The following is a 56,007-nucleotide window of genomic DNA, read 5'->3' as shown; positions in this document are numbered from 1 at the left end:
AAAAGCGCATACACCGTGGGAGTGGCACGCGCCGATTTTCGCCCGCGCCAAGGCGCTGGGGATGCTCGCGTTCTCCACGCCGTTTGATGACACCGCAGTGGACTTCCTCGAAAGTCTCGACGTGCCGGCCTACAAGATCGCCAGTTTCGAGAATACGGACCTGCCGTTGATTCGTCGGGTCGCTGCGACCGGCAAGCCTTTGATTATTTCTACCGGCATGGCCAGCATCGCCGAACTCGACGAAACCGTACGTGCCGCCCGCGAAGCCGGTTGCAAGGATCTGGTGTTGCTCAAGTGCACCAGCACCTACCCGGCGACGCCCGCCAACAGCAACGTGCGGACGATTCCTCATTTGCGCGAATTGTTTGGCTGTGAAGTCGGGCTGTCTGACCACTCGATGGGTGTCGGTGTGTCTGTGGCCGCGGTGGCTCTCGGGGCGACGGTGGTGGAAAAGCACTTCACCCTCGACCGCAGCGCCGGTGGCGTGGACGCCAGTTTTTCGCTGGAGCCGGCGGAGCTCGCCAGCCTGGTGATAGAAACCGAACGCGCGTGGCAGGCCATGGGGCATGTGCATTACGGTGTGACGGACGCCGAGCGCAAGTCTCTGATGTACCGCCGCTCGCTCTACGTGACTCAGGACATGGCTGCCGGCGAGCCCTTTTCTGTCGCTAATCTGCGAGCCATTCGTCCGGGGCTGGGGTTGGCTCCAAAACACGCGGAAACCCTTCTGGGCCGCCGTGCCCGTAAGGCTATCCCGCGCGGAACGCCGCTGGACTGGTCGTTGGTCGAATAACCCCTTATGGTGCCGATTCGGCAAAATAGAGTGACCTGCGAGTCATAACGCGCATCTTCACTGTATTGTATTAATCGGGAAGGTGGCGCCTGGCCTGTTTTTGGCCCAGTGATAGCCTTTTATTCTTCCCGCTGTCGCCTCAATGAGGCGGCGTTTTTCTCCGTTTGTCGGCGCCCCTCGAATCATTACGAGCGGTGGTATTGGGCTGTTTATTATTGGGAAGCCGTAATGATTGGCATAAAAAGCATTGCGAGCTACGTTCCTGTAGCCGGCGTGGACAATTACGCACAAGGTGCAAAATTCGAAAAGGATGAAGAATTCATCCTGGGCAAGATCGGTTCGGCCTTCCTGCCGCGCAAAGACGCTGGTCAGGAAACCTCGGACCTGTGTGTCGAAGCAGCCAATGCGCTGTTCGCCAACAATCCGGACTTGAAACGTGAAGACATCGACGTACTGATCGTCGTCACGCAGAACGGCGACGAAGAAGGCCTGCCGCACACCGCCGCCATCGTTCAGGACAAACTGGGCCTGCCGACCACCGTCGCCGCGTTCGATATTTCCCTGGGCTGCTCGGGCTACGTCTACGGCATCTACGCCATCAAGGGCTTCATGGAAGCCGCAGGCTTGAAGAATGGCCTGCTGATCACCGCAGATCCGTACTCGAAGATCGTCGACCCGGAAGACCGCAACACCACCATGCTGTTTGGCGATGCCGCCACTGCAACCTGGATGGGCGAAAACGCACCATGGCAACTGGGCAAGGCCAAGTTCGGCACCGACGGTTCCGGTGCGCCGCACCTGAAGGTGACCGACGGGGTGTTCTTCATGAACGGCCGTCAGGTGTTCAACTTCGCGCTGCTGAAAGTCCCGGCGCACTTGCACGAACTGCTGACCGATTCGCAGCTGACCGCTGATGATATCGATGCGTTCTGCATTCACCAGGGCAGTGCCGCGATTGTCGACGCTGTGGCTCGACGCTTCGAAGGCGAGCCGGAGAAGTTCATCAAGGACATGGTCGAGACCGGCAACACCGTTTCGTCGAGTATCCCGTTGCTGCTGGAGAAACACGTACTGGACTCCACCTGGAAACGTGTGGCGTTGAGCGGTTTCGGCGTTGGTTTGTCATGGGGCTCGGCGATTATCTATCGCCCTTGATCCTTCAAAAGCCAGGCATAAAAATAGCGTTCAAGGTGTAACCTTGAGCGCTATTTTTTTTTTGCCCGAATGAAAAGCGAGGCTCCATGAGCGAGTTGTTTGAGCGCAACGGCGAGTTGATTCAGCGGCGTTGGCCCAAGGTCTGGCATCGACTGTCGGTGGAGAACAGCACCGAGTTGCGCGCTGATCTGGTGGATGGCCAGGGCTCGACATTGAGCATCAATGGCATTCAGTTGACCAGTCGCCATGACCGCACTCGCGAAGCGTTGATTCAGGCCGGCAGCCTGCCCGTCGACAGTCCGGTGGTGCATGTCTATGGCACCGGGCTGGGGGATTTGCAGCTGCAATTGCTGGAGCGAACCGGGCTTGAACGGTTGTACGTGCACATTCTGAACGGCGCGGTGTTTTCCCTGGTGCTGCAACTGCTCGATCAACAGTCGTGGCTCGCCGATTCACGAGTGGTGCTGCTGTACGCCGGCGATCTGGCGGAAATCCAGTTGCCGTACTTCGCGCTGCCTTCGGAGCTGGTGCTGGCGGACGACTACAACGCCAAGATACGCGACCGGCTGATCAGCGAAACCCACTTGACCTTCAACAATCGCGAATTCAATGCCGACAATCCGGAGATTGCCGAGCGTTTGCAGGCGAGTGTCGAGCGTGTTCGCGCCGATGCCGATGCTGTCGAGCTGTTTGCCACCTGTTCCGGCAGGGAAGTATTTGTCATTGCCACCGGACCCAGCCTGGAACAGCACTTCGACACGCTGCGCGCGGTACGCGAACAGGCGCAGCGGCCGTTGTTCATTTGCGTCGATACCGCCTACCGACCGCTTATCGAGCATGGGATCAAACCGGATGTGGTGGTCACGATTGATCAGCGCATCTCGACGCGACATTTGCCGTGCGATGCCTCGCGCGATATCACGCTGGTCTACATGCCCATGGTTGATCCTGAGGTCTTGGGAGGTTGGCAGGGCAAGCGTTACGTGGCCTATTCCGCCAGCCCTGTCTATAGGGACATGCGCGAGCAGTTGCCCAAGGCCCAACTGTTTGTCGGTGGCAGTGTGATTCACCCGGCGGTGGACCTGGCGGTACACATGGGGGCCAGCCAGATCACGCTGTTCGGCGCCGATTTTGCTTTTCCGAACAACAAGACCCACGCCGGCTGGAATGACGGTGACCTTGGGCCGAACGTGGGCGCCGCCCGGCACTGGGTGCTCGATGGCCACGGTCAGCGAGTCAAGACGCAGCTCAATTTCCGCAGTTACTTGTGCGAGCTGGAACGGTACATCGCCGGGCATCCTCAGATGGCTTTCTATAACAGCAGTCGGGCAGGGGCGATGATCGTCGGCACGACGTTTCATCCGGAGCTCACGCGATGACTGAATCCTCCCTGATTGCCGAGGCGCAGCAGTGTTCTGTTTTGTTCCGTCTGGGGCGAGATGTCGAAGCGGCGCTGCTCATGGTCCAGATTTGCAGTGATGTGCAATCCGCAATGGGGCACGAGACTGTCGAGGTCCAATCCCGCTGGACGGCGTTGCTCTCCGACATGCAGGCCTGTCAGGAGGCGCAGGATTGGTTGGCGCTGGCCGATTATCTTGATTATGAGTTGCCCCAATTGCTGGAAGCGGCCACGGCCGGTCAAGGCTTTTGACAATGTGCCGGTACAGGCGAGTCCTCGCTGTCCCGTTACCGGCATTTCCCTGACGTCACTTTTTTGGATTGGCTTGCCGCCAAGCCCTTGTTTTATGGGGGGTGGCAGTGTGATGGCAAATTTTTTTCAAAATGGCCTAAAGCAACCTGCATTCGCGACGATAACTATTACGAAGGTTCTCTAGGCCATACCCGGCGGTTGCCAGGGCCGGAAGCCGCAGTACCCAACCAACGAGGAATTCGTCATGGCTTTGACAGTAAACACCAACACTACGTCGCTGAACGTTCAGAAGAACCTGAACCGTGCTTCCGACGCGCTTTCGACTTCGATGACTCGCCTGTCTTCCGGCCTGAAAATCAACAGCGCCAAAGACGACGCCGCCGGCCTGCAAATCGCTAACCGTATGACCTCGCAGATCCGTGGTCAGACCATGGCTATCAAAAACGCCAACGACGGTGTTTCGATCGCTCAGACCGCTGAAGGCGCTCTGCAAGAGTCGACCAACATTCTGCAACGTATGCGTGAAATTGCACTGCAATCGCGAAACGACTCCAACGGCACTGCTGACCGTACCGCTCTGGACAAAGAATACCAACAGTCGGTTGCAGAACTGACCCGTATTGCTCAGTCCACCAACCTGAACGGCAAAGCGCTGATCGACGGTACTGCTGGCGCAATGGAATTCCAGGTAGGTTCGAACACTACTTCCGACAACCAGATCACTCTGACCCTGTCGACCAGCTTCGACGCCAGCGCCCTGGGCATGACCGGTACTACCATCTCCGGTACTTCCAACTCGGGTAACCACAACTCTGTATTGTCCGCGATCTCGGCCATCAACATTGCCCTGGACAAAATCAACTCCACTCGTGCTGACCTCGGTGCTGCTCAGAACCGTTTCTCCACCACGATCTCCAACCTGCAGAACATCAACGAAAACGCCAGTGCTGCACTGAGCCGCGTACAAGATACCGACTTCGCTGCTGAAACTGCACAGCTGACCAAGCAAAACACCCTGCAACAAGCTTCCACTTCGGTTCTGGCCCAGGCCAACCAACTGCCATCCGCTGTACTGAAACTGCTTCAGTAATAGCTGGGTAAGTTTTGGCGGGGGAGTGCGCACGCGCGCTCTCTCGCTTTTTCAATTTAAGAGGTGATGGACATGGATATGAGCGTGAAGCTGAACTTGTCTTATCCTGCCGCGAAGCCGGCGACGACTGTTGCTGAACAATCGGTGGAAAAGCCTCGAGCCGATGCTGCCACCGTGGCAACGGTCAAGGATGAATCAAAAGACGCGCAAAGCGAGCAGGACAAACTGAAGATGGCCGTTCAGGAAATCGAAAAGTTCGTTCAATCGATCAAGCGCAATCTGGAGTTCTCGATCGATGAACCTTCAGGCAAGGTTATCGTTAAAGTGATCGCCAGCGAGTCGGGTGAAGTGGTTCGCCAGATCCCCAACGAAGAAGTGCTCAAACTGGCCAATAGTTTGAATGATGCAAGCAGCCTGTTGTTCAGCGCTAAAGTCTGACAGCTGGCACGAATTTTGTTGCTATGTTCTTTTGGGCGTTGTAATGGTCAAAAGGCCGGCGACACACTGAAGGGAGTCCCACATGGCAAGTCCAATTCTACCGGGTCTGGGGTTAGGCTCCGGCCTTGACACCACGGCTATCGTCAAAGCTTTGGTTGATGCTGATAAATCGGCCAAGCAAACCCAGATCAACCGGCAGACGAACACCAATACATCGCAGATTTCCGGTGTCGGGACCCTCAAGAGTGTGTTGGCGAATTTCCAGGCCGCGATCAAAAACCTTGGTGATACCAAGACCCCTCAGTTCCTGGGTTACAACGCCACGAGTTCCGATCCCAAAGTGCTGACCTCTGTCGCCAGCAACTCGGCGGTCAACGGCACGTATGTCATCAAGGTCAACTCCCTTGCGACTTCATCCAAGGTGGCGACCGCTGCGTTTCCCCTTGGCCCTACCAGTGCCATTCAGGACGGTACGCTCAATATCACTCAAAATGGCATTGCCCGACCGGTCACCATTCCTCCTGGTGCTACGTTGCAGACGGTGCGGGATGCGATCAACACCCAGCAAGGCGCCAATGGCTTCAGTGCCAACATTGTCACTGACTCCTTCGGTTCGCGTCTGGTCCTGGGGTCTACCGCGACCGGTTTGAATTCCGATATCACGCTCAGTGGTATTCCGGGCCTGGAAATTACCGCGGGCCAGAAAATGGGTCCCACGCCTGATGAGAATTCGGCGGGTGCCATCGGCGAACTCGCTGCGAATGCCAGCTTCACGGTTGACGGGCTGGCTATCTCCAGCAAATCCAACACTGTGGATAGCGCCATTTCCGGCCTGACACTGAATCTGGTGACGACGGGTACTTCCACTGTGACGGTCGGGCCGAACAGTGACGGTTTGAAAAAATCGATCCAGGCCTTTGTCGACGCTTTCAACCAGGTGGTCAGCACCGTCAGTACGCTGAGCAAGCCTTCCCTGGATAAAGATGGCAAGCCAACCATTCCCGCGGCATTGACCGGTGACTCGCTGGGTCGCAGTGTTCTGGCGTCGATCCGTGAGCCGTTGGCAAGTACCGGTGCTGGCGACAAACTGACCGTGCTTTCGCAGTTGGGTATTACCACTAACCAGAAAACCGGTGCGCTCGATTTTGACAGCACCAAGTTCTCTGCGGCGATGGATACGCAGAAACTGGGTGGTGAAATTCAGAAGCTGTTCCTGGGTGATCCTGCGGCGACTGGCGATGCGGCCAAGGGGCTGCTGGAGCGAATGAATTCGGCGATTACGCCTTATACCGTTACTGGTAACGAAGGCATCCTCGATGCGCGTTCGGCCAGCCTGGCGAAGGTTAAAACCAACCTGGCCAGCCAGCAGGAGGCATTGGATCGTCGAGTCGCGACTCTGACAACCGTGCTGACCAAGAAGTACAACGACATGGACACTCTTGTCGGCAAGCTCAAGGCAACGGCGAGCAACATTACCTCGATGTTTGAGGCGATGAACGCACAGAAAAAAGGCTGATAGCGCGTAGGCGCCAAAAGCCCGGCAGCGAATTCCGCTTGTCGGGCTTTTTTTGTTTCGATCTAAAGATTTTTGACGCGGTGTCGATACACTGGCTATACGAATCACAAAGTTTTGATGAGGTACAGCATGAACCCGATGTTAGCCCTTCGGCAGTACCAGAAGATTGGTGCTCAGGCCCAGACTTCCGAAGCCAGCCCCCATCGCCTGGTGCAAATGCTCATGGAAGGTGGGCTGGATCGCATCGCTCAGGCCAAGGGTGCCATGGAGCGCAAGGATATTCCCAACAAAGGCATTTTCATCGGCAAGGCAATCGCGATCGTCGGTGGCTTGCGCGAAGGCCTGGACTTGGAAAATTCGATTGAGTCTGTAGGTGAGCTGGACAAGCTGTACACCTACATGATGAAGCGCCTGGCAGAAGCCAATGTCAAAACCGATCCAAAGATTCTCGACGAAGTCGCCGATTTGCTTCGCACCGTCAAAGAAGGCTGGGATGCTATCGCCGCGCCGGGTCCGCAGTTTTAAGGAGATCACCATGAGTCTTGTATTGCAGCGTATCGAACACACCCGTGATGCCCTCGTCGGTGCCTTGGCCGAGCGCAATTGGGAAGCCATCGGTGAGTTGGATCTGGCTTGTCGTTCCTGCATGGAAGACGTCTTGAGTGAAGCTTCGGTAGACGAGGCCGCCTTGCGTGACAATCTTGAAGAGTTGCTAGGGGTGTATAAGCAGCTTCTGGAGGCGGCGACAGGGGAGCGACAAGCAATAGTTGATGAGATGTCGCAGATCCATCAAGCACAGAACGCTGCAAAGGTTTACCATCTGTTTGGTTAATTAATCCTCAGTTAATCCAAACATAGTGCGCCATAAATTTGACTGTGCACGGTTTTTTGACTTAACTAGTGGCTGGTTCCAGATTTCAGGCGTCTACAGGCATAACGTGTCTGCAAGCGTCTAGCTTGCCCCATCATTTCGGGCATTGAGTTGACTAGGGAAGTTGCTATTGCATGTGGCGTGAAACCAAAATTCTGCTGATTGATGACGATAGCGTCCGCCGCCGCGACCTGGCGGTGATTTTAAATTTTCTTGGCGAAGAAAATTTACCCTGCGGTAGCCATGACTGGCAGCAGGCTGTCGGCTCTTTGTCATCAAGTCGTGAAGTGATCTGTGTCCTCATCGGGACGGTCAATGCTCCTGGTGCACTTCCGGGCTTGTTAAAGACACTCTCTACCTGGGATGAGTTCCTTCCGGTTTTGTTAATGGGCGATAATTCTTCCGTTGACTTGCCAGAAGACCAGCGTCGCCGAGTGCTTTCGACCCTCGAAATGCCACCCAGCTACAGCAAACTGCTCGATTCGCTGCACCGTGCCCAGGTCTATCGAGAGATGTACGACCAGGCCCGCGAGCGCGGTCGTCATCGCGAGCCCAACCTTTTCCGCAGTCTTGTCGGCACCAGCCGGGCGATTCAACACGTCCGTCAGATGATGCAGCAAGTAGCCGACACCGACGCCAGCGTGCTGATCCTCGGCGAGTCGGGGACTGGCAAGGAAGTGGTCGCGCGCAACCTGCACTACCATTCCAAGCGTCGTGACGCGCCGTTCGTCCCGGTCAACTGCGGGGCGATCCCGGCCGAGTTGCTGGAAAGCGAATTGTTCGGCCATGAGAAGGGCGCGTTCACCGGGGCGATCACCAGTCGCGCCGGGCGCTTTGAGCTGGCCAACGGCGGCACGCTGTTCCTCGACGAAATCGGCGACATGCCGCTGCCGATGCAGGTCAAGCTGCTGCGCGTGCTGCAGGAGCGCACTTTCGAGCGCGTGGGCAGCAACAAGACCCAAAGCGTCGATGTGCGCATCATTGCGGCGACTCACAAGAATCTCGAAAGCATGATCGAGATCGGCACTTTCCGCGAAGACTTGTACTACCGCCTGAACGTGTTCCCGATCGAGATGGCACCGCTGCGCGAACGTGTCGAAGACATTCCGCTGCTGATGAACGAGTTGATCTCGCGCATGGAGCACGAGAAGCGCGGTTCGATTCGTTTCAACTCTGCAGCGATCATGTCGCTGTGCCGTCACGGCTGGCCGGGCAACGTTCGCGAACTGGCCAACCTGGTGGAGCGCATGGCGATCATGCACCCGTACGGGGTGATCGGTGTGGTCGAGTTGCCGAAGAAATTCCGCTACGTCGATGACGAAGACGAGCAACTGGTCGATAGCCTGCGCAGCGATCTTGAAGAGCGCGTGGCCATCAACGGTCACACTCCGGACTTCACCGCCAACGCCATGCTGCCGCCGGAAGGCCTGGACCTGAAAGACTACCTCGGTGGTCTGGAACAGGGCCTGATCCAGCAGGCGCTGGATGATGCCAATGGCATCGTGGCGCGCGCTGCCGAGCGGTTGCGGATCCGTCGTACCACGCTGGTAGAGAAGATGCGCAAGTACGGCATGAGCCGTCGCGATGGTGATGAACAGGCGGATGATTGACGCCTGTTTTTCAAGTCGTTCATTTGTAGGCGGTTTTTTTTAGGCACGGGTATTGCTACATCCCTCGCAACGTTCCGTTTAACTGACGGTCAGCCAAGCGAGAGAGCCCGATGCCCCAAGCCGCCCAGATGTCTCCTGTCCCTGATGCTTCGGGACAAACGTCGTCCGTAGAGCAGGCAAGCCGGCTTGGCCTTGAGCAGGCTTTCGCGTTGTTCAACCAGATGTCCAGCCAGTTGACCGACTCCTACAGCATGCTCGAAGCCCGGGTCACCGAGCTCAAGGGCGAGCTGGCGGTGGTCAGCGCTCAGCGCATGCAGGAACTGGCGGAAAAAGAACGCTTGGCCAACCGCCTGCAAAACCTCCTCGATCTATTGCCCGGCGGCGTTATCGTCATCGACGCCCAGGGCATCGTGCGTGAAGCCAACCCCGCTGCTTGTGAATTGCTCGGCTTGCCTCTCGAAGGCGAGCTGTGGCGTCATGTCATTGCCCGATGCTTTGCGCCGCGCGAAGACGACGGCCACGAAATCTCGCTCAAGGACGGTCGGCGTCTGTCGATCGCCACCCGCTCGCTGGATGCCGAGCCCGGCCAGTTGGTATTGCTCAATGACCTGACCGAAACCCGTCATCTGCAAGATCAACTGGCTCGCCACGAACGCCTGTCTTCCCTCGGTCGAATGGTCGCGTCGCTGGCTCACCAGATTCGTACGCCGTTGTCCGCCGCATTGCTTTACGCCAGTCATTTGACCGAGCAAGAACTGCCGGTTGCCACGCAGCAACGTTTTGCCGGGCGGCTTAAAGAGCGTTTGCATGAGCTGGAGCATCAAGTGCGCGACATGCTGGTGTTCGCCCGTGGCGAGTTGCCGCTGACCGATCGCGTCACGCCAAAAATGCTGATGCAATCCTTGCAGGCAGCGGCGCTGACCCATGTGCAGGATTTGCCGGTTCGCTGGCAGTGCGACAGTCATGCGGGTGAGTTGCTGTGCAATCGTGACACGCTGGTCGGGGCGATTCTCAATCTGATCGAGAACGCGATCCAGGCCAGTGCCGGCGACGTTCGCTTGAAAGTCCATCTCTACACCCGCGACAACAACCTGCGTGTCTGCGTCAGTGACAGCGGCAGCGGCATCGATACGAAAGTGCTGGCGCGTTTGGGTGAGCCATTTTTTACCACTAAAACCACCGGGACCGGCCTTGGCCTGACCGTGGTCAAGGCCGTGGCTCGTGCCCATCAGGGAGAATTGCAGCTGCACTCGCGGTTGGGTCGCGGCACCTGCGCGCAGGTGATTCTGCCGCTGTTTTCTGATGAAAAGCGCAGTGCTCAGGGAGTGGAGTGAACGACATGGGGATCAAGGTTTTACTGGTCGAGGATGACCGCGCATTACGCGAAGCACTGACCGATACGTTGTTGCTCGCAGGGCATGACTACACAGCTGTGGGGTCGGCCGAAGAAGCGCTGGACGCTGTCGGAGCCGAGGCGTTCAACCTGGTGCTCAGTGACGTCAACATGCCGGGCATGGACGGCCATCAACTGCTCGGATTGCTGCGCGCTCGCCAACCGCAGTTGCCGGTGCTGCTGATGACGGCGCACGGCGCCGTAGAGCGCGCGGTCGATGCGATGCGACAGGGCGCGGCGGATTATCTGGTCAAGCCGTTCGAGCCCAAGGCTTTGCTGGATCTGGTTGCGCGGCATGCGCTGGGCAACCTCGGCGCTGCCGACAGCGAGGGACCTGTAGCGTTCGAGCCGGCCAGTGCGCAGTTGCTGGAATTGGCCGCACGGGTGGCGCGCAGTGATTCGACGGTGTTGATCTCCGGTGAGTCCGGGACCGGTAAAGAAGTGCTGGCGCGTTACATCCATCAGCATTCTCATCGCGCCAGCCAGCCGTTCATTGCGATCAATTGCGCGGCGATTCCCGACAACATGCTCGAGGCAACGCTGTTCGGTCACGAAAAGGGTTCGTTCACTGGCGCCATCGCGGCGCAGGCCGGCAAGTTCGAGCAGGCCGACGGCGGAACCATTCTGCTCGACGAAATTTCCGAAATGCCCCTGGGGCTTCAAGCCAAGTTGCTGCGCGTGTTGCAGGAGCGTGAAGTCGAGCGGGTCGGCGCGCGCAAACCGATCACGCTGGATATTCGGGTCGTCGCCACCACCAACCGCGACCTTGCCGGTGAAGTGGCAGCAGGGCGTTTCCGCGAAGACCTTTACTATCGCCTGTCCGTATTTCCGTTGGCCTGGCGTCCGTTGCGCGAACGCACCGCCGACATCCTGCCGCTGGCCGAGCGACTGCTGACCAAGCACGTCAATAAAATGAAGCATGCGGCGGCGCGACTGTCGCCCGAGGCACAGGCGTGCCTGATCGGCTATCCGTGGCCGGGCAATGTGCGGGAGCTGGATAACGCGATTCAGCGTGCATTGATCCTGCAGCAGGGCGGTGTGATCCAGCCGCAGGATTTCTGCCTGGCCGGGCCGGTCGCCTGTGCGCCGTTGCCGGTATTGACCGCCGTGCCGCTGCGGGTTGCTGACGTGGAGTCCGAGTCTGCCGGTGCGCTGGGTGACGACCTGCGTCGCCGCGAATTCCAGATGATCATCGATACCTTGCGCTCTGAGCGGGGGCGTCGCAAAGAAGCGGCAGAGCGTCTGGGTATCAGTCCTCGCACCCTGCGCTACAAACTGGCGCAAATGCGTGATGCCGGAATGGATGTTGAAGCTTACCTGTTTGCCACCTGATTTTGCTTTGTGGGAGCGAGCCTGCTCGCGATGGAGTCAGGAGCGACGCGTTATCGTTCACGACCATCGCGAGCAGGCTCGCTCCTGCAGAAGTTTGTGAGCTGATAAAGGGCTTTTGTTCTGGGCGGCCACGGAGATGGCACCCTTGTTGCTAACACCTCACTACCCGCCGAGTGAGTGTCAAAAAATTGCGGGTCGTCAATGAGAGTAGACCATGAGCCAAGGTATTGAATTCAATCGGTTGATGCTGGACATGCGTTCCATGCAAATGGATGCCATGTCTGCGCCGAAATCGACTGCCGCCGTCCCTGAATTGAGCGGCAGCAGCTTTTCCGACATGCTCGGTCAGGCCGTCAATAAAGTGAGCGACACCCAGCAGGCTTCCAGTCAGTTGGCCAGTGCCTTCGAGATCGGCAAGAGTGGTGTCGACCTGACGGACGTGATGATTTCCTCGCAGAAGGCCAGCGTGTCTTTCCAGGCGTTGACCCAAGTGCGTAACAAGCTGGTTCAGGCATACCAAGACATCATGCAGATGCCGGTTTAAGGACGAGATTGAGTCATGGCAGAAGCAGTCGCCGATAATGTTCCGGCCAAGGCCACTCCGATAGACGGCAAACCGCCGCTGTTCGGCTTGTCCTTCCTGGAAAACCTCTCCGAGATGACCATGTTGCGTCAGGTGGGCCTGTTGGTCGGCCTGGCTGCGAGCGTGGCGATTGGCTTCGCCGTGGTGTTGTGGTCCCAACAGCCGGACTACCGGCCTCTGTACGGCAGCCTTGCCGGTATGGACGCCAAGCAAGTCATGGATACCCTGGCTGCCGCTGACATTCCCTATACCGTTGAACCGAACTCCGGTGCCTTGCTGGTCAAGGCCGATGACCTGTCCCGTGCGCGACTGAAACTCGCGGGCGCTGGTGTCACTCCCAGCGACGGCAACATCGGTTTCGAGATCCTCGACAAGGACCAGGGGCTCGGCACCAGCCAGTTCATGGAAGCGACCCGTTATCGTCGCGGCCTCGAAGGCGAACTGGCCCGGACCATCTCCAGCCTGAACAACGTCAAGGGTGCCCGCGTGCACCTGGCGATTCCGAAAAGCTCGGTGTTCGTACGTGACGAGCGCAAGCCGAGCGCTTCGGTGCTGGTAGAACTGTATTCCGGTCGCTCGCTTGAGCCGGGTCAGGTGGTGGCGATCATCAACCTGGTCGCGACCAGCGTTCCAGAACTCAGCAAATCGCAGATCACCGTCGTCGATCAGAAGGGCAACCTGCTCTCGGATCAGGCGGAGAACTCCGAACTGACCATGGCCGGCAAGCAATTCGATTACAGCCGTCGCATGGAAAGCATGCTCACCCAGCGCGTGCACAACATCCTGCAACCGGTGCTGGGCAACGACCGCTATAAAGCCGAAGTCTCCGCTGACGTGGACTTCAGTGCCGTCGAGTCGACCTCCGAGCAGTTCAATCCAGACCAGCCGGCGCTGCGCAGCGAGCAGTCGGTCAACGAACAACGTACCGCCAGCAATGGCCCGCAAGGTGTTCCGGGGGCGCTGAGCAACCAGCCGCCGTCGCCTGCTTCGGCGCCGCAAACCACCGGTGGCGCCACCGCGCAGGCCGGCATGGTGCAGCCAGGCCAGCCACTGCTGGATGCCAATGGTCAGCAAATCATGGACCCGGCCACCGGCCAGCCGATGCTCGCGCCGTACCCGGCGGACAAGCGTCAACAATCCACCAAGAACTTCGAGCTCGACCGTTCCATCAGTCACACCAAGCAACAGCAAGGCCGCTTGAATCGCTTGTCGGTGTCGGTGGTGGTGGACGATCAGGTCAAGGTCAACGCGGCCAACGGCGAAACCACCCGTGCACCGTGGAGCGCCGATGAACTCGCGCGCTTTACCCGTCTGGTGCAGGACGCTGTCGGCTTCGACGCCAGCCGTGGCGACAGTGTCAGCGTGATCAACATGCCGTTCTCCGCCGAGCGCGGTGAAGTGATTGCCGATATTCCGTTCTACTCCCAGCCGTGGTTCTGGGACATCGTCAAGCAAGTGCTGGGTGTCTTGTTCATCCTGATACTGGTGTTCGGTGTGCTGCGTCCGGTGCTCAACAACATCACCAATGGCGGCAAAGGCAAACAACTGGGCCTCGGCAGCGACATGGAACTCGGTGGCATGGCCGGCCTGGACGGCGAGCTGGCCAACGATCGCGTCAGTCTCGGTGGCCCGACCAGCATCCTGCTGCCGAGCCCGAGCGAAGGCTATGACGCACAGTTGAACGCAATCAAGAGTCTGGTGGCAGAAGATCCGGGTCGCGTGGCCCAGGTCGTGAAAGAGTGGATTAACGCAGATGAGTGATAACCGAGCCGCCGTCGCCAAACTGTCCCGGGTCGATAAAGCCGCAATCCTGCTGCTGTCTCTCGGTTCTACCGATGCCGCCCAGGTGCTGCGCCACATGGGGCCCAAAGAGGTCCAGCGTGTGGGTGTGGCCATGGCGCAGATGGGTAACGTGCACCGTGAGCAGGTCGAGCAGGTGATGAGCGAGTTCGTCGACATCGTCGGCGATCAGACCAGCCTGGGCGTCGGCTCCGACGACTACGTGCGCAAAATGCTGACTCAGGCGCTGGGCGAGGACAAGGCCAACGGCCTGATCGACCGGATCCTGCTGGGCGGCAACACCAGTGGCCTCGACAGCCTGAAGTGGATGGAACCGCGCGCCGTCGCCGACGTGATCCGTTACGAGCACCCGCAGATCCAGGCGATCGTCGTGGCGTATCTCGACCCGGACCAGGCCGGCGAAGTGCTGGGCAACTTCGACCACAAGGTGCGACTGGACATCATTCTGCGGGTTTCCTCGCTGAACACGGTGCAGCCAGCCGCACTGAAAGAACTCAACCAGATTCTCGAGAAGCAGTTCTCCGGCAACTCGAATGCCTCGCGCACCACCCTGGGTGGCATCAAGCGTGCGGCCGACATCATGAACTTCCTCGACAGCTCGATCGAAGGTCAGCTGATGGACTCGATCCGCGAAGTCGACGAAGACCTGTCCGGTCAGATCGAAGACCTCATGTTCGTGTTCAACAACCTGTCCGATGTCGACGACCGCGGGATTCAGGCGTTGCTGCGCGAAGTCTCCTCCGATGTACTGGTACTGGCCCTCAAAGGCTCGGACGAAGGCGTCAAGGAAAAGATCTTCAAGAACATGTCCAAACGGGCGGCCGAACTGTTGCGCGACGACCTCGAGGCCAAAGGCCCGGTGCGCGTCAGCGACGTGGAAACCGCACAGAAAGAAATCCTCACCATTGCTCGCCGTATGGCCGAAGCCGGAGAAATCGTTCTCGGCGGGAAGGGCGGCGAAGAGATGATCTAAGGTCACTATGTCGTCCAAACATGATGAGTCCCAGACCGACCTGATCCGCGCCAAGGACGTCGCGGGTTTCGACACCTGGTCGCTGCCCAGTTTCGACCCGCCTGCACCGGAGCCCGAGCCGGAACCAGAGCCCGAGCCGCCGGAAATGGAGGAAGTGCCGCTGGAAGAAGTCCAGCCACTGACCCTCGAAGAACTCGAAAGCATTCGCCAGGAGGCCTACAACGAAGGCTTCGCTACGGGCGAGAAAGAAGGTTTTCACAGCACCACGCTCAAGGTCCGTCAGGAAGCAGAGGCGGTCCTGGCGCCGAAAGTCGCCGCGCTTGAGCAACTGATGGCCAACCTGTTCGAGCCTATCGCCGAGCAAGACACCCAGATCGAAAAGTCGCTGGTCGACCTCGTGCAGCACATCACCAAACAGGTGATTCAGCGGGAGCTGGCCATCGACTCGACGCAGATCGAACACGTCATGCGCGACGCCCTCAAGCTGTTGCCGCTGGGCGTGGGCAATGTGCGGCTGTACATCAATCCGCAGGATTTCGAACAGGTCAAAGCCCTGCGCGAACGCCATGAAGAAACCTGGCGCATCGTCGAGGACGAAGCCTTGTTGCCTGGTGGTTGCCGGGTCGAGACTGAGCACAGTCGTATCGACGCCACCGTTGAAACGCGCATCGCGCGGGTCATGGACAAGCTGTTCGATCAATTGCACGAGCAGGCCTTGCACCCGGCCGCGCCGGACCTGAGCCTGGAGCTGCCGATCGACGCCAAACCTGCCGTCGAAGCCGAGCCGGACGTTCCCGATGCGCCTTGATCGCACCAGCTTCGCCAAGCGCCTGGGCAGTTACGCCGAGGCCACGGAGCTGGCCGGCGCACCGATCCTTGAAGGCCGCTTGCTGCGCATGGTCGGCCTGACCCTCGAAGCTGAAGGCTTGCGCGCTGCCATGGGCAGCCGCTGCATGGTCATCAACGACGACAGTTACCATCCGGTGCAGGTCGAAGCTGAAGTCATGGGCTTCTCCGGCAGCAAAGTCTTTCTGATGCCGGTCGGCAGTGTCGCCGGCATCGCGCCCGGCGCCCGAGTCGTGCCGTTGGCCGATACTGGCCGTCTGCCGATGGGCATGAGCATGCTCGGACGGGTGCTCGATGGCGCCGGTCGTGCGCTGGACGGCAAGGGTGGCATGAAGGCTGAAGACTGGGTGCCGATGGACGGCCCGACGATCAACCCGCTCAAGCGTCACCCGATCAGCGAGCCGCTGGACGTGGGCATTCGTTCCATCAACGGTTTGTTGACGGTCGGTCGCGGTCAGCGGCTCGGGCTGTTCGCCGGTACCGGCGTCGGCAAGAGTGTGCTGCTGGGCATGATGACCCGCTTCACCGAGGCCGACATTATCGTCGTCGGGCTGATCGGTGAACGGGGTCGAGAAGTTAAGGAATTCATCGAGCACATCCTCGGTGAAGAAGGGCTCAAGCGCTCGGTGGTCGTGGCGTCCCCGGCGGACGATGCACCGCTGATGCGTCTGCGCGCTGCGATGTATTGCACGCGGATCGCCGAGTATTTCCGCGACAAGGGCAAGAATGTCCTGTTGCTGATGGACTCGCTGACTCGTTTCGCCCAGGCCCAGCGGGAAATCGCCCTGGCCATTGGCGAGCCGCCGGCGACCAAGGGTTATCCGCCATCGGTGTTCGCCAAGTTGCCGAAACTGGTGGAGCGAGCTGGTAACGCTGAAAAGGGCGGCGGCTCGATCACCGCGTTTTATACCGTGTTGTCCGAAGGCGATGACCAGCAGGATCCGATCGCCGACTCGGCGCGGGGTGTGCTTGACGGGCACATCGTCCTGTCCCGACGTCTGGCTGAGGAAGGGCATTACCCGGCCATCGACATCGAAGCGTCGATCAGCCGGGTCATGCCGTCGGTGGTGTCGCCGGAACACATGGCCCGCGCCCAGTATTTCAAGCAGTTGTGGTCGCGCTATCAGCAGAGCCGCGACCTGATCAGTGTCGGCGCCTACGTCGCCGGCGGTGATCGCGAGACCGACCTGGCGATTTCCCTGCAGCCGCAGCTGGCCAAATACCTGCGCCAAGGGTTGAACGACAGCATCAGCCTGGGCGAAAGCGAATCCTATCTGGGCTCGATCTTCGCGCCTGCGGCTGGCGGTTAATCGATCATGGCCCAGAGTCGGGCAGGGCGTCTGGCGCCGGTGGTCGAAATGGCCGAAAAGGCCGAGAAAACCGCCGCTCAGCGGTTAGGCCATTTTCAGGGCCAGGTTCGAGTGGCAGAAAGCAAACTCGCCGACCTTGAAGCCTTTCGACTCGACTATCAGGAGCAATGGATCGTGCGCGGCAGCAGCGGCGTCTCGGGCCAGTGGCTGCTGGGTTATCAGGGCTTCCTCGCGCAACTGGGCACCGCCATCGATCAGCAGCGACAAAGCCTGGCGTGGCACCAGAACAATCTGAACAAGGCACGGGAAACCTGGCAGCAGGCATTTGCCCGGGTCGAAGGCTTGCGCAAACTGGTTCAGCGTTACGCAGACGAGGCGCGACAGCTGGAAGACAGGCGCGAGCAGAAGCTGATGGACGAGTTGTCCCAGCGGTTGCCGCGTGAGAGTCCGTACTGAATCAGTCAGGCCGCGTTATCGTTCTTCGCGGGCAAGCCTCGCTCCTACAGGTTTCGCATCGTCCATGATTTCGTGAACGGCACAAATCCCGCAGGAGCGAGGCTTGCCCGCGAAGGCGTCCTCAAAAACTCCGCCCCTTTCCAGCCTTGCCCCCATCTCCGTCAAGTGCTAAACCTTGTACAAGTATGTTCACCAATGACAAGGATGCCGTTCAATGTCAGTCGTTACAGAAGTCTCTCCGGATGGGCAAAAACTGACGATATCGATCAGAGGACGATTCGATTTCGGTCGGCATCAAGAGTTTCGCGAGTCCTACGAGCGACTCAACAAGAAGCCCGACTCCATAGTCGTAGATCTTAAAGACGCCACTTATCTTGATAGTTCGGCGCTAGGCATGTTGTTGCTGTTGCGCGATCACGCGGGTGGCGACGATTCCGATGTGCGGGTGATCAACAGTAATTCGGATGTTCGAAAGATTCTCGCGATCTCCAACTTCGACAAACTGTTCGACATCAGTTGACCAACGTGCAGCCGCTCGAGTCGCTGACGATCCTGATTGCCGAAGACAGCGCGGCCGACCGCATGCTGCTGTCGAGTATCGTCCGTCGCCAGGGTCATGAAGTCCTGACGGCGGCCAACGGTGCCGAAGCGGTTGAAGCGTTTCGCTTACAACGACCGCAACTGGTCTTGATGGACGCCATGATGCCGGTGATGGACGGTTTCGAGGCAGCACGGCAGATCAAGGCACTGGCCGGGGAAACCCTGGTGCCGATCATCTTCCTGACGTCGCTGAGCGAAAGCGAAGCCTTGGCGCGCTGTCTGGAGGCTGGCGGTGACGACTTTCTGGCAAAACCCTACAACCAGGTGATCCTCGCCGCCAAAATCAAGGCAATGGACCGTTTGCGCCGGTTGCAGGCCACCGTGCTGGAGCAGCGCGACCAAATTGCCAGGCACCACGATTACCTGCTCAACGAGCAGCGTGTGGCCAAGGCCGTGTTCGACAAGGTCGCCCATTCCGGCTGCCTGAACGCCCCCAACATCCGCTACCTGCAATCGCCTTATGCGCTGTTCAATGGTGATTTGCTGCTCGCGGCGTTCACGCCGGCCGGCGACATGCACGTGCTGCTCGGCGATTTTACCGGCCATGGCTTGCCGGCCGCCGTCGGGGCGATGCCGCTGGCCGAGGTCTTCTACGGCATGACCGCCAAGGGTTACGGCCTGTCGGAAACCCTGCGCGAGATGAACGCCAAGCTCAAGCGCATCCTGCCGGTGGACATGTTCTGTTGTGCGACGCTGCTGTGCCTGAGTTTTCAGCGGCGCTCGGTGGAGGTCTGGAACGGTGGGATGCCGGACGGTTACCTGCACAGTATTGCCAGCGGCGAGCGCACACAGCTGACCGCTCGGCATTTGCCGCTGGGCGTGCTGAGCCCGCAGACGTTCGACGACCGCACCGAAGTGTTTCCGATGGCGGTCGGGGATCGGGTGTTCCTGTTGTCTGACGGGGTGATTGATACGTGCGATGCCAATGAGCAGTTGTTCGGCGTCGAGCGATTGCAGCGGGTGTTTGCGGCCAATCGTCGGCCCGATCAGCTGTTCGAGGAGATCGAGCAGGCGCTGCGGGATTTTCGCGGTGAGGCCCGCGACGATGTCAGCATGGTCGAAGTCAGCCTGGTGGAGGCTGCGCAGCTGAGTCCGCCGGCCCTGGTGTATTCCGACAGCGGTCAGTCCTGCCCGCTGGACTGGTCGGTGAGTTTCGAGTTTCGTGCGGCCACCCTCAAGCGCTTCAATCCATTGCCGTATCTTTTGCAGTTGCTGCTGGAAGTGCATGGTTTGCGCGCCCAGAGCGGTGCGCTTTACAGTGTGCTCGCGGAGTTGTACTCCAATGCACTGGAGCACGGCGTGCTGGGGCTGGACTCAAGCCTGAAACGCGATGCCTCGGGTTTTGCCCGCTATTATCAACAGCGCAATGCACGTCTGGACGAGCTGCAGGACGGCTATGTGCGGCTGCATTTGCAGGTCGCGCCCAAAGGCGAGGGTGGTTGCCTGACGATTCGTGTCGAAGACAGTGGCAAGGGTTTTGATGTCGACAGGGTGATGGCGCGCCCCCTCGATGGTGCCCGTCTGTCGGGACGCGGGGTCAGTCTGATCCGCCAGTTGAGCCGTAACGCCAACTGGTCCGACGATGGTCGTAGTGCCCGCGTGGAATTTTTCTGGGAGGCTCTGGCATAATCCGCGCATTCTTGATCAAGGAGTGAGCAAGTGGCTGACACACATCTGGATCGCGACGTGCTGAGCGCGTTGCAAGAAGTCATGGAGGATGAGTATCCGATGTTGCTGGGTACTTTTCTTGCCGATTCCATAGAGCGCTTGAGTCAGCTGCACAAGGCTGACGATGCCGAGACGCTCGGTGCCACTGCGCACAGTTTCAAGGGCAGTTGCAGCAACATGGGCGCCATTCGCCTCGCGCAGTTGTGCAATGAGCTCGAGCAGCGAAGCAAACAGGCGTCGCTGGAAGGCATCGAGGAACTGATCAGCGAAATCGATAGTGAATTCGCGATTATCCGCACCCTCTACGAAGCAGAGCGCCAGCGCTCTCTCGCTGACAGTGCGACCGTCCGGCGTTTTTAGCGCCGTCCGAACAAAACTGGCGCAACCCTTGCAGCAATCTCCGCAACTGTACCTACGATCCCAGTGCAGCGGAGACCGTTTCATGCCCGTTACCCCCAATATTCTTCTTCAGGCCGCCGCTCAGGCCAAGACTCAAGCCGCCTCCGCCAATCCACCGGCGCTGTCCGCTGAGCCCGGGGACAAAGCCTCCAGCTTCGCTCAGGTCTACGCCAATCAAGCCCAGAACAAGCCCTCGGCGGCCACCGATGGATCGCCGAAGCCGGTGCGCGATAAAGCCCCGGACAGCCCCGATAAAAAGAGCGTCGGCAACGACAATGCTGCCGCCCCGGAACCGACGGTTGCCGATAGCGGCAAAACCTTGCCCGCCGATAAACCGGCGCCGGACGACGACAAGGCTGCCAGCGATGATGCCGCAGCTGCCGCGGATACCGCAGAAACCCCGGTAGTCGTCGACACGGCGCCGGTTGATCCGGCTCTCGATCCGTCATTGCTGCCAGCGTTGCAAGCCGTGGTGGCAGCTCCGGTTCCGCAAGCACCGCCAGTGGTGGTCACTGAGCAGCCGCAAGTGCAGGCACCTCTTGTTGCTGCGCCAGTGGCGGCGGTACAGGTTGCCGCACCGGCGGATGACGCGTTCGATCCTGAAGCCGATCCGCTGGATGCGCTGCCGGCCGTGCGTATGGCCATGGAACAGGGCGGTCATATTTCCGCTGCCAGTCAGGCGCAACCCAAGGCAGCACCGACGGCTGCTCAGGCCCAGGCTGATGGCGAACCCACCTCGGCGCAGAACTTTGCCGCCGGCATGGCGGGCATGCTCGATGTGCAGGCGGACAAGGACAGTACCAGCCAGGGCGGTGAGAAAACCTTCAGTGGGTTGATCGATGACGGCCTCAAGGACTTGAAATCGGCGAGCAGCGATACCCGCGTCGACGACTTCGCCAACCGTCTGGCGGCACTGACTCAGGCAGCTACACCGAAAACCGCCAACGCGGTACCGGTGAATCAGCCGATCACGATGAATCAAAGCGGCTGGACCGAAGAAATCGTGAACCGGGTCATGTACCTGTCCAGCGCCAATCTCAAGGCGGCCGATATCCAGTTGCAACCGGCCGAACTGGGTCGTCTCGACATTCGGGTGAACATGGTGCCGGACCAGCAGACCCAAGTGACCTTCATGAGCGCGCATCCAAGCGTTCGCGAAGCGCTCGATGGTCAGATGCACCGCTTGCGTGACATGTTCGCGCAGCAGGGCATGGGGCAGGTTGATGTCAACGTGTCCGACCAGTCGCGTGGTTGGCAGGGGCAGGGTCAGGAACAACAGGCTCAGCAGGGGCAGGGCGGGCGCAGCAACGCCAGCGGTGGTCGCCTCGATGGCGTGGATGAAGAGCTCGCGCCGACCGTTGCCGAAGTCGCGGCCAGCACCACCAGTGTCATCGGCTCCAGCGCCGTCGACTACTACGCCTGAATTAGTCAGGCACCAAACCCTGTGGGAGCGAGCCTGCTCGCGATGAGGCACTGACAGTCAATATCTTCATCGACTGTTGCACCGCAATCGCGAGCAGGCTCGCTCCCACATTTGTTTTGTGGTGAATCGTCATCCGCCGTCCCCTGTCTCCCGACACTTCTGGCATAACACTTGCTCTTGCCTTGCCGTGCGACTGTGAAAACCCGAATAGTGACGGATTATTGGCATGGCGAAGAGCGAAGCAGTAGTAAAAGACCCCGCAACCAAAGGCAAAATCAAGCTGATCATTGTGATCGTGGTGGCCCTGCTGCTGGCGATCGGCTTGTCCGTGGGAGCGACCTGGTTCTTCATGCACAGCGCTCAGAGCAAACCTGCCGCCGTGGTTGAAACTGCCCCGGCCGGCAAGCAACCAGCGGTTTTCGAGCAAATGGCGCCGGCCTTCGTGGCCAACTACAACCAGAACGGCCGCCAGCGCTTCATGCAGGTGAGCATCACCATGCAGGGTCGCAATCAGGCCGACCTGGAAGCCCTGAAAGTCCACATGCCGGTCATCCGCAACAACCTTGTCATGCTGTTCTCCGGGCAGGATTTCGCGACCCTGGCGTCGCCGGTCGGTCAGGAAATGCTGCGCCAGAAAGCCACGGCCAGCGTCCAGGAAGTGGCGCAGAAAGAGCTCGGCAAAGTGGTCATCGAACAGTTGCTTTTCACTAATTTCGTACTGCAGTAGGAACACGACATGGCCGTGCAGGACCTGCTGTCCCAGGATGAGATCGATGCGCTGTTGCATGGTGTCGACGATGGTCTGGTACAGACCGATACCGCTGCCGAACCCGGCAGTGTCAAAAGCTACGACCTGACCAGCCAGGATCGCATCGTCCGTGGACGCATGCCGACCTTGGAAATGATCAACGAGCGTTTCGCCCGCTACACCCGCATCAGCATGTTCAACATGCTGCGCCGCTCGGCGGACGTTGCCGTCGGTGGTGTGCAGGTGATGAAGTTTGGCGAATACGTGCACTCGCTGTACGTGCCGACCAGCCTCAACCTGGTCAAGATCAAGCCGTTGCGCGGCACGGCGCTGTTCATCCTCGACGCCAAACTGGTGTTCAAACTGGTGGACAACTTCTTCGGCGGCGACGGCCGTCACGCGAAGATCGAAGGGCGTGAATTCACCCCGACCGAACTGCGTGTGGTGCGCATGGTGCTGGAGCAGGCCTTCGTCGATCTGAAGGAGGCCTGGCAGGCGATCATGGAAGTGAACTTCGAGTACATCAACTCGGAAGTGAACCCGGCCATGGCCAACATCGTCGGCCCGAGCGAAGCCATTGTGGTGTCGACCTTCCACATCGAACTCGATGGCGGTGGCGGCGACCTGCACGTGACCATGCCGTACTCGATGATCGAGCCGGTACGCGAAATGCTCGACGCCGGCTTCCAGTCGGACCTCGACGATCAGGACGAGCGTTGGGTCAATGCCCTGCGCCAGGACGTGCTCGACGTCGACGTGCCGATCGGCGCTACGGTTGCCCGTCGCCAGTTGCGCCTGCGCGACATTCTGCACATGCAGCCGGGGGACATTATCCCGGTCGAAATGCCGGAAGAAATGATCATGCGCGCCAATGGCGTGCCTGCGTTCAAGGTCAAGATGGGCTCGCACAAAGGCAACCTCGCGTTGCAAGTGATCGAGCCGATCGAGCGCCGTTGACCGGCGCCTCTACATATTCGCTTTTAACTGACGGCTGCCCTCTGATGGGTTGCCCGCCGAGGACACATGATGGCTGACGATATGAATACCCAGGACGACCAGGCGCTGGCTGACGAATGGGCTGCGGCCCTGGAAGAAACCGGTGATGCCGGGCAGGACGACATTGACGCCTTGCTGGCGGCTGACGCTGCTGGTTCGTCGTCGAACCGTCTGCCGATGGAAGAATTCGGCAGCGTGCCGAAAAACAACGATCCGGTAACCCTGGACGGTCCGAACCTGGACGTGATCCTCGACATCCCGGTGTCGATTTCCATGGAAGTCGGCAGCACCGACATCAACATCCGTAACCTGCTGCAGCTCAACCAGGGTTCGGTGATCGAGCTCGATCGCCTGGCCGGTGAGCCGTTGGACGTGCTGGTCAACGGTACGTTGATCGCTCACGGTGAAGTGGTGGTGGTCAACGAGAAGTTCGGCATCCGCCTGACTGACGTGATCAGCCCAAGCGAACGCATCAAGAAGCTGCGCTGAGTGAAAAAGCTTTCGGGGTTGTTACTGGCCTTGCCGTTCAGTGCGTTGGCGGCCGAACCGGCGGCTAATGCTGCCGTGGCTGCCGCACCTGCTGTCAGCAGCGGTGTGGCGGGCCAGTTGACGCAATTGGTGCTCGGTCTGCTGCTGGTGTTGGGGTTGATCTTCTTCCTCGCTTGGCTGCTGCGCCGGGTCCAGCAGGCCGGGCCGGCGGGCAAGGCGCAGGTGATCGAGTTGATCGGTTCCCGGGCGCTGGGTCCGCGTGACCGATTGATGCTGGTGCAGGTTGGCAACGAGCAGATCCTGCTCGGTTTGAGCTCCGGCACCATCACCGCGCTGCATGTGCTCAAGGAGCCGGTGCACGTACCGGTCACCGAGAAAGCGACCCCGGAATTTGCCCTGCGCCTGATGGAACTGATGGGCAAGGATCAGAAGGATAAGAAGTAATGGGTGCGCTACGCATCATCTTGACGCTGGCCCTGATGCTGGCCGCGCCGCTGGCCTTCGCCGCCGATCCGTTGTCGATCCCGGCGATCACCCTGGGCACCAACGCCCAGGGCGCTCAGGAATACTCGGTCAGCCTGCAAATCCTGCTGATCATGACCGCGCTGAGTTTCATTCCGGCGTTCGTCATGCTGATGACCAGTTTCACGCGGATCATCATCGTCTTCTCGATCCTGCGTCAGGCCCTGGGCCTGCAGCAGACGCCGTCGAACCAGATCCTCACGGGCATGGCGCTGTTTCTGACCCTGTTCATCATGGCGCCGGTGTTTGACCGGGTGAACCAGGATGCCTTGCAGCCGTATCTGGCGGAAAAACTCACCGCGCAGGATGCCGTGGCCAAGGCTCAGGTGCCGATCAAGGACTTCATGCTGGCGCAGACGCGCAGCAGTGATCTGGAATTGTTCATGCGCCTGTCCAAGCGCACGGACATCGCCACGCCGGATCAGGCGCCGCTGACCATTCTGGTGCCGGCCTTCGTCACGTCCGAGCTGAAAACCGCGTTCCAGATCGGCTTCATGATCTTCATTCCGTTCCTGATCATCGACCTGGTCGTCGCCAGTGTGCTGATGGCCATGGGTATGATGATGCTCTCGCCGCTGATCATTTCCCTGCCGTTCAAGATCATGCTGTTCGTGCTGGTGGATGGCTGGGCGCTGATCATCGGGACATTGGCGAGTAGCTTCGGCGGTGTTTCGCCATGACGCCGGAAGTCGCGGTAGACATCTTTCGTGAAGCGCTCTGGCTGACCACCATGATGGTCGCCGTGCTGGTGATTCCGAGTCTGCTGGTGGGCCTGTTGGTCGCGATGTTCCAGGCGGCTACGCAGATCAACGAACAAACCCTGAGCTTCTTGCCGCGCCTGCTGGTCATGCTGGTGACGCTGATCGTTGCCGGTCCGTGGCTGGTGCAGACGTTCATGGAATACATCCTGCAGTTGTACGGCAATATTCCTCGGGTCATCGGCTAAGCCATGCAGTCACTGCTGCAACTGACCGATACCCAGATCAGCACCTGGGTGGCGACGTTCATGTTGCCCCTGTTTCGCATCGGTGGCTTGCTGATGGTCATGCCGGTTTTCGGTACGACCCTGGTCCCCCAGCGGGTGCGTCTGTATTTCGCCCTCGCGATCACGCTCGTGATTGCGCCCGGGTTGCCACCAATGCCGCCGGTCAATGCGCTGGACTTGAGCGGGCTGCTGCTGATTGCCGAGCAGATCCTCATTGGCGCGGTGATGGGGTTCGCCTTGCAACTGTTCTTCCAGGCCTTCGTGGTCGCCGGGCAGATCGTATCGATTCAGATGGGCATGGGCTTCGCGTCGATGGTCGACCCCACCAACGGCGTGTCGGTGGCGGTGATCGGGCAGTTCTTCACCATGCTGGTGACGCTGTTGTTCCTGGCCATGAATGGCCACTTGGTGGTCTTCGAAATTCTCACTGAAAGTTTCACCACGCTCCCGGTCGGTAGCGGCTTTATGGTTTCACAGTTCTGGGACCTGGCCGGCAAGCTCGGTTGGGTGCTGGGTGCGGCATTGTTGCTGGTGTTGCCGGCGATCACCGCGCTACTGGTGGTCAACATCGCGTTTGGCGTGATGACCCGCGCCGCGCCGCAACTGAACATCTTTTCCATCGGCTTCCCGCTGACCCTGGTGCTCGGGCTGTTCATTGTCTGGGTCGGGCTGGCGGACATCATCAATCAGTACCAACCGCTGGCTACCGAGGCCTTGCAGTGGTTGCGCGAACTGGCACGGGCGCGCTGAGTCATGGCTGAGAGCGAAAGCGGTCAGGACAAAACAGAAGACCCCACGGAGAAACGTAAAAAGGACTCCAGGGACAAGGGCGAAATTGCGCGCTCCAAAGAGCTCAACACCTTGGCGATCATGCTTGCCGGTGCCGGTGCGCTGCTGATTTTCGGCGGGGCTTTGGCGCAGGACATGATGGAGCTGATGCGCATGAACTTCACGCTGTCGCGGGAAGTGATTCTGGATCAGCGCAGCATGGGCACCTTCCTCCTGCACTCGGGGCAGATTGCCCTGTTGGCGATTCAGCCGGTGATGATCACCTTGCTGCTGGCGGCATTTCTCGGCCCGATTTCCCTCGGTGGCTGGTTGTTCGCGGCAGGCTCGATGGCGCCGAAATTCAGTCGCATGAACCCCGGCGCGGGGCTGAAGCGGATGTTCTCGGCCAAGGCGCTGGTGGAGCTGCTCAAGGCCCTGGCGAAGTTCTTCATTGTGCTGTTCGTCGCGCTGGCGGTGTTGAATTCCGACATCGACGACCTGATGCGCATTGCGCACGAGCCGTTGGAAATGGCGATCATTCACAGCCTGCAAGTGGTCGGCTGGAGTACCCTGTGGATGGCGTGCGGCTTGATCATCATCGCCGCCGTCGACGTGCCGGTGCAGCTCTGGGAAAGCCACAAGAAGCTGCTGATGACCAAGCAGGAAGTGCGCGACGAGCACAAGGATCAGGAGGGGAGGCCGGAGGTCAAGCAGCGCATTCGCCAGTTGCAGCGCGAGATGTCCCAGCGCCGGATGATGGCGGCCATCCCTGAGGCCGATGTGGTCATTACCAACCCGACTCACTATGCCGTGGCGCTCAAATACGACCCGGACAAGGGCTCGGCACCGATGCTGATTGCCAAGGGCAGTGATTTCCTGGCCCTGAAAATCCGTGAAATCGCCGTGGCCAACGAAGTGCTGCTGCTGGAGTCTCCGGCCCTGGCGCGTTCGATCTATTACTCCACGGAGCTGGAGCAGGAAATTCCTGGCGGGCTTTATCTGGCCGTCGCTCAGGTATTGGCCTACGTCTACCAGATCCGACAGCACCGCGCGGGCAAGGGCAAGCGGCCGGATCCGCTCAAGGATGACTTGCCGATTCCACCGGATCTGCGCCGCGATTCCTGAGTTTTGCGCTAGTCGTGCCGACGCCTTCGCGGGCAAGCCTCGCTCCTACAGGGTTTGCGTCGTCCACAAAACATCCGCTTTGTAGGAGCGTGGCTTGCCCGCGAAAGCGTCAGCCCGAACAGCACAAATCCCCCTGATAAACCCCTCTGTTCCAAGCGCTCGGCAAAAGTTGGAAGGCTTCTTGCAGTAGCCGCCCTGCGTCTGCTTCAGGCGTCAAAAGTTTGCTTTAAAGGAACGGGGAAAACCGGTGGATCGCTCTCAGTTACTCAACAGTGCCCGCACAAACGTTGCCGACTTAAGTCGGGGCAATCTGGGCGTGCCGTTGTTGCTGCTGGTCATGCTGGCCATGATGATGCTGCCGGTGCCGCCGTTCCTGCTGGACGTGTTCTTCACGTTCAACATCGCGCTGTCGATCGTCGTGCTACTGGTCTGCGTCTACGCGTTGCGACCGCTGGATTTCGCGGTGTTCCCGACCATTCTGCTGGTGGCAACGTTGTTGCGACTGGCGCTGAACGTGGCCTCCACGCGAGTGGTGATGCTTCACGGGCAGGACGGCCACGCCGCCGCCGGTAAGGTGATCCAGGCGTTCGGTGAGGTGGTGATCGGCGGCAACTACGTGGTCGGTATCGTAGTCTTCGCGATTTTGATGATCATCAACTTCGTCGTGGTAACCAAGGGTGCCGGGCGGATTTCCGAGGTGAGCGCACGTTTCACCCTCGATGCGATGCCCGGCAAACAAATGGCGATCGACGCCGATTTGAACGCCGGCCTGATCGATCAGAACCAGGCCAAGATGCGCCGGATGGAAGTGGCCCAGGAAGCTGAGTTCTACGGTTCCATGGACGGTGCCAGCAAGTTCGTGCGTGGCGATGCCATCGCCGGTTTGCTGATTCTGTTCATCAACCTGATCGGCGGCATGGCGGTCGGTATCTTCCAGCACGGCATGACCTTCGGTGATGCGGGCAGGGTTTACGCGTTGCTGACCATCGGTGACGGTTTGGTGGCGCAATTGCCATCACTGTTGTTATCTACAGCTGCAGCGATCATGGTGACCCGTGCTTCCGGTTCGGAAGACATGGGCAAGCAGATCAATCGCCAGATGTTCGCCTCGCCCAAGGCGCTGGCCGTGGCAGCGGGCCTGATGGCAGTGATGGGCCTGGTGCCCGGCATGCCGCACTTTTCCTTTCTGACCATGGCGGCCCTGGCGGCCGGTGGCGCGTACCTGTTCTGGAAGAAGCAGAACATCGTCAAGGTTCAGGCCCTGCAAGAGGTCAAGCGTCAGCAGGAATTGCTGCCATCGCCGGCTCGCGCTCAGGAAACCAAGGAGCTTGGCTGGGACGATGTGACGCCGATCGACATGATTGGCCTGGAAGTCGGCTATCGTCTGATTCCGCTGGTGGACCGCAATCAGGGTGGTCAGCTGCTGGCGCGGATCAAGGGTGTGCGTAAAAAACTGTCCCAGGATCTGGGCTTCCTGATGCCGACTGTGCATATCCGTGACAACCTCGACCTCGCGCCTAGCGCCTATCGCCTCACCCTGATGGGGGTGATCCTGGCCGAAGCGGAGATTTATCCGGACCGCGAGCTGGCGATCAACCCTGGTCAGGTCTACGGTTCGCTCAACGGTATTACCGCCAAAGATCCGGCTTTCGGGCTGGAGGCGGTCTGGATCGAAGTCAGTCAGCGCGCACAGGCACAATCCCTCGGTTACACCGTGGTCGATGCCAGTACGGTAGTGGCAACCCATTTGAACCAGATTTTGTACAAGCACTCCAGTGAGCTGATTGGCCACGAAGAAGTGCAGCAACTCATGCAATTGCTGGCCAAAAGCTCGCCAAAACTGGCGGAAGAGCTGGTGCCCGGCGTGGTTTCGTTGTCGCAGCTACTTAAGGTGCTCCAGGCGTTGCTGGCCGAACAAGTGCCCGTACGGGACATTCGCAGCATCGCCGAGGCGATCGCGAACAATGCCGCCAAGAGTCAAGATACTGCCGCGCTGGTGGCCGCCGTCCGCGTCGGCGTATCTCGTGCAATCGTCCAAAGCATTGTGGGGACTGAGTCGGAGCTGCCAGTTATCACCTTGGAGCCAAGGTTGGAACAAATATTGCTCAATAGTCTTCAGAAGGCAGGACAAGGCTCGGAAGAGGGCGTTCTGCTGGAGCCAAGCATGGCTGAAAAACTGCAACGCTCGTTGATCGATGCGGCGCAGCGTCAGGAAATGCAAGGTCAGCCGGTGATTCTGTTGGTGGCCGGCCCGGTTCGCGCGATGCTGTCGCGATTCGGCCGACTGGCAGTCCCGGGTTTGCATGTGTTGGCTTACCAGGAAATCCCTGACAACAAGCAAGTGACCATCGTTGCGACAGTAGGGCCCAACGGCTGAGGTAGTGGTTTATGCAAGTTAAGCGTTTTTTCGCCGCCGATATGCGTCAGGCCATGAAGCTGGTTCGTGATGAGCTGGGCGCTGATGCCGCCATCATTGGCAACCGCCGGATCGCCGGTGGTGTCGAACTGACGGCCGCTCTGGATTACAAACTGTCGGCGCTGGCCCCGCGTGTTCCGAACATGGAACTCGAGGATGAGCTGCGCAAGACCCAGTCGCGGATCGTCACCGCCCAGGCCGAACTGAGCCTGCGCAGCGATGGCGAGAGCGACAAGTCCACCAATCGCCAGTTGTTCGCCGGCCTGCCGCTGACTGCCGCCGAGCCGCTGATCGAGCCGACCTACGCTGAACCTCGTCGCCCGGCACCGGCCCCCGCGCCTGCCGCGACCGGTGTTGATCCGCGTGCCTTCGACTCGATGCGTTTCGAACTCAACAGCCTGCGCGAACTGATGGAAGTACAACTCGGTTCGCTGGCCTGGAATCAGTTGCAAGGCAGCCGCCCGGCCCAGGCCAACCTTTGGCGCCGCCTGCAACGCATCGGTTTGTCCGGTCCGTTGTCCCGCGATCTGCTGGAGCTGATTACCGACATTGATGAACCTCGTCAGGCCTGGCGCATGTTGCTGGCGCACCTGGCGCGGATGATCGCCACACCGGAAGTCGAGCCACTGGAAGAGGGCGGCGTGATTGCCATGGTCGGCCCCGCCGGCATGGGCAAGACCACCACCCTGGCCAAGCTCGCGGCCCGTTACGTGCTCAAGTACGGCGCGCAGAATATCGCGCTGGTGAGCATGGACAGCTACCGCATCGGTGCCCAGGAACAACTCAAGACCCTCGGCCGGATCCTCAATGTGTCGGTGACGCACGTCGATCCGGGCCAGTCCCTGGTGCAGGCGCTGGATCCTTTGCTGCGCAAGCGCGTGGTGCTGATCGATACCGCGGGCCTTCAGGCCAGCGATCCGGCATTGCGCATGCAGCTCGAAAGCCTGGCCGGTCGTGGCATCAAATCAAAAAATTATCTGGTTCTGGCAACCACCAGCCAAAAACAGGTTCTAACCGCCGCTTATCACAGTTACAAGCGCTGCGGGCTGGCTGGCTGCATCCTGACTAAACTGGATGAGACGGCAAGCCTGGGCGAGGTGTTGAGCCTGGCGATCAGTCATGAATTGCCGGTGGCTTACCTGACTGATGGACCGCGTATTCCGGATGATCTGCATCTGCCGCGTCGTCATCAGTTGGTCAGTCGCGCCGTTAGCGTGCAAATGCAGGAAGAACCCAGCGAAGAAGCCATGGCTGACATGTTCGCTGATATTTATCACAGCCCGACCAAGCAGGTTGGCTGAGGTATTAATGAACAGTTTTTGTACCTACATCGATGGTCTGCCATGCATTGTTCAGTTGATGAACGCGCAGCCAGTAATGTGGCCTCCGTCTATGCAAGACAAGGTAAAGAAATAACATGGGCAGCATGCATCCCGTACAGGTGATCGCGGTGACCGGCGGCAAAGGTGGCGTCGGGAAGACTAATGTGTCAGTGAACTTGTCCCTGGCTCTAGCTGAGCTCGGCCGGCGCGTCATGCTGCTGGACGCCGATCTGGGGCTGGCGAATGTCGACGTCCTGTTGGGACTGACACCCAAACGTACCCTGGCCGACGTCATCGAAGGCCGCTGTGAGCTGCGCGACGTGTTGTTGCAGGGGCCAGGCGGCATCCGCATCGTCCCGGCCGCGTCCGGCACACAAAGCATGGTTCATCTGAGTCCGGCCCAGCATGCCGGCCTGATCCAGGCGTTCAGCGATATCGGCGACAACCTCGACGTGCTCGTGATCGACACCGCTGCGGGTATTGGTGACTCGGTAGTCAGTTTTGTTCGCGCCGCGCAAGAAGTCTTGCTGGTGGTCTGCGATGAGCCGACTTCGATCACGGATGCCTACGCCCTGATCAAACTGCTCAACCGCGACTACGGCATGAACCGCTTCCGCGTCCTGGCCAACATGGCCCAGAGCCCGCAGGAAGGCCGCAACCTGTTCGCCAAGTTGACCAAGGTCACGGACCGCTTCCTCGACGTCGCCTTACAATACGTCGGTGCGGTGCCGTACGACGAAAGCGTGCGCAAGGCTGTGCAGAAGCAGCGCGCGGTCTATGAAGCCTTCCCTCGTTCCAAGTGCTCCCTGGCTTTCAAGGCCATCGCACAAAAGGTCGATACCTGGCCGCTGCCTGCCAACCCGCGCGGGCACCTGGAGTTTTTCGTCGAGCGCCTCGTGCAACAAACGGCAGGACCCGTGCTATGACAGCCAGCGGTTACAACCTCTACAAGAAGTCGGCGCGTGACGCGCAGTACGAGCTGATCGAGCGTTACGCGCCACTGGTCAAACGCATTGCTTACCACCTGCTGGCGCGACTGCCAGCCAGTGTCCAGGTCGAAGACCTGATCCAGGCCGGGATGATCGGCCTGCTTGAAGTATCCACCAAATATGACGCCAGCAAAGGCGCGAGTTTCGAGACGTACGCGGGCATCCGGATCCGCGGCGCCATGCTTGATGAAGTGCGCAAAGGGGACTGGGCGCCACGTTCGGTCCACCGCAATACCCGCATGGTCAGCGACGCAATTCGCTCGATTGAAGCTAAAACCGGTCGTGACGCTAAAGATCACGAAGTTGCGGCCGAACTCCAATTGAGTCTCGACGATTACTACGGGATTTTGAACGACACCCTGGGCAGCCGCTTGTTCAGTTTCGACGACCTGTTGCAGGACGGCGAACACGAAGGGCTGCATGAGGATGGCGCGAGTGCTCATCTCGAGCCGTCGCGCGATCTGGAAGATGAACGCTTCCAGGCAGCGCTGGCGGACGCGATTGCCAATTTGCCGGAGCGTGAGCGACTGGTGTTGGCGCTGTACTACGACGAAGAGTTGAATCTCAAGGAAATCGGTGAGGTCCTGGGGGTCAGCGAATCTCGGGTCAGCCAGTTACACAGCCAGTGCGCGGCCCGTTTGCGGGGGCGTTTGGGGGAGTGGCGAGCGCGCTGAAGGCAGTGTGGGGACACTGCGAACTTGGCTGGTGTGGTGTTGAACTGCGCCGGTCTCGATCTGTTGTGCTCCAGACAGTCATTGAGTGCTTTGCCGGATTGATTGAAATGGCGCGTCCAGGTGCTGGGCGCGTTTAAGACTGCTTGGAGGTCGAATTGGACAAGAACATGAAAATCCTCATCGTTGATGACTTCTCAACGATGCGGCGGATCATAAAAAACCTGTTGCGTGACCTTGGGTTCACCAACACGGTCGAGGCTGACGATGGCATCACCGCCATTCCGGTTCTCAACAGCGGAAGCATCGACTTTCTGGTAACGGACTGGAACATGCCTGGCATGACCGGTATCGATCTGCTGCGCCACGTGCGCGCCGATGAAAAGCTCAAGCACCTGCCAGTGCTGATGGTGACCGCTGAAGCCAAGCGCGAGCAGATCATCGAAGCGGCCCAGGCCGGTGTAAACGGCTATGTGGTCAAACCCTTCACGGCCCAGGCGTTGAAAGAAAAAATCGAGAAGATTTTCGAACGCATCGGTTGAGAAACTGCGCCACGGGGAAGCTATGGACCAAAACGAATCTTCACAGGGCGATTTTGAATCGACCCTGAAAAAACACGCGGTCGAACTGGTCGAAAGCCTTGAGAAAGGCAAGTTCGGCGACGCTGTGCAACTGATCCATGAGCTCAACCAGACCCGTGACCGCGGCCTGTATCAGGAAGTGGGCAAGCTCACCCGCGAGCTGCACAGTGCGATCGTCAATTTTCAGATTGACCCGCACATGCCGCAAGCCGAGGAAGTGTCCCAGATCACAGATGCCACCGAGCGTCTGGGTTACGTTGTCAAGCTGACAGAGGCCGCAGCCAACCGCACCATGGATCTGGTCGAAAACTCCACGCCGCTGGTCAACAGCCTGAGCGATGAAGCTCAGGCGCTGAGCACGGACTGGGGGCGGTTCATGCGTCGCGAAGTCGGGGCTGAGGAATTTCGTGAGCTGGCACGGCGTGTCGATGGTTTCCTGGCACGTAGCAGCGCGGACAACCGTGCGGTGTCGAGCAACCTCAACGACATTCTGCTCGCTCAGGATTACCAGGACCTCACCGGTCAGGTGATCAAGCGTGTGACCCAATTGGTCACTGAAGTTGAAAGCAACCTGCTCAAGCTCGTGCTTATGGCCAGTCAGGTGGACCGCTTTGCGGGCATCGAACATGACCGTGAAGCGATGCTTGCAGAAAAAGATCCGCAAAAACATCTCTCTCAGGGTGAAGGTCCGCAGATTCATGCCGATAAAAGAGAAGACGTTGTGTCCGGTCAGGACGATGTGGACGATTTGTTATCCAGCCTAGGATTTTAGATTTTTAGCATTTTAGGTTTTTTAGGTTTTTAGACCTTTAGGAGCACCCCCTTAATGAGCTTCGGCGCCGATGAAGAGATCCTTCAGGATTTCCTGGTTGAGGCCGGCGAGATTCTAGAGCAACTGTCCGAACAGCTGGTCGAGCTTGAAAGCCGACCGGATGATGCGGACTTGCTCAATGCAATTTTTCGCGGTTTTCACACTGTAAAAGGGGGCGCCGGCTTCCTCCAGCTCAACGAGCTGGTGGAGTGCTGTCACATCGCCGAGAACGTGTTTGACATCCTGCGCAAGGGTGAACGTCGCGTCGATTCGGAATTGATGGACGTGGTTCTCGAAGCGCTGGACGCGGTGAACGGCATGTTCAGCGAAGTCCGCGAGCGTGGCCCGATAACGGCCGCCACGCCTGAATTGCTTGCAGCCCTGGCCCGTCTGGCCGAGCCGCAAACCGCCGATCAAGCCGCACCTGTGGCTGAAGTGGTGGAAGAGCCGGCTGCCGAAGCCGAATCAGGCGACATCACTGATAATGAATTCGAACAACTGCTGGACTCGCTGAACGCCGTCAAGGCTCAGGCTGAGGCCCCGGCCGCTGCTCCGCTGCCGGCCGGCGATGCCGCGACCAGCGATGAAATCACCGATGCCGAGTTCGAGTCGTTGCTCGATCAGTTGCACGGCAAAGGCCAGTTCGCCGTCGACGCGGTGGCAGCACCCGCTGCGCCTGCCGCACCGGCTGCGCCGAAAGCGCCAGGTGACAGTTCCGACATTACCGACGACGAGTTCGAAGCACTGCTCGATCAGCTGCACGGCAAGGGCAACTTTGCCGTCGATGCGCTGGAATCGGCCATTGCCTCGGTACCGACCCCGGCTGCGCCAACCGCAGCAGCGGCTGGCGGCGATCTGATCTCGGATCACGAGTTCGAATCGCTGCTCGACGAATTGCATGGCAAAGGCAAGTTCACTGAAGTCGGCACCGGTTCCGCCGCCTCTTCGGTAGCAACGCCCGTCGCCAAGGCCTCGGCACCTGTCGCCAAGGCGCCCGAACCAAAAGCCGAGGCAGCGAAGCCTGCTGCCGCCGCTGCACCGAAACCTGCCGCCGCCGCTGCTGCACCGGCGCCTGCCCGTGCAGCGGCCGCGCCGCCTGCGGAAAAACCGGCCAGCGAAGCCGAGACCACCGTGCGGGTCGATACCGCGCGTCTCGACGAAATCATGAACATGGTCGGCGAGTTGGTACTGGTGCGTAACCGCCTGGTTCGCCTGGGTGCCAACAGCGCCGATGAAGCCATGTCCAAAGCCGTGTCGAACCTCGACGTGGTCACGGCCGACTTGCAAACCGCGGTCATGAAGACCCGGATGCAACCGATCAAGAAAGTCTTCGGGCGCTTCCCGCGTCTGGTTCGCGACTTGGCTCGCCAGCTCAAGAAAGAGATCAACCTGGAGCTGGTCGGCGAAGAAACCGACCTCGACAAAAACCTTGTCGAGGCCCTGGCCGACCCGCTGGTCCACTTGGTGCGCAACTCGGTCGACCACGGTATCGAAGAGCCGGCCGATCGCGAAGCGATGGGCAAGCCGCGCAGCGGCAAAGTGATTTTGTCCGCTGAACAGGAAGGCGACCACATCCTGCTGTCCATCTCCGATGACGGCAAGGGCATGGACGCCGACGTGTTGCGCGGCATCGCGGTGAAGAAAGGTTTGATGGACAAGGATGCGGCGGATCGCCTCAGCGAGTCCGACTGCTTCAACCTGATCTTCGCACCGGGTTTCTCGACCAAGACCGAGATCTCCGACGTGTCGGGTCGTGGCGTGGGCATGGACGTGGTGAAAACCAAGATCGCCCAGCTCAACGGCACCATCAATATCTACTCGACCAAGGGCAAAGGCTCGAAGATCGTCATCAAGGTCCCGTTGACCCTGGCGATCATGCCGACGCTGATGGTCATGCTCGGCAACCAGGCGTTCGCGTTCCCTCTGGTGAACGTCAACGAGATCTTCCACCTCGACCTGTCGACCACCAACGTGGTGGACGGCCAGGAAGTGGTGATCGTGCGGGACAAGGCGCTGCCACTGTTCTACCTCAAGCGCTGGCTGGTCAGCTCCGCCGCTCACGAAGAGCAGCGTGAAGGCCATGTGGTGATCCTTTCGGTGGGCACCCAGCGGATCGGCTTCGTTGTCGATCAACTGGTCGGCCAGGAAGAAGTGGTCATCAAGCCATTGGGCAAAATGCTCCAGGGAACCCCGGGCATGTCGGGCGCCACCATCACCGGTGACGGTCGCATTGCGCTGATTCTCGATGTTCCGAGCATGCTCAAGCGTTACGCCGCACGGCGTATTTGATTCTGGGGGAGCGGGGCGACGAAGCCTCGCCCCCGCCTAACGGAGTGTTTATGGTAGTCAAAGTCCTGGTGGTGGACGATTCGGGGTTTTTCCGCCGCCGCGTCTCGGAAATTCTTTCAGCGGATTCGAATATCCAGGTCGTCGGTACGGCGACCAACGGAAAAGAGGCGATCGATCAGGCCCTGGCCCTCAAGCCGGACGTGATCACCATGGACTACGAGATGCCGATGATGGATGGCATCACGGCAGTGCGGCACATCATGCAGCGCTGCCCGACCCCGGTGTTGATGTTCTCCTCGCTGACGCACGAAGGCGCCCGGGTCACCCTGGACGCGCTGGATGCCGGCGCGGTGGATTTCCTGCCGAAGAATTTCGAAGACATCTCGCGCAATCCCGAGAAGGTCAAGCAACTGCTGTGCGAGAAGATTCTCAGCATCTCGCGCAGTAACCGTCGTGTCAGCGCCTACAGCGCGCCGGCACCGGTCGCTGCACCCGCACCGACACCTGCGCCTTCCAGCATCGGCAGTTATGGCAGCAGCGCACCTGCTCGTCCGGCACCGGCACCGGCACCGATCCCGGCTCGCACATTCGCGGCCAGCCCATCGTCGCCAGCGCCGAAACGCAAAGCCTACAAACTGGTTGCCATCGGTACGTCCACGGGCGGCCCGGTTGCCCTGCAACGGGTTCTGACCCAGTTGCCGGCCAATTTCCCGGCCCCGATCGTGTTGATCCAGCACATGCCGGCCGCCTTCACCAAGGCGTTTGCCGAGCGTCTGGACAAGCTCTGCCGCATCAGCGTCAAGGAAGCCGAGGATGGCGACATCCTGCGTCCGGGCCTGGCGCTGCTGGCGCCGGGTGGCAAGCAAATGATGATCGACGGCCGTGGCGCGGTGAAAATCCTGCCGGGCGACGAACGTCTGAACTACAAGCCGTGTGTGGACATCACGTTCGGTTCGGCCGCCAAGTCCTACGGTGACAAAGTTCTGGCGGTGGTACTGACCGGCATGGGTGCCGACGGTCGTGAAGGCGCGCGCCTGCTCAAGCAGGGCGGCAGCTCGATCTGGGCTCAGGATGAAGCCAGCTGCGTGATCTACGGCATGCCGATGGCCATCGTCAAAGCCGAACTCGCCGATGCGGTGTACGGTCTCGACGACATTGGCAAGCACCTGGTCGAGGCGTGCATCTGATGGACGTACTCAGCCTTATCGGGATCATCATGGCGTTCGTCGCCATCATCGGTGGCAACTTCCTTGAAGGCGGCCATCTCGGCGCGCTGGCCAACGGTCCGGCAGCGTTGATCGTGCTCGGCGGGACCGTCGGCGCGGCGCTGCTGCAATCGCCGATGAGCGCGTTCAAGCGCGCCATGCAGATTGTTGGCTGGATCCTGTTCCCGCCGCGCGTGGACCTGGCCGGCGGTGTTGACCGCGTGGTGAACTGGAGCCTGACCGCCCGCAAGGAAGGTCTGCTCGGTCTGGAAGGTATCGCCGACGCCGAACCCGACGCCTACTCGCGCAAAGGCCTGCAACTGTTGGTGGACGGCGCTGAGCCGGAAGCGATTCGCAGCATTCTGGAAGTGGATTTCTACACCCAGGAAAGCCGCGACATCGAAGCCGCCAAAGTCTTCGAAAGCATGGGCGGCTACGCGCCGACCATCGGCATCATCGGTGCGGTGATGGGTCTGATCCACGTCATGGGCAACCTGGCCGATCCGTCGCAACTGGGTAGCGGCATCGCCGTGGCCTTCGTCGCCACCATCTACGGCGTCGCCAGTGCCAACCTGGTGCTGTTGCCGATTGCCGCCAAACTCAAATCCGTTGCATTGCGTCAGTCGCGTTATCGCGAAATGTTGCTGGAAGGCATCCTGTCGATCGCCGAAGGTGAAAACCCTCGCTCTATTGAGTTGAAGCTTCAGGGCTTCATGGATTGATGGGAGACATGGACTATGGCACGCCGTCGACAACCTGAAGAACATGTAAACCATGAACGCTGGCTCGTTTCCTATGCCGACTTCATTACGTTGCTGTTCGCCTTTTTCGTGGTGATGTACTCGATCTCTTCGATCAACGAAGGCAAGTACAAGATCATCTCGCAAGCGTTGATCGGCGTGTTCACCGATTCGGATCGTTCGCTCCAGCCGATCCCCATCGGTGAAGAGCGTCCGAAAACCGTGACCCCGGCCAAGCCGCTGGTCAAGGACAGCGAACAGGTCGACGCCGGCATCGCCGGTGCCAGCGATCCGCTGAAAAGCATTGCCGATGACATCAGCGCCGCGTTCGGCGACTTGATCAGCTCCAACCAGATGACCGTTCGCGGCAACGAGCTGTGGGTCGAGATCGAACTCAATTCCAGCCTGTTGTTCGGCAGCGGCGACGCCATGCCCAGCGACATGGCATTCAACATCATCGATAAGGTCGCAGTGATCCTGAGACCATTCGACAACCCGATTCACGTCGAAGGTTTCACCGACGATCAACCGATCCGCACCGCTCAATACCCGACCAACTGGGAGCTGTCCTCGGCCCGTTCGGCGAGCATCGTGCGGATGCTGGCGATGCAGGGGGTAAATCCTGGTCGTTTGGCGTCGGTGGGTTACGGTGAATTCCAGCCGGTGGCCAACAACGCGACCGCCGAAGGCCGTGCGCGCAACCGTCGTGTGGTGTTGGTGGTGTCACGAAATCTTGATGTCCGTCGCAGCCTCACCGGCACCGGAACCGCTCATGCGCAACCGGATGCCGCGTTGAAGCGTGCTGGCACACAAACTGCACCTGCACCAGTCAAGTCGCCGGGACGAGAGAGCGCCGTCAATTCTCCGTCACCCGCATTAACACGTTGAGCTATTTCCCGGTCGAATCGACCGGGAGGAACAATCCGAATGAGAGTCTGGGCCGTTGCCAATCAAAAGGGTGGTGTTGGTAAAACCACTTCCTCTATCGCTTTAGCCGGGTTGCTGGCTGAGGCGGGCAAGCGCGTGGTCGTGGTCGATCTCGATCCCCACGGCTCGATGACCAGCTACTTCGGTTACGACCCCGACAGCCTGGAACACAGCAGCTACGACCTGTTCCTGCACCGGGGCAGCGTGCCGCAAGGCTTGCCCGGTCAGTTGCTGTTGCCCACCAGTCACGCGAGTATTTCCCTGTTGCCGTCGAGCACCGCGCTGGCGACGCTTGAGCGCCAGTCGCCGGGGCAGAGTGGTTTGGGGCTGGTGATTGCCAAGAGCCTGGCGCAATTGTGGCAAGACTTCGATTACGCGGTGATCGACAGCCCGCCGTTGCTCGGCGTGCTGATGGTCAATGCCTTGGCGGCCAGTCAGCAATTGGTGATTCCGGTGCAGACCGAGCACCTGGCGGTCAAAGGCCTGGAGCGCATGGTCAATACGCTGGCGATGATCAACCGTTCGCGCAAGCAGCCATTGGCATTCAACATCGTGCCGACCCTGTTCGACCGGCGCACGCAGGCGTCGCTCGGGACCTTGCGGGTGCTGCGCGACAAGTATCCGGAAGAAATCTGGCAAGGCTACATCCCGGTCGATACGCGTTTGCGCGACGCCAGCCGTGCCGGCGTGACGCCTTCGCAATTCGACGGCAAGAGCCGCGGCGTGCTGGCCTATCGCGCGCTGCTCAAGCACTTGCTGACGCAGCAATCCGTTGCGCAGGTGGCGTGAGATGAATCGCCCGGTAAAAATCACTTCCCGTCCGCAACTTGCGCTCCAGTCCTATCTGGACAGCTTGTTGATGGACGCGACCGAAGAGTTGCCGCCGGAAGTCGAAGCGATTCCCGAGGTGGTCGAGGTTGAAGCGGCGCTGGACGAATTCCAGGCCGCGGTGCTTGAAGAACAGGCGCGCGATGCGCAGAAGCCGGCCGAGAAACCGCCAGCCGTTGCCGCGCCGGTCACCGCACCTGTGGTGAAAGCCCCGGTGGCGCTGATGGAGGCGCCGGTCCCGGGCCTGGCGCCGGTATCTACCATCGCACCGCTGCTGCAAGCGCTGGTACCGCCGACCGCTCCGCTGCAGCAAGAGCTGGTACCGCCGACCGCACCGCAGTTGCAAGCGCTCGTGCCGCCGATCGTCGAAGTCCATCTGCCGCCGAGCAACACGCCGCCGCCAGTGGAAACCAACGGCCGTCCTGCGTGGGCCGCCGAGCCGTTCGAATGCCTGTTGTTCGATGTCGCCGGGTTGACCCTGGCGGTGCCGCTGGTGTGCCTGGGCTCGATTTATTCCCTGGCCGGTCAGGAACTGACACCGCTGTTCGGTCAGCCGGAATGGTTCCTCGGAATCCTGCCGAGCCAGGCCGGCAACCTGAAAGTGCTCGATACCGCCCGTTGGGTCATGCCCGACCGCTATCGCGATGACTTCCGTCAGGGCCTGCAATACGTTATTTCGGTTCAGGGCTACGAGTGGGGGCTGGCAGTGCATCAGGTCAGCCGCTCGTTGCGTCTGGACCCGAACGAAATCAAATGGCGCACCCACCGGGGTCAACGGCCATGGCTGGCGGGCACGGTGATTGAACACATGTGTGCGTTGCTCGACGTTTCCGAACTGGCCGAGCTGATCGCCAGCGGTGGGGCGAAGCACATGGGCGGCGGCAAGCCGTCCCACAAACCGACATAAAAAACACGCGGGGCAAGTGACTTGCCATCGCACTGAACACACACCGCTAGGGCGGTTTTTCGAGGGGTCAGGGTATGAATGATAAGGCGTCGTCTGCAAAAGGTTCCGAAGATCCGATCCTGCAATGGGTAACCTTCAAGCTGGACAATGAAACCTACGGCATCAACGTGATGCGCGTTCAGGAAGTCCTGCGCTACACCGAAATCGCCCCGGTCCCGGGTGCCCCAAGCTACGTGCTGGGCATCATCAACCTGCGCGGCAATGTGGTTACCGTAATCGACACCCGTCAGCGCTTCGGCCTGATGAATGCCGAGATCAGCGACAACACCCGGATTGTCATCATCGAAGCCGACAAACAAGTGGTCGGGATCATGGTCGACAGCGTGGCTGAAGTGGTTTACCTGCGTCAGTCGGAAATCGAAACCGCGCCGAACGTGGGTAACGAAGAGTCCGCCAAGTTCATTCAAGGCGTGTGCAACAAGAACAACGAATTGCTGATCCTGGTCGAGCTGGACAAGATGATGAGCGAAGAAGAATGGTCGGAACTGGAGAGTATCTGATTGATTCTTGAGGTTGCGGTCATTGTCCTGTTCCTCTTCTGGGCAGGCACGCTGGCAATGTTTCTGGCGTACATTCGCGGTCAGCGGCGGATCGCTGCGCAACAGGCCGAGGGCGATGCGCTGCGCGATCAGCGCATCAAGGACCTGGGCAAGCGCGTTGACAACTACCAGAACGGCAGCGTGCGCATGGGGGAAGACCTGCACGAGCTGCGCGCGGTGGTCGGGCCGTTGCCGGACAAGCTGGCTCAACTTGAACAGCGCGACCCGTCGAGCCTGTCGTTTGCCCAGGCAGCGCGCCTGGTCGGAATGGGCGCGAGCGTCGATGAACTGACTCAGTCCTGCGGCTTGACCCAGGCTGAGGCGGAGTTGATGAGCAAGCTGCACAAGAACTGACAGCGCTTTTGTAGGAGCCTGCTTGCTGGCGATGGCGTCCGAAAGGGCGCTGCAAGCCTCAGGGCCGCCTCGCCGGCAAGCCGGCTCCTACAGAGTTTGGTGTGTTCTCGGATTTTTCACACGACAGCGCACTTGTAGGAGCTGGCTTGCCAGCGATGGCGTCCGAAAGGGCGGTGCAAGCCTCAGGGGCACCTCGCCAGCAAGCCGGCTCCTACAGGTCAGTGGTGTTCACAGGTTCGTGCTACACCACAAAAAACTGTAGGAGCTGGCTTGCCAGCGATGGCGTCCGAAAGGGCGGTGCAAGCCTCAGGGCCACCTCGCCGGCAAGCCGGCTCCTACAGGTCAGTGGTGTTCACAGGTTCGTGCTACACCACAAAAAATTGTAGGAGCCGGCTTGCTGGCGATGGCGTCTTCGAAACCTCAGTAATCATCCCCGCGATCGGTGATGTCCTTCTCGATCATCGGCGCACTCGGGTCATGTCCCGCCGGAAACTTGCCTTTCAGATTCCAGGCAAACGCAATGATCTCGGCGATCGTGCGATACAACTCCTCCGGAATACTGTCCCCAAGCTCCATCCTCGCGAGCAATTTCACCAGCTCGGCATTTTCGTAGATCGGTACTTCATAATCGCGGGCAATCTTGAGGATTTCTTCCGCCAGTTCTTCGTCGCCCTTGGCCGTGAGGGTAGGGGCGTGGGTGCCGTCGTATTTGAGGGCGATGGCCTGGCGTGGAGTATCGGGATTTCTCATGCGGTTTCGTCGACCCAGCGTTGTTCCAGACGGGTTTGAGGACCTTGCGGCGGTGTGCCAAGGTGGCAATCGAGATCGCCGACATTCAGGCCAGATGCCAGCAAGCGTTCGCGCAGCCCGACAAGATTGCTCTCGATCAGACTCGCGGTGTACGGCCGCTCGGCCCACAGCTGGCTGGACAGGCTGCCGTTGACCAACTGCGCCTGAATCTGCAACGGCCCCAACGGCTCCATGTCGAACGCCAACTCGACGCGCCACAGTTGTTGCTTGGGCTCGCGTTCGTCACGGCGTTCATTGGGGTGTTCTTTCTCCGGTGCTTCCTCGCGCTGGAACTTGACCTGCAACGGCACGATGTCCTGCATATTGCGCATCGGGATTTCCAGCTGCCAGGTGCTCATCAGCCGACCGTCGTCTGTGACGCCGGTTTGCTCCAGGCTCGACAGCTGATGGCTTTGCAGGCGTGAAACCGCCGCTGCCGCCAGGCGCAGCAAGTGCTCCAGATCACCTTCGCCGTCCGCGCTCTGCAGGAAGCGCTCAGGCAAAGGAAAGCTGGTCGGCTGCGGTTTGGCGCTGACCTGGCCGAGCATGCCCAGGGCACTACGCACAAAGCTAGGCATGGTCTGGGCCAGCGTGTTGGCAGCGATGATCGCATTGAGATTGGTGTTGGCCGGCAACCCCGGTGTCAGTTGCGCGATCAACTTCAGCAAATCACCTTTCATATCCGGTGCCAGCGTCGGATTCGTCCCGGCGAGCAGTTTCGCCTCAAGGAACAGCCCGCTATTGGCCAGCGCCTGGGCCAGGCCTTTTGGCGTGCTGAGTTGCTGCACGTCCGGCAGGCCGGCGAGCAACTTGTCCACGGCGGCCCGCAGGTCGCTGGACGTCTGATTCGAGGCTGGCAGGTTTTGCAGCAGTTTCAGTAATCCGTCCAGCGAGCCCTGGCGGCTCTGCTGGCTGACCAGTTGCTGGGTGACTGCCAGTTGTTCCTGGCGGCTGCTCAGCGGGACGAATTTCAGGGTCTGGGTGTCTTGCACCAGCGCGCTCAGCAAGGTGCCGATGCGCAGCGGCGTGGGGCTGTCGATGTTCAGGGTGCTGCCGCTCAGCGCCGTGTTGAGCAGGCTCACCATCGAACGAAACACCGTCGGCTGGCCCGGCACTTGCGGCAGTACCTGGGAGGTCAGCACTTTGCCTTGCAGCAGGGTGCCCACCGGCAGTTGTGTGGTATCGATGCGGGTGAGGGTGGCGACGCTGGAGGCAATGGCTTGTTGCACCGTCACGGCGAGGTTGCCGGCCGATGGCTGGGTAATTGCCAGGTTCGTGCCCTGTGGCAGCGGTTGGCTGCTGGTGGCCTGAACCGTGGTCTGACGGCCGTTTTCAAGGGTGACCTTGAGCAGCAGTTGAAAGGACTGATCCGCCTGCTTCAGCGACAGCACTTCGGCTTTGGCGGTCTGCCCGACGGTAATCAGGCCCTCCATCGGCGTCAGCAGCTTGAGCAGTTCGCCACTCACCACCTGCGGGCGCGATGTCGCGGGCGTGGTCGGTGGTAGCGGGAGGATGTTCATTTCGCCTGTCATACGCGGTCACAACCTGAGGAAATTGCCCTCTTTAGAGTGGGGCATGGCATGTATAATGCCGCCCGTCTTTCACAGAGTGGCGAAAACATTGCATTTGTTTGACGCAGCTCTCTAGAACAGGCCGCCAATGCATCTATGCTGCATCTCTTTAGCGGCCGTTCCGCCGCCGACTTGAACCGTAAAGGCCCGTGATCTCTTGACCAGTCCTGTCCTGCAAACCGTTGCCCTTGCTTGTGAGCGAGACCTTCGACTGCTCTTCGAAAATCTCGAATTGAGACTGGCCAGTGGCGAAATGTTGCAAATCAGCGGCCCCAACGGCAGTGGCAAAACCAGCCTTTTGCGTTTGCTTTCGGGCCTGATGCAACCGACTGCCGGTCAAGTGCTGCTCAATGGCCAGCCGCTGAACGAACAACGCAGCGAACTGGCGCGCAATCTGCTGTGGATCGGTCATGCCGCGGGCATCAAGGATCTGCTGACCCCCGAAGAAAACCTCAGCTGGCTCTGCGCGCTGCATCAACCGGCCTCCCATGAAGCCATTTGGGCAGCGCTTGCTGCTGTCGGACTGCGCGGTTTCGAAGATGTTCCGTGCCACACCCTGTCCGCCGGTCAGCAACGCCGCGTGGCCCTGGCACGGTTGTATCTGGACAGCCCGCCGCTGTGGATCCTCGACGAGCCGTTCACTGCGCTCGACAAGCAAGGCGTGGCGCAACTCGAAGAACACCTGGCCGCGCACTGTGAGCGTGGCGGCATGGTGGTACTGACCACGCACCACACGCTGAGTCGAATGCCGACCGGCTATCGCGACATTGATCTGGGGAATTGGGCCGTATGAGTGTTTTCGGCCTGTTGGTCGCCCGTGAGGCTCGCTTGTTGTTCCGCCGTCCGGCGGAATTGGCCAATCCGTTGGTGTTCTTCGCGATCGTGGTTTCGCTGTTCCCGTTGGCGGTCGGTCCCGAGTCTCAATTGTTGCAAACCTTGTCTCCGGGACTGGTCTGGGTGGCAGCCCTTTTATCGGTTTTGCTCTCGCTGGACGGGCTTTTCCGCAGTGATTTCGAAGACGGTTCCCTTGAGCAGTGGGTCCTTTCGCCGCACCCCCTGCCTCTTCTGGTTTTGGCCAAGGTACTGGCACACTGGGCCTTCTCTGGTCTGGCACTGGTTTTGCTCGCTCCACTGCTGGCGTTGATGCTCGGTTTACCCACCGCCTGTCTGCCCGTGTTGCTGCTTTCCCTGTTGCTGGGTACACCGGTGCTGAGCCTGCTCGGTGCGGTGGGCGCGGCCCTGACGGTAGGCTTGAAGCGGGGCGGCTTGTTGCTGGCCCTGCTGATTCTGCCGTTGTACATCCCGGTGTTGATTCTCGGCAGTGGCGCCTTGCAGGCGGCATTGCAGGGCATGCCGGCAATCGGTTATCTCCTGTGGCTTGGTAGCCTGACCGCCCTGGCGATAACCCTGACACCTTTTGCAATAGCTGCTGGCCTGAAGATCAGCGTCGGCGAATAATGAGGTCTGGTTAAATTTTAACCAGTAAAGACCCTAGGCTGCTCGTGATGGCGAGCAGCAACCGTGATGGAAACAGTAATGAACTGGACCTGGTTTCATAAGCTCGGCTCACCCAAATGGTTTTATGGCATCAGCGGCAAACTGCTGCCGTGGCTGAGCATCGGAGCGTTGCTGCTGATCAGCATTGGTGTCGTTTGGGGCCTGGCCTTCGCGCCGCCGGACTACCAGCAAGGCAACAGCTTTCGCATCATCTATATCCACGTTCCCGCCGCCATGCTGGCGCAGTCCGTCTACGTGATGCTGGCGGTGTGCGGCATCGTCGGGCTGGTGTGGAAAATGAAACTGGCCGACGTCGCCCTGCAATGCGCGGCGCCCATCGGTGCCTGGATGACCGCCGTGGCGCTGGTCACCGGCGCGATCTGGGGCAAACCGACCTGGGGTTCGTGGTGGGTCTGGGATGCACGACTTACGTCCATGCTGATTCTGCTGTTTCTGTACTTCGGTCTCATTGCGCTGGGCAACGCCATCAGCAATCGTGACAGCGCGGCCAAGGCCTGCGCGGTGCTGGCGATTGTCGGCGTGATCAACATCCCGATCATCAAATACTCGGTGGAGTGGTGGAACACCCTGCACCAGGGCGCGACCTTCACCCTCACCGAAAAACCGGCGATGCCGGTCGAAATGTGGCTGCCATTGCTGCTGACAGTGCTGGGTTTCTACTGTTTCTTCGGCGCGGTTTTGCTGCTGCGCATGCGCCTTGAAGTGCTCAAGCGCGAGGCCCGCGCCAGTTGGGTGAAAGTCGAAGTGCAGAACAGCCTGGAGGCCGCTCGATGACTTTTGCTTCATTCGGCGACTTCCTCGCCATGGGCCATCACGGCCTGTATGTCTGGTCAGCCTACGGCATCAGCCTGGCAGTGCTGGCCCTCAACGTGGCGGCGCCGATCCTGGCCCGCAAGCGGTATCTGCAACAAGAGGCGCGTCGTCTGCGCCGGGAGAACGGCAAGTGAATCCGCTGCGCAAAAAGCGTCTTATCATCATTCTCGCGATCCTGGTCGGTGTCGGCGCTGCCGTCGGTCTGGCCCTGAGCGCCCTGCAGCAGAACATCAATCTGTTTTACACCCCGACGCAAATCGCCAACGGCGAAGCGCCGCAAGACACGCGTATCCGTGCGGGCGGCATGGTCGAGAAGGGGTCGCTGCAACGCTCCGGCGATTCGCTGGACGTGAAATTCATCGTTACCGACTTCAACAAGTCCGTGACCATCAGTTACCGCGGCATCCTCCCGGACCTGTTCCGCGAAGGGCAGGGCATCGTTGCGCTGGGCAAATTGAACGCCGATGGCGTGGTGGTGGCTGACGAAGTGCTGGCCAAGCACGATGAGAAATACATGCCGCCGGAAGTGACCAAGGCTTTGAAAGACAGTGGTCAATCTGCTCCAACGCCCGCGAAGGAGGGTTGATCGATGACGTCTGGAATCTTTATTCCTGAACTCGGCCATCTGGCCATGATTCTGGCGCTGTGTTTCGCGCTGGTTCAGGCGGTGGTGCCGTTGCTCGGTGCCTGGCGCGGTGATCGTTTGTGGATGAGCCTGGCCCAGCCGGCCGCCTGGGGGCAGTTCGCGTTTCTGCTGTTCGCTTTCGGTTGCCTGACCTATGCGTTCATGGCCGACGACTTCTCCGTCGCCTACGTCGCCAGCAACTCCAACAGCGCCTTGCCGTGGTACTACAAGTTCAGTGCAGTGTGGGGCGCGCATGAGGGTTCGTTGCTGTTGTGGGCATTGATCCTCGGCGGCTGGACCTTCGCCGTGTCGGTGTTCTCCCGGCAGTTGCCGCAAGTCATGCTGGCGCGGGTGCTGGCGGTGATGGGCATGATCAGCACCGGTTTCCTGCTGTTCCTGATCCTCACCTCCAACCCGTTCGCACGGATCCTGCCGCAGATTCCGGCGGACGGTCGTGACCTCAACCCGCTGCTGCAAGACATCGGCCTGATCGTTCACCCGCCGATGCTGTACATGGGCTACGTCGGTTTCTCCGTGGCCTTCGCGTTCGCCATCGCGGCATTGCTCGGCGGTCGACTCGATGCAGCGTGGGCGCGTTGGTCGCGTCCATGGACCATCGTCGCCTGGGCCTTCCTCGGTATCGGCATCACCCTCGGTTCGTGGTGGGCTTACTACGAACTCGGCTGGGGCGGCTGGTGGTTCTGGGACCCGGTGGAAAACGCCTCCTTCATGCCTTGGCTGGTGGGCACTGCGCTGATCCACTCGTTGGCGGTCACGGAAAAACGTGGCGTGTTCAAGAGCTGGACTGTGTTGCTGGCCATCGCTGCGTTCTCGTTGAGCTTGCTGGGTACGTTCCTGGTGCGTTCTGGCGTGCTGACCTCGGTTCACGCCTTTGCCTCCGATCCCGAGCGCGGCGTGTTCATCCTGATTTTCCTGCTGTTCGTGGTGGGCGGTTCGCTGACGCTGTTTGCCCTGCGCGCGCCGGTGGTGAAGAGCCATGTCGGCTTCAACCTCTGGTCTCGCGAAACCTTGCTGCTGGGCAACAACCTGGTGCTGGTGGTAGCGGCGTCGATGATCCTGCTGGGCACCTTGTACCCACTGATTCTCGATGCAATGACCGGCGCCAAGCTGTCGGTCGGCCCGCCGTATTTCAACGCGCTGTTCATTCCGTTGATGGCGTTGCTGATGGTGGTGATGGCGGTTGGCATGCTGGTGCGCTGGAAAGACACGCCGGTCAAATGGCTGATGAGCATGCTGACCCCGGTGTTGCTCGGCAGCGCCGCGCTGGCCGTGGTGGCTGGCGTCGCTTATGGCGATTTCAACTGGGCCGTGATCGCGACGTTCATGCTGGCCGCCTGGGTGTTGCTGGCCGGTATCCGCGACATCTTCGACAAGACCCGCCACAAAGGCCTGATCAAAGGCCTGCCGACCCTGACTCGCAGCTATTGGGGCATGCAGCTTGCGCATTTGGGTATCGCCGTGTGCGCGCTCGGTGTCGTGCTGTCGAGCCAGAACAGCGCCGAACGTGACCTGCGCCTGGCGCCAGGTGAGTCCATGGATCTTGGCGGTTATCAGTTCGTGTTCGAAGGCGCCAAGCACTTCGAAGGCCCGAACTTCACCTCCGACAAAGGCACCGTACGGGTGATCCGCGACGGCAAGGAAATCAGTGTGTTGCACCCGGAAAAACGCCTGTACACCGTGCAGAACTCGGTGATGACTGAAGCCGGGATCGACGCCGGGTTCACCCGCGACCTCTATGTCGCACTCGGCGAACCGCTGGGTGATGGCGCCTGGGCCGTGCGCGTGCACGTCAAACCGTTCGTGCGCTGGATCTGGTTCGGCGGTCTGCTGACTGGTTTGGGCGGGCTGCTGGCGGCGCTGGATCGTCGTTATCGGGTCAAGGTGAAAAGCCGCGTGCGTGAAGCACTGGGCATGACGGGAGCGACTGCATGAGACGTTGGTTGATGCTGTTGCCGCTGGCGGTTTTTCTGGTGGTGGCTGTTTTCCTTTATCGCGGGCTCTATCTGGACCCGGCCGAGCTGCCTTCGGCAATGATCGGCAAGCCGTTCCCGGAGTTTTCCCTGCCCGCGGTGCAGGGCGACAAGACCCTGACCAAGGCAGATATTCTCGGTAAACCGGCGCTGGTCAACGTGTGGGGCACCTGGTGCATTTCCTGCCGGGTCGAGCACCCGGTGTTGAACAAGCTGGCCGAGAAGGGCGTGGTGATCTACGGCATCAACTACAAGGACATCAATGCGGATGCCTTGAAGTGGCTGGTGGAGTTCCACAACCCCTATCAACTGGACATCCGTGACGACGAAGGCACGTTGGGCCTGAACCTCGGCGTATACGGCGCACCGGAAACCTTCTTCATCGACGCCAAGGGCATCATCCGCGACAAATTCGTCGGCGTGATCGACGAGCAGGTCTGGCGCGAAAAACTGGCGGCCAAGTATCAGGCGCTGGTGGACGAGGCCAAGCCATGAAGCGCTGGATAGCTGCCGTTGTATTGGGCTTGAGCATGGCCGGCGTGGCGCACGCGGCCATCGACACCTATGAGTTCGCCAAAGAAGGTGATCGCGAGCGTTTTCGCGAGCTGACCAAAGAGCTTCGTTGCCCCAAGTGCCAGAATCAGGACATCGCCGATTCCAACGCACCGATCGCCGCCGACCTGCGCAAAGAGATTTTCCGCATGCTGGGCGAGGGCAAGGACAATCAGCAGATCATCGATTTCATGGTCGATCGCTACGGTGATTTCGTCCGCTACAAACCCGCACTCAACGCCAAGACTGCCTTGCTCTGGTTCGGCCCCGCCGGCCTGCTGTTGGGCGGTTTTGTGATCATCGCCGTGATCGTCCGCCGTCGTCGCGTCCAACGCGCTGATGCCAAGGATGAGCTTTCTGCCGAGGAGCGCGAGCGCCTCGATCAACTGTTGGATAAAACCAAGAATGATTGATTTCTGGCTCGCTGCAGGTCTGCTGCTTCTGGTTGCCCTGAGTTTTCTGCTGATTCCCGTTCTGCGTGGCCGCCGCGCCCAGCTGGAAGAGGATCGTACTGCCCTGAACGTCGCGCTGTATCAAGAGCGCGTGGCTGAGTTGCAAGCCGAGCAGGAAGAGGGCGTGCTCAACGCTGCGCAACTGGAAACCGGTCGCGCCGAAGCTGCTCGTGAGTTGCTCGCCGACACCGAAGGCGCCGATGCACCGCGCGCGGCACGTCTGGGCAAACCGTTGCCATTGCTGGCGGCGATTCTGGTGCCGGTGTTGGGGCTTGGGCTCTACCTGCATTTTGGCGCCAGCGACAAGGTCGAACTGACCCGCGAATTCTCCCAGGCACCGCAGTCGATGGAAGAGATGACCCGCCGTCTGGAACGCGCCGTCGCCGCTCAACCGGATTCGGCCGAAGGCCTGTACTTCCTGGGTCGCACATACATGGCGCAGGATCGTCCCGCCGATGCGGCGAAGATCTTCGAGCGCACGGTGAACCTGGCCGGTCGTCAGCCGGAACTGCTCGGCCAATGGGCGCAAGCCCAGTACTTCGCCGATGGCAAGAAGTGGTCGGACAAGGTTCAGGCCCTGACCGACGAAGCGCTGAAAGCCGATCCGAAGGAAGTCACCAGCCTTGGCCTGCTCGGTATCGCCGCGTTTGAAAGCGCGCATTATCAGGACGCCATCGATTACTGGAATCGCCTGTTGGTGCAACTGCCACCGGAAGACGGCTCCCGCGCTGCACTGCAAGGCGGTATTGCCCGGGCTACCGAGAAACTCGAAGCCAGCGGCGGCAAGGTTGCCCAGGCACCTGCGCCCAAGGTTGCGGCGCTGCTCAAGGTCAGCGTCGATCTGGCGCCAGAGCTCAAGGCCAAGGTTCAGCCGGGTGACAGCGTGTTCATTTTCGCCCGCGCCACCTCGGGGCCCCCAGCACCATTGGCCGCCAAACGCCTGACCGTGGCTGACTTGCCGGCGACCGTGGAACTGGGCGATGCCGACGCAATGATGCCGCAGTTGAAACTGTCGAACTTTCCTGAAGTCCAACTGGTTGCGCGTATCTCACGGGCCGGCCAACCGACTGCCGGCGAATGGATCGGTCGCAGCCAGCCTATGGCCAGCAGCACTACCGCGGCGCAAAAACTGACCATCGACAGCCCAGATAAATAACAGGAACCACCGCCATGACCGCCATTGCTCGTATTACCCTGCTCAGTCTGGTTTTGGGGTTAAGCGCGTGTGCGGTCCAGCGCCCAGAGCCGACGTCGCTGCCACCGATCCCGCCGTCGCAGCCCCGCCCGACGCCGTCAACGACACCGACGCCAGGCAAGCCAAGTATTCCGGCCAAGCCCGCCAAACCGATGCCACGCACCTCGGCCAGCTTCGCACCGCCACCGGGCGGTAACAGCCATTGGGATCAAAAGCTCGGCGTATATGTGCTCGATGACCAGACCAACACCTTCTACCGCCAGCGCACGTACTACCGCTGGAACAACGGCTGGAGCCGCTCGATCAGCCCGAACGGGCCATGGGAAGACACGGACATCCATGGCGTGCCGGGTGGGTTGGGACGGCAATTCGGACAGTAAATGGAAACGGCGATCTACGGGTCGCCGTTTTGCTGTCCGGGTTTTGTCAGTTCGCAATTCAGTAATACACGCCGGCATTCGGCCGGTTAGCCTGCTCCCACCTGTTGATTGGTGTTGTGGGTCAGAACGCCGCTTTGCCTATTGAAGAACCACCGTCTACAAACAGCGTCTGGCCGGTGATGAACCCGCTCTGTTCTGACAGCAAAAATGCAATCGCCGCGGCAATCTCTTGCGGTTGTCCCAGGCGCCCCATCGGCACACCGGCCAGATAACGCGCCTCGCCCTCGCTTCCCGGCGGGTTGTTGGCGCGAAACAGTTCCGTTTCCGTCGGTCCGGGTGCCACGGCGTTTACCGTCACGCCGGTTTGCGCCAGTTCCAGCGCCCAGGAGCGGGTGAAGCTGATCAACGCCGCTTTTGCCGCGGCATACGCCGTGCGCTGGGTAATCCCGAGCACCGTCAGGCTGGAAATGTTCACCACCCGACCCCAACCCTTGGCGCGCATGTTCGGCAGCAGCGCCTGGGTGGCCTGTAACGCCGAGTGCAGGTTGACCCGCATCACGTCATCGAACGTATCGAGGTCGATTTCTCCTAACACTTGCGGGCGTACCAGGCCGACGTTGTTGACCAGCCCATCGAACTCGTAAGTCCCGGCCAGGTCCGCCAGCACTTCCTGAGTGAGTGCCCTGTCGCTCAAATCCAGCGGAAACAGGATGCCGGGAAAACTCAGGTCAGGCGTGCGGGCAATGCCGACCACCCGGTGTCCGGCGCGGTCCAGGTGTTCGGCCACCGCGCGGCCAATGCCTTTGCTGGCGCCGGTGATGAGAAAAGTACGTCGGGTCATTGCACACTCCTTGAACAAAACATGCCGCAGGTCAGGCGGCATTTGAACCGGTCAACCGCGAACCACATCCCGCATCGCTTCAGGCTCCGGACGCTGAGTGTAAACCGGGATTACCTCGGGGTGACTGCTGACGCAGAGCGAAAGAATTCATTCTCGGGAAGGTAACGCGGGGCCGCAATCACAAATCGTAAAACAACCGAACGTCGTGATCGGGGTTTTTGTGCTTGAGTAAAGATAACTCTAGAGTTATTTTTGTCTGGGCCGGAGCAAGGAGGCTGTTGGTGCAAAGCAGGTTATTGATCAAGGAACTGCAGGAGGCGGGCTGGACGCTGGACCGGATTACCGGCAGCCATCATCTCTTCACCCACCGATACAACCCGTACACGATTCCCGTCCCTCACCCGAAAAAGGATTTACCGACCGGGACGGTTAAAAGCATCAGGAGGCGAGCCGGGCTGTACTGCCCGCCAGCCAGTCACGCAGGAGATCCATAATGCAATATCCAATCTGTATCGAGTGGGGCGACGAGAACACCGCCATCGGTATTCAGATCCCCGATATTCCGGGTGCCGTAACAGCCGGGGATACGTTTGAAGACGCCTATAACGCCGCCATCGAGATTGCCCACATCATGCTTCAGGAGCTGGCGGCTGACGGGGAGTCGATCCCGATGCCGACTTCGGCTGCCGCCCATCGTGGCAACCCGGACTTCGCCGACATGGGATGGGGAATGCTGGAGCTGGACATCTCGCCGTATATGGGCAAGACCGAGAAGGTCAATGTGACGTTGCCCGGCTATGTGATTCAGCGTATTGACCGGTATGTGCGCGAGCACAATGTCAAAAGCCGCTCTTCCTTTTTGGCAGATGCGGCGATGGAGAAGCTGGTTCGACATTGAGTAGTGCCAGTTACATCGCCTTCGCGGGCAAGCCTCGCTCCTACAGGAATGAATGATCTGTAGGAGCGAGGCTTGCCCGCGAAGCTTTTGGCGTCTTAAGCGGTAGCCAGCGAACGTTTCTCTGAAACACCCAAAAACCGCAACAACGCCAACAGTGGAAACGCGCTACCCACAATCACGATCCACAACCAGCCGCCATGCTCGTACACCGCACTGGCTACCGAGGAGCCAAACGCGCCGCCGATGAAGATGCTGGTCATGTACAACGCGTTCAGGCGACTGCGGCTTTTGGCGTCGAGGGCGTAGACCGCCCGTTGGCCGAGGACCATGTTCATCTGTACACAGAAGTCGAGCACCACGCCGGTGACGGCGAGGCCGATGACGCTGTAGGCCGGATGGATGAATGCTGGCAGGAAGCTCAGGCTGGCGAACAGCAGCGCCAGCAGCGAAGCGATGCGGGTGTGGCCAGCATCGGCGAGTCGACCGGCGATGGGCGCGGCGATGGCTCCGATGGCGCCGACCAGGGCGAAAATCGCGATCTGGGTTTGCGACAAGCCATGATTACGCGCCAATTCCAGCGGCACGGCGGTCCAGAACAGGCTGAACGTGGCGAACATGCAGCCCTGATAAAACGCGCGCTGGCGCAATACCGGTTGCTGGCGCAGCAGCGTCCACAGCGAACCGAGCAACTGACCGTAGGAGGCGCTGTGATCAGGCTGGCGCTTGGGAATGGTCACGGCCAGCACGATGCTGATGGCCGCCATCAACACTGCCGCAATCACAAACATCGCCCGCCAGCCGAAGTGGTCAGCCACGACGCTGGACACCGGTCGCGCCAACAGGATCCCCAGCAGTAAACCGCCCATGATCCCGCCGACCACTCGACCGCGAGATTCCTCCGGTGCCAGGTGCGCGGCCAGTGGAATCAGGATCTGTACCGACACCGAGCTGAACCCCACCAGCAACGAGATCAGCAGAAACACATTCGGCTGATCGGTGAACGCGGCGCCCAACAGACTGGCAATCGCCACCACGGTGGTGGTGATCATCAGTCGGCGGTTTTCCAGCAGGTCACCCAGCGGCACCAGGAAGAACAGGCCCAGCGCGTAGCCAATCTGGGTCAGCGAAACGATCAGGCTAGCCATGGTGCTGGTCAGGCCGATGTCGGGCGCGATCAGGCCGATGATCGGTTGCGCGTAGTAAATATTGGCAACGATGGCGCCGCAGCAGAAGGCAAACAGCAGCACCATGCCTTTGGTCATTGTCGCGGCGCCGTGGGGCGCCTGAGTCGCTGAGTTCATAACGTGTCTCGCTGAACAGAAAGGAATGCGTGAAGGCTAAGTGGCAGGCCGAGTCGGCGGAAGAGGGGTTGGAGTGATAGCAATCATTCCTTTGCGGAATGAGTGACGCTGGAACCTGCGCCTGAATTTCAAGATCCGATGATACATTCACTTACATCTTGTTCGATAGCGTGCTTATGTTCTCTCTTACGACTCATCACCGGAAGGCACTTTCATGAACGCGATGTTCCGTTACCTGATTCGCGGCACTTTGATCGGATTGTTCATGGCAAGCCTCGCCCAGGCTGCAGACGCACCGGGCATGCGCATCGGCGTACGCGGCGAGATCACCGGGGTCAGCCCCGACGTGTTGAAAGTCCACGTCAACAGTGGCGAAAACGTGGTCATCAACCTGACCAAGGACACCAAAATCCGCGCCGTCACCCTGGCCAATATCGAAGACATCAAACCGGGCAGCTACATCGGCTCGGCGGCCATTGCGCAGGAAGATGGCTCGCTCAAAGCGCTGGAAGTCCACGTCTTTCCGCCGGAGCTGGCCGGCAGTGGCGACGGCCATCGACCCTTCGACCTGGTCAAGGGCAGCAGCATGACCAACGGCAGCGTCGGTGATCTGGTGGTCAGTAATGGTCGGGTGTTGACCGTCAACTACAAGGGCGGACAGCAGAAGATCCTGGTGCCGGAGGATGTGCCGATCGTGAACCTGGTGCCGGGGGATCGCAGCTTGCTGAAGGTGGGTGTGAAGGTCGTGACGTTTGTAACTCAGAGTGCGGATGGAACACTGACCGCCCAATCCATCTCGGCTGGCAAGGACGGTGTCACACCGCCGATGTGATGACAGGTGAAGTTCCCTGTGGGAGTGAGCCTGCTCGCGATGGCGGTGTATCAGTCACCATCAATGTGAT

Annotated in this window: 61 protein-coding genes (1 of these 61 only partly in view); 57 read left to right on the top strand and 4 right to left on the bottom strand. The window is 60.0% G+C overall.

The annotated features are described in order from the left end of the window. The 44 genes from pseI to KGA97_RS10715 form a co-directional block, all read left to right on the top strand. Positions 1-793 carry the 3' portion of a pseudaminic acid synthase gene (pseI, locus tag KGA97_RS10930; RefSeq protein ID WP_008044612.1) on the top strand. The gene continues 260 nt to the left of window position 1, outside the view, so 793 of the gene's 1,053 nt are visible here — the last part of the coding sequence; the start codon falls outside the window, past its left edge; its stop codon occupies positions 791-793. A 228-nt stretch (positions 794-1,021) separates the two neighbouring features. Next, on the top strand, positions 1,022-1,948 hold the full coding sequence (locus tag KGA97_RS10925; protein ID WP_008035244.1) for a ketoacyl-ACP synthase III: 927 nt from the start codon (positions 1,022-1,024) through the stop codon (positions 1,946-1,948). Positions 1,949-2,034: 86 nt separating this feature from the next. Continuing rightward, positions 2,035-3,327, top strand: a complete 1,293-nt coding sequence (locus tag KGA97_RS10920; protein ID WP_223480762.1) for a motility associated factor glycosyltransferase family protein — start codon at positions 2,035-2,037, stop codon at positions 3,325-3,327. Next, on the top strand, positions 3,324-3,599 hold the full coding sequence (locus KGA97_RS10915; protein ID WP_223480761.1) for a hypothetical protein: 276 nt from the start codon (positions 3,324-3,326) through the stop codon (positions 3,597-3,599). The genes KGA97_RS10920 and KGA97_RS10915 overlap by 4 nt, the downstream gene beginning before the upstream one ends. Before the next feature lie 244 nt (positions 3,600-3,843). Next, on the top strand, positions 3,844-4,689 hold the full coding sequence (locus KGA97_RS10910) for a flagellin domain-containing protein (RefSeq protein WP_008044606.1): 846 nt from the start codon (positions 3,844-3,846) through the stop codon (positions 4,687-4,689). Between the two features lie 72 nt (positions 4,690-4,761). Continuing rightward, positions 4,762-5,127 carry a flagellar protein FlaG gene (locus KGA97_RS10905; RefSeq protein WP_008044605.1) on the top strand — a complete coding sequence of 122 codons (366 nt, stop codon included), beginning with the start codon at positions 4,762-4,764 and terminating at the stop codon, positions 5,125-5,127. A gap of 82 nt (positions 5,128-5,209) precedes the next feature. Continuing rightward, the gene (gene fliD / locus KGA97_RS10900; protein WP_223480760.1) at positions 5,210-6,643 is read left to right on the top strand and encodes a flagellar filament capping protein FliD; all 1,434 of its coding nucleotides are present in this window, start codon (positions 5,210-5,212) and stop codon (positions 6,641-6,643) included. Positions 6,644-6,772: 129 nt separating this feature from the next. After that, on the top strand, positions 6,773-7,168 hold the full coding sequence (gene fliS, locus KGA97_RS10895; protein ID WP_008044602.1) for a flagellar export chaperone FliS: 396 nt from the start codon (positions 6,773-6,775) through the stop codon (positions 7,166-7,168). Between the two features lie 10 nt (positions 7,169-7,178). Beyond that, complete coding sequence (locus tag KGA97_RS10890; RefSeq protein ID WP_008044601.1) at positions 7,179-7,475, top strand: hypothetical protein; 297 nt, start codon at positions 7,179-7,181, stop codon at positions 7,473-7,475. 173 nt (positions 7,476-7,648) lie between these two features. Further along, positions 7,649-9,124, top strand: a complete 1,476-nt coding sequence (locus tag KGA97_RS10885) for a sigma-54 dependent transcriptional regulator (protein ID WP_008044600.1) — start codon at positions 7,649-7,651, stop codon at positions 9,122-9,124. A gap of 110 nt (positions 9,125-9,234) precedes the next feature. Then, positions 9,235-10,458, top strand: a complete 1,224-nt coding sequence (locus KGA97_RS10880) for a sensor histidine kinase (protein ID WP_404943246.1) — start codon at positions 9,235-9,237, stop codon at positions 10,456-10,458. Between the two features lie 5 nt (positions 10,459-10,463). Then, positions 10,464-11,849, top strand: a complete 1,386-nt coding sequence (locus KGA97_RS10875) for a sigma-54-dependent transcriptional regulator (RefSeq protein ID WP_223480759.1) — start codon at positions 10,464-10,466, stop codon at positions 11,847-11,849. A gap of 214 nt (positions 11,850-12,063) precedes the next feature. After that, entirely contained in the window at positions 12,064-12,393 is a 330-nt protein-coding gene (fliE, locus tag KGA97_RS10870; RefSeq protein WP_008044594.1) for a flagellar hook-basal body complex protein FliE, read from the top strand. A gap of 15 nt (positions 12,394-12,408) precedes the next feature. Further along, positions 12,409-14,193 carry a flagellar basal-body MS-ring/collar protein FliF gene (gene fliF, locus KGA97_RS10865; protein ID WP_223480758.1) on the top strand — a complete coding sequence of 595 codons (1,785 nt, stop codon included), beginning with the start codon at positions 12,409-12,411 and terminating at the stop codon, positions 14,191-14,193. Beyond that, a complete protein-coding gene (gene fliG, locus KGA97_RS10860) occupies positions 14,186-15,205 on the top strand; it encodes a flagellar motor switch protein FliG (protein ID WP_003184041.1) in 1,020 nt (339 codons plus the stop codon). Before fliF ends, fliG begins: the two co-directional genes overlap by 8 nt. A gap of 7 nt (positions 15,206-15,212) precedes the next feature. Further along, positions 15,213-16,013 (top strand): flagellar assembly protein FliH, encoded by an 801-nt coding sequence (gene fliH, locus KGA97_RS10855; protein WP_008035210.1) that lies wholly within the window; start codon positions 15,213-15,215, stop codon positions 16,011-16,013. Then, positions 16,003-17,361: a flagellar protein export ATPase FliI gene (gene fliI / locus KGA97_RS10850; protein ID WP_192226042.1), complete on the top strand. Its 1,359-nt coding sequence runs from the start codon at positions 16,003-16,005 to the stop codon at positions 17,359-17,361. Before fliH ends, fliI begins: the two co-directional genes overlap by 11 nt. Positions 17,362-17,367: 6 nt before the next feature. Then, positions 17,368-17,817 carry a flagellar export protein FliJ gene (gene fliJ / locus KGA97_RS10845; RefSeq protein WP_008024572.1) on the top strand — a complete coding sequence of 150 codons (450 nt, stop codon included), beginning with the start codon at positions 17,368-17,370 and terminating at the stop codon, positions 17,815-17,817. 214 nt (positions 17,818-18,031) lie between these two features. After that, positions 18,032-18,337: an STAS domain-containing protein gene (locus KGA97_RS10840; protein WP_008039800.1), complete on the top strand. Its 306-nt coding sequence runs from the start codon at positions 18,032-18,034 to the stop codon at positions 18,335-18,337. Positions 18,338-18,342: 5 nt separating this feature from the next. Next, the gene (locus KGA97_RS10835; protein WP_032832517.1) at positions 18,343-20,046 is read left to right on the top strand and encodes a fused response regulator/phosphatase; all 1,704 of its coding nucleotides are present in this window, start codon (positions 18,343-18,345) and stop codon (positions 20,044-20,046) included. 30 nt (positions 20,047-20,076) lie between these two features. Next, positions 20,077-20,445, top strand: coding sequence for an Hpt domain-containing protein (locus tag KGA97_RS10830; RefSeq protein WP_223480757.1), 369 nt, complete (start codon positions 20,077-20,079; stop codon positions 20,443-20,445). An 82-nt stretch (positions 20,446-20,527) separates the two neighbouring features. Next, complete coding sequence (locus KGA97_RS10825; protein WP_223480756.1) at positions 20,528-21,907, top strand: flagellar hook-length control protein FliK; 1,380 nt, start codon at positions 20,528-20,530, stop codon at positions 21,905-21,907. A 226-nt stretch (positions 21,908-22,133) separates the two neighbouring features. After that, complete coding sequence (gene fliL, locus KGA97_RS10820) at positions 22,134-22,634, top strand: flagellar basal body-associated protein FliL (protein WP_008039807.1); 501 nt, start codon at positions 22,134-22,136, stop codon at positions 22,632-22,634. 9 nt (positions 22,635-22,643) lie between these two features. After that, entirely contained in the window at positions 22,644-23,612 is a 969-nt protein-coding gene (gene fliM, locus KGA97_RS10815) for a flagellar motor switch protein FliM (protein WP_008024584.1), read from the top strand. Between the two features lie 69 nt (positions 23,613-23,681). Next, complete coding sequence (fliN, locus tag KGA97_RS10810) at positions 23,682-24,140, top strand: flagellar motor switch protein FliN (RefSeq protein ID WP_008039811.1); 459 nt, start codon at positions 23,682-23,684, stop codon at positions 24,138-24,140. Further along, positions 24,141-24,584, top strand: coding sequence for a flagellar biosynthetic protein FliO (gene fliO / locus KGA97_RS10805; protein WP_223480755.1), 444 nt, complete (start codon positions 24,141-24,143; stop codon positions 24,582-24,584). Further along, positions 24,584-25,342: a flagellar type III secretion system pore protein FliP gene (gene fliP / locus KGA97_RS10800; RefSeq protein ID WP_008039813.1), complete on the top strand. Its 759-nt coding sequence runs from the start codon at positions 24,584-24,586 to the stop codon at positions 25,340-25,342. The genes fliO and fliP overlap by 1 nt, the downstream gene beginning before the upstream one ends. Beyond that, complete coding sequence (fliQ, locus tag KGA97_RS10795; RefSeq protein WP_008024593.1) at positions 25,339-25,608, top strand: flagellar biosynthesis protein FliQ; 270 nt, start codon at positions 25,339-25,341, stop codon at positions 25,606-25,608. The genes fliP and fliQ overlap by 4 nt, the downstream gene beginning before the upstream one ends. 3 nt (positions 25,609-25,611) lie before the next feature. Further along, a complete protein-coding gene (gene fliR / locus KGA97_RS10790) occupies positions 25,612-26,397 on the top strand; it encodes a flagellar biosynthetic protein FliR (RefSeq protein WP_008039814.1) in 786 nt (261 codons plus the stop codon). A 3-nt stretch (positions 26,398-26,400) separates the two neighbouring features. Continuing rightward, positions 26,401-27,540: a flagellar biosynthesis protein FlhB gene (gene flhB / locus KGA97_RS10785; RefSeq protein ID WP_008039815.1), complete on the top strand. Its 1,140-nt coding sequence runs from the start codon at positions 26,401-26,403 to the stop codon at positions 27,538-27,540. A gap of 247 nt (positions 27,541-27,787) precedes the next feature. Next, entirely contained in the window at positions 27,788-29,917 is a 2,130-nt protein-coding gene (gene flhA, locus KGA97_RS10780; protein ID WP_008039816.1) for a flagellar biosynthesis protein FlhA, read from the top strand. Positions 29,918-29,928: 11 nt separating this feature from the next. Further along, positions 29,929-31,257, top strand: a complete 1,329-nt coding sequence (flhF, locus tag KGA97_RS10775) for a flagellar biosynthesis protein FlhF (protein WP_008024604.1) — start codon at positions 29,929-29,931, stop codon at positions 31,255-31,257. 116 nt (positions 31,258-31,373) lie between these two features. Next, complete coding sequence (gene fleN, locus KGA97_RS10770) at positions 31,374-32,204, top strand: flagellar synthesis regulator FleN (protein WP_008001746.1); 831 nt, start codon at positions 31,374-31,376, stop codon at positions 32,202-32,204. Then, a complete protein-coding gene (fliA, locus tag KGA97_RS10765; RefSeq protein ID WP_007894214.1) occupies positions 32,201-32,941 on the top strand; it encodes an RNA polymerase sigma factor FliA in 741 nt (246 codons plus the stop codon). The genes fleN and fliA overlap by 4 nt, the downstream gene beginning before the upstream one ends. A 167-nt stretch (positions 32,942-33,108) precedes the next feature. After that, on the top strand, positions 33,109-33,480 hold the full coding sequence (locus KGA97_RS10760; RefSeq protein WP_008006721.1) for a chemotaxis response regulator CheY: 372 nt from the start codon (positions 33,109-33,111) through the stop codon (positions 33,478-33,480). 22 nt (positions 33,481-33,502) lie between these two features. Beyond that, positions 33,503-34,291, top strand: coding sequence for a protein phosphatase CheZ (locus KGA97_RS10755; RefSeq protein ID WP_008039817.1), 789 nt, complete (start codon positions 33,503-33,505; stop codon positions 34,289-34,291). A gap of 54 nt (positions 34,292-34,345) precedes the next feature. After that, a complete protein-coding gene (locus KGA97_RS10750; protein WP_223480754.1) occupies positions 34,346-36,619 on the top strand; it encodes a chemotaxis protein CheA in 2,274 nt (757 codons plus the stop codon). Between the two features lie 50 nt (positions 36,620-36,669). Continuing rightward, complete coding sequence (locus tag KGA97_RS10745; protein ID WP_223480753.1) at positions 36,670-37,806, top strand: chemotaxis response regulator protein-glutamate methylesterase; 1,137 nt, start codon at positions 36,670-36,672, stop codon at positions 37,804-37,806. Next, a complete protein-coding gene (locus KGA97_RS10740) occupies positions 37,806-38,546 on the top strand; it encodes a flagellar motor protein (protein ID WP_008024616.1) in 741 nt (246 codons plus the stop codon). The genes KGA97_RS10745 and KGA97_RS10740 overlap by 1 nt, the downstream gene beginning before the upstream one ends. Positions 38,547-38,561: 15 nt before the next feature. Then, the gene (motD, locus tag KGA97_RS10735; protein ID WP_008024618.1) at positions 38,562-39,452 is read left to right on the top strand and encodes a flagellar motor protein MotD; all 891 of its coding nucleotides are present in this window, start codon (positions 38,562-38,564) and stop codon (positions 39,450-39,452) included. Between the two features lie 39 nt (positions 39,453-39,491). Then, on the top strand, positions 39,492-40,280 hold the full coding sequence (locus KGA97_RS10730) for a ParA family protein (protein ID WP_008039835.1): 789 nt from the start codon (positions 39,492-39,494) through the stop codon (positions 40,278-40,280). 1 nt (position 40,281) lies between these two features. After that, positions 40,282-41,226 carry a CheW domain-containing protein gene (locus KGA97_RS10725; RefSeq protein WP_223480752.1) on the top strand — a complete coding sequence of 315 codons (945 nt, stop codon included), beginning with the start codon at positions 40,282-40,284 and terminating at the stop codon, positions 41,224-41,226. A gap of 74 nt (positions 41,227-41,300) precedes the next feature. Further along, positions 41,301-41,786: a chemotaxis protein CheW gene (locus KGA97_RS10720; RefSeq protein WP_008024622.1), complete on the top strand. Its 486-nt coding sequence runs from the start codon at positions 41,301-41,303 to the stop codon at positions 41,784-41,786. Continuing rightward, entirely contained in the window at positions 41,787-42,179 is a 393-nt protein-coding gene (locus tag KGA97_RS10715) for a DUF2802 domain-containing protein (protein WP_008039837.1), read from the top strand. A gap of 420 nt (positions 42,180-42,599) precedes the next feature. Here KGA97_RS10715 and KGA97_RS10710 read toward each other — a convergent pair whose 3' ends face one another. Together KGA97_RS10710 and KGA97_RS10705 are read right to left on the bottom strand one after the other, a co-directional pair. Beyond that, positions 42,600-42,929, bottom strand: a complete 330-nt coding sequence (locus tag KGA97_RS10710) for an EscU/YscU/HrcU family type III secretion system export apparatus switch protein (RefSeq protein WP_008026830.1) — start codon at positions 42,927-42,929, stop codon at positions 42,600-42,602. Next, a complete protein-coding gene (locus KGA97_RS10705) occupies positions 42,926-44,500 on the bottom strand; it encodes a flagellar hook-length control protein FliK (RefSeq protein ID WP_223480751.1) in 1,575 nt (524 codons plus the stop codon). The genes KGA97_RS10710 and KGA97_RS10705 overlap by 4 nt, the downstream gene beginning before the upstream one ends. A 196-nt stretch (positions 44,501-44,696) precedes the next feature. On the opposite strand from KGA97_RS10705, the gene ccmA reads away from it, so the two are divergent. The 10 genes from ccmA to KGA97_RS10655 all read left to right on the top strand — a co-directional run bounded on the left by ccmA (position 44,697) and on the right by KGA97_RS10655 (position 52,065). Beyond that, positions 44,697-45,332, top strand: coding sequence for a cytochrome c biogenesis heme-transporting ATPase CcmA (gene ccmA / locus KGA97_RS10700; RefSeq protein WP_008026825.1), 636 nt, complete (start codon positions 44,697-44,699; stop codon positions 45,330-45,332). Then, complete coding sequence (ccmB, locus tag KGA97_RS10695; protein ID WP_008026823.1) at positions 45,329-45,997, top strand: heme exporter protein CcmB; 669 nt, start codon at positions 45,329-45,331, stop codon at positions 45,995-45,997. Before ccmA ends, ccmB begins: the two co-directional genes overlap by 4 nt. Positions 45,998-46,075: 78 nt before the next feature. Continuing rightward, complete coding sequence (locus tag KGA97_RS10690; protein WP_223480750.1) at positions 46,076-46,831, top strand: heme ABC transporter permease; 756 nt, start codon at positions 46,076-46,078, stop codon at positions 46,829-46,831. Beyond that, positions 46,828-47,004, top strand: a complete 177-nt coding sequence (gene ccmD / locus KGA97_RS10685) for a heme exporter protein CcmD (protein WP_008026820.1) — start codon at positions 46,828-46,830, stop codon at positions 47,002-47,004. The genes KGA97_RS10690 and ccmD overlap by 4 nt, the downstream gene beginning before the upstream one ends. Next, a complete protein-coding gene (gene ccmE / locus KGA97_RS10680; RefSeq protein ID WP_008026817.1) occupies positions 47,001-47,456 on the top strand; it encodes a cytochrome c maturation protein CcmE in 456 nt (151 codons plus the stop codon). Before ccmD ends, ccmE begins: the two co-directional genes overlap by 4 nt. Positions 47,457-47,459: 3 nt before the next feature. Next, positions 47,460-49,448 carry a heme lyase CcmF/NrfE family subunit gene (locus KGA97_RS10675; RefSeq protein ID WP_223480749.1) on the top strand — a complete coding sequence of 663 codons (1,989 nt, stop codon included), beginning with the start codon at positions 47,460-47,462 and terminating at the stop codon, positions 49,446-49,448. Beyond that, entirely contained in the window at positions 49,445-49,981 is a 537-nt protein-coding gene (locus KGA97_RS10670; RefSeq protein WP_008039840.1) for a DsbE family thiol:disulfide interchange protein, read from the top strand. The genes KGA97_RS10675 and KGA97_RS10670 overlap by 4 nt, the downstream gene beginning before the upstream one ends. Beyond that, positions 49,978-50,451, top strand: coding sequence for a cytochrome c-type biogenesis protein (locus KGA97_RS10665; protein WP_207285362.1), 474 nt, complete (start codon positions 49,978-49,980; stop codon positions 50,449-50,451). The genes KGA97_RS10670 and KGA97_RS10665 overlap by 4 nt, the downstream gene beginning before the upstream one ends. Further along, positions 50,444-51,646 (top strand): c-type cytochrome biogenesis protein CcmI, encoded by a 1,203-nt coding sequence (ccmI, locus tag KGA97_RS10660; protein WP_223480748.1) that lies wholly within the window; start codon positions 50,444-50,446, stop codon positions 51,644-51,646. Before KGA97_RS10665 ends, ccmI begins: the two co-directional genes overlap by 8 nt. Before the next feature lie 14 nt (positions 51,647-51,660). Continuing rightward, the gene (locus KGA97_RS10655) at positions 51,661-52,065 is read left to right on the top strand and encodes a hypothetical protein (RefSeq protein WP_008039842.1); all 405 of its coding nucleotides are present in this window, start codon (positions 51,661-51,663) and stop codon (positions 52,063-52,065) included. Positions 52,066-52,186: 121 nt separating this feature from the next. Here the strand turns inward: KGA97_RS10655 and KGA97_RS10650 are convergent, their stop codons facing one another. Further along, positions 52,187-52,906, bottom strand: a complete 720-nt coding sequence (locus tag KGA97_RS10650; RefSeq protein ID WP_008026798.1) for an SDR family oxidoreductase — start codon at positions 52,904-52,906, stop codon at positions 52,187-52,189. A gap of 281 nt (positions 52,907-53,187) precedes the next feature. Here KGA97_RS10650 and KGA97_RS10645 point away from each other — a divergent pair, with 281 nt between their 5' ends. Continuing rightward, the gene (locus KGA97_RS10645) at positions 53,188-53,400 is read left to right on the top strand and encodes a type II toxin-antitoxin system HicA family toxin (protein ID WP_081501757.1); all 213 of its coding nucleotides are present in this window, start codon (positions 53,188-53,190) and stop codon (positions 53,398-53,400) included. Further along, positions 53,400-53,804, top strand: a complete 405-nt coding sequence (locus tag KGA97_RS10640) for a type II toxin-antitoxin system HicB family antitoxin (RefSeq protein WP_192226071.1) — start codon at positions 53,400-53,402, stop codon at positions 53,802-53,804. Before KGA97_RS10645 ends, KGA97_RS10640 begins: the two co-directional genes overlap by 1 nt. A 95-nt stretch (positions 53,805-53,899) precedes the next feature. On the opposite strand, the gene KGA97_RS10635 is transcribed toward KGA97_RS10640, so the two are convergent. Continuing rightward, positions 53,900-55,105, bottom strand: coding sequence for an MFS transporter (locus KGA97_RS10635; protein WP_223480747.1), 1,206 nt, complete (start codon positions 55,103-55,105; stop codon positions 53,900-53,902). A gap of 214 nt (positions 55,106-55,319) precedes the next feature. Here KGA97_RS10635 and KGA97_RS10630 point away from each other — a divergent pair, with 214 nt between their 5' ends. Next, positions 55,320-55,937 (top strand): hypothetical protein, encoded by a 618-nt coding sequence (locus KGA97_RS10630; RefSeq protein ID WP_192226075.1) that lies wholly within the window; start codon positions 55,320-55,322, stop codon positions 55,935-55,937. The last annotated feature ends 70 nt before the right edge of the window (positions 55,938-56,007 follow it).

The sequence above is a fragment of the Pseudomonas sp. BF-B-15 genome (genome assembly GCF_019946675.1).
In the GTDB taxonomy this organism is placed as follows: domain Bacteria; phylum Pseudomonadota; class Gammaproteobacteria; order Pseudomonadales; family Pseudomonadaceae; genus Aquipseudomonas; species Aquipseudomonas migulae.
The sequence above is the reverse complement of the archived record's forward strand: the minus strand, read 5'-3'. Positions and strand labels throughout refer to the sequence as shown.

Coding starts and splice junctions, on each gene's coding strand:
- fleN (WP_008001746.1), top strand. CDS start 31,374: ATGGGCAGCATGCATCCCGTACAGGTGATCGCGGTGACCGGCGGCAAA.
- fliP (WP_008039813.1), top strand. CDS start 24,584: ATGGGTGCGCTACGCATCATCTTGACGCTGGCCCTGATGCTGGCCGCG.
- ccmI (WP_223480748.1), top strand. CDS start 50,444: ATGATTGATTTCTGGCTCGCTGCAGGTCTGCTGCTTCTGGTTGCCCTG.
- KGA97_RS10910 (WP_008044606.1), top strand. CDS start 3,844: ATGGCTTTGACAGTAAACACCAACACTACGTCGCTGAACGTTCAGAAG.
- flhF (WP_008024604.1), top strand. CDS start 29,929: ATGCAAGTTAAGCGTTTTTTCGCCGCCGATATGCGTCAGGCCATGAAG.
- fliM (WP_008024584.1), top strand. CDS start 22,644: ATGGCCGTGCAGGACCTGCTGTCCCAGGATGAGATCGATGCGCTGTTG.
- KGA97_RS10720 (WP_008024622.1), top strand. CDS start 41,301: ATGAATGATAAGGCGTCGTCTGCAAAAGGTTCCGAAGATCCGATCCTG.
- fliL (WP_008039807.1), top strand. CDS start 22,134: ATGGCGAAGAGCGAAGCAGTAGTAAAAGACCCCGCAACCAAAGGCAAA.
- KGA97_RS10755 (WP_008039817.1), top strand. CDS start 33,503: ATGGACCAAAACGAATCTTCACAGGGCGATTTTGAATCGACCCTGAAA.
- KGA97_RS10690 (WP_223480750.1), top strand. CDS start 46,076: ATGAACTGGACCTGGTTTCATAAGCTCGGCTCACCCAAATGGTTTTAT.
- KGA97_RS10890 (WP_008044601.1), top strand. CDS start 7,179: ATGAGTCTTGTATTGCAGCGTATCGAACACACCCGTGATGCCCTCGTC.
- KGA97_RS10920 (WP_223480762.1), top strand. CDS start 2,035: ATGAGCGAGTTGTTTGAGCGCAACGGCGAGTTGATTCAGCGGCGTTGG.
- KGA97_RS10925 (WP_008035244.1), top strand. CDS start 1,022: ATGATTGGCATAAAAAGCATTGCGAGCTACGTTCCTGTAGCCGGCGTG.
- KGA97_RS10730 (WP_008039835.1), top strand. CDS start 39,492: ATGAGAGTCTGGGCCGTTGCCAATCAAAAGGGTGGTGTTGGTAAAACC.
- KGA97_RS10885 (WP_008044600.1), top strand. CDS start 7,649: ATGTGGCGTGAAACCAAAATTCTGCTGATTGATGACGATAGCGTCCGC.
- KGA97_RS10705 (WP_223480751.1), bottom strand. CDS start 44,500: ATGACAGGCGAAATGAACATCCTCCCGCTACCACCGACCACGCCCGCG.
- KGA97_RS10750 (WP_223480754.1), top strand. CDS start 34,346: ATGAGCTTCGGCGCCGATGAAGAGATCCTTCAGGATTTCCTGGTTGAG.
- fliI (WP_192226042.1), top strand. CDS start 16,003: ATGCGCCTTGATCGCACCAGCTTCGCCAAGCGCCTGGGCAGTTACGCC.
- ccmD (WP_008026820.1), top strand. CDS start 46,828: ATGACTTTTGCTTCATTCGGCGACTTCCTCGCCATGGGCCATCACGGC.
- KGA97_RS10675 (WP_223480749.1), top strand. CDS start 47,460: ATGACGTCTGGAATCTTTATTCCTGAACTCGGCCATCTGGCCATGATT.
- fliE (WP_008044594.1), top strand. CDS start 12,064: ATGAGCCAAGGTATTGAATTCAATCGGTTGATGCTGGACATGCGTTCC.
- KGA97_RS10725 (WP_223480752.1), top strand. CDS start 40,282: ATGAATCGCCCGGTAAAAATCACTTCCCGTCCGCAACTTGCGCTCCAG.
- KGA97_RS10655 (WP_008039842.1), top strand. CDS start 51,661: ATGACCGCCATTGCTCGTATTACCCTGCTCAGTCTGGTTTTGGGGTTA.
- fliS (WP_008044602.1), top strand. CDS start 6,773: ATGAACCCGATGTTAGCCCTTCGGCAGTACCAGAAGATTGGTGCTCAG.
- motD (WP_008024618.1), top strand. CDS start 38,562: ATGGCACGCCGTCGACAACCTGAAGAACATGTAAACCATGAACGCTGG.
- fliN (WP_008039811.1), top strand. CDS start 23,682: ATGGCTGACGATATGAATACCCAGGACGACCAGGCGCTGGCTGACGAA.
- fliA (WP_007894214.1), top strand. CDS start 32,201: ATGACAGCCAGCGGTTACAACCTCTACAAGAAGTCGGCGCGTGACGCG.
- KGA97_RS10635 (WP_223480747.1), bottom strand. CDS start 55,105: ATGAACTCAGCGACTCAGGCGCCCCACGGCGCCGCGACAATGACCAAA.
- fliD (WP_223480760.1), top strand. CDS start 5,210: ATGGCAAGTCCAATTCTACCGGGTCTGGGGTTAGGCTCCGGCCTTGAC.
- fliJ (WP_008024572.1), top strand. CDS start 17,368: ATGGCCCAGAGTCGGGCAGGGCGTCTGGCGCCGGTGGTCGAAATGGCC.
- KGA97_RS10745 (WP_223480753.1), top strand. CDS start 36,670: ATGGTAGTCAAAGTCCTGGTGGTGGACGATTCGGGGTTTTTCCGCCGC.
- KGA97_RS10665 (WP_207285362.1), top strand. CDS start 49,978: ATGAAGCGCTGGATAGCTGCCGTTGTATTGGGCTTGAGCATGGCCGGC.
- KGA97_RS10670 (WP_008039840.1), top strand. CDS start 49,445: ATGAGACGTTGGTTGATGCTGTTGCCGCTGGCGGTTTTTCTGGTGGTG.
- flhB (WP_008039815.1), top strand. CDS start 26,401: ATGGCTGAGAGCGAAAGCGGTCAGGACAAAACAGAAGACCCCACGGAG.
- KGA97_RS10640 (WP_192226071.1), top strand. CDS start 53,400: ATGCAATATCCAATCTGTATCGAGTGGGGCGACGAGAACACCGCCATC.
- fliG (WP_003184041.1), top strand. CDS start 14,186: ATGAGTGATAACCGAGCCGCCGTCGCCAAACTGTCCCGGGTCGATAAA.
- KGA97_RS10650 (WP_008026798.1), bottom strand. CDS start 52,906: ATGACCCGACGTACTTTTCTCATCACCGGCGCCAGCAAAGGCATTGGC.
- KGA97_RS10880 (WP_404943246.1), top strand. CDS start 9,235: ATGCCCCAAGCCGCCCAGATGTCTCCTGTCCCTGATGCTTCGGGACAA.
- fliR (WP_008039814.1), top strand. CDS start 25,612: ATGCAGTCACTGCTGCAACTGACCGATACCCAGATCAGCACCTGGGTG.
- fliF (WP_223480758.1), top strand. CDS start 12,409: ATGGCAGAAGCAGTCGCCGATAATGTTCCGGCCAAGGCCACTCCGATA.
- KGA97_RS10710 (WP_008026830.1), bottom strand. CDS start 42,929: ATGAGAAATCCCGATACTCCACGCCAGGCCATCGCCCTCAAATACGAC.
- KGA97_RS10825 (WP_223480756.1), top strand. CDS start 20,528: ATGCCCGTTACCCCCAATATTCTTCTTCAGGCCGCCGCTCAGGCCAAG.
- fliH (WP_008035210.1), top strand. CDS start 15,213: ATGTCGTCCAAACATGATGAGTCCCAGACCGACCTGATCCGCGCCAAG.
- KGA97_RS10740 (WP_008024616.1), top strand. CDS start 37,806: ATGGACGTACTCAGCCTTATCGGGATCATCATGGCGTTCGTCGCCATC.
- KGA97_RS10905 (WP_008044605.1), top strand. CDS start 4,762: ATGGATATGAGCGTGAAGCTGAACTTGTCTTATCCTGCCGCGAAGCCG.
- KGA97_RS10875 (WP_223480759.1), top strand. CDS start 10,464: ATGGGGATCAAGGTTTTACTGGTCGAGGATGACCGCGCATTACGCGAA.
- KGA97_RS10630 (WP_192226075.1), top strand. CDS start 55,320: ATGAACGCGATGTTCCGTTACCTGATTCGCGGCACTTTGATCGGATTG.
- KGA97_RS10760 (WP_008006721.1), top strand. CDS start 33,109: ATGAAAATCCTCATCGTTGATGACTTCTCAACGATGCGGCGGATCATA.
- KGA97_RS10915 (WP_223480761.1), top strand. CDS start 3,324: ATGACTGAATCCTCCCTGATTGCCGAGGCGCAGCAGTGTTCTGTTTTG.
- KGA97_RS10840 (WP_008039800.1), top strand. CDS start 18,032: ATGTCAGTCGTTACAGAAGTCTCTCCGGATGGGCAAAAACTGACGATA.
- ccmB (WP_008026823.1), top strand. CDS start 45,329: ATGAGTGTTTTCGGCCTGTTGGTCGCCCGTGAGGCTCGCTTGTTGTTC.
- fliQ (WP_008024593.1), top strand. CDS start 25,339: ATGACGCCGGAAGTCGCGGTAGACATCTTTCGTGAAGCGCTCTGGCTG.